Origin of the sequence: Brevibacterium sp. UCMA 11754 (assembly GCF_021532275.1) — a bacterium.
Lineage (GTDB): Bacteria > Actinomycetota > Actinomycetes > Actinomycetales > Brevibacteriaceae > Brevibacterium.
This window is the reverse complement of the sequence record NZ_JACBOT010000031.1, coordinates 57,672-115,039: the sequence shown is the minus strand read 5'-3', so window position 1 is coordinate 115,039 and position 57,368 is coordinate 57,672. Positions and strand designations below refer to the sequence as shown.

Annotated in this window: 53 protein-coding genes (2 of these 53 cut by a window edge); 35 read left to right on the top strand and 18 right to left on the bottom strand. The window is 62.4% G+C overall.

Going from position 1 to position 57,368, the window contains the following annotated elements:
- From HX613_RS17515 to HX613_RS17505, 3 genes are all read right to left on the bottom strand, one after another.
- Nucleotides 1–212 carry the start of a MetQ/NlpA family ABC transporter substrate-binding protein gene (locus HX613_RS17515; RefSeq protein WP_235346497.1) on the bottom strand. It extends 625 nt beyond the left edge of the window, so 212 of the gene's 837 nt are visible here — the first part of the coding sequence; the start codon lies at nt 210–212; its stop codon lies beyond the left edge, outside the window.
- A gap of 74 nt (nt 213–286) precedes the next feature.
- Nucleotides 287–961 (bottom strand): methionine ABC transporter permease, encoded by a 675-nt coding sequence (locus HX613_RS17510; RefSeq protein ID WP_235346496.1) that lies wholly within the window; start codon nt 959–961, stop codon nt 287–289.
- A complete protein-coding gene (locus HX613_RS17505) occupies nt 961–1,956 on the bottom strand; it encodes a methionine ABC transporter ATP-binding protein (RefSeq protein ID WP_235346495.1) in 996 nt (331 codons plus the stop codon). The genes HX613_RS17510 and HX613_RS17505 overlap by 1 nt, the downstream gene beginning before the upstream one ends.
- Before the next feature lie 375 nt (nt 1,957–2,331).
- Here HX613_RS17505 and HX613_RS17500 point away from each other — a divergent pair, with 375 nt between their 5' ends.
- The 3 genes from HX613_RS17500 (at nt 2,332) to HX613_RS17490 (ending at nt 5,475) form a co-directional block, all read left to right on the top strand.
- Nucleotides 2,332–3,348: a glycosyltransferase gene (locus tag HX613_RS17500; protein ID WP_235346494.1), complete on the top strand. Its 1,017-nt coding sequence runs from the start codon at nt 2,332–2,334 to the stop codon at nt 3,346–3,348.
- A complete protein-coding gene (locus HX613_RS17495) occupies nt 3,345–4,892 on the top strand; it encodes a hypothetical protein (protein WP_235346493.1) in 1,548 nt (515 codons plus the stop codon). The genes HX613_RS17500 and HX613_RS17495 overlap by 4 nt, the downstream gene beginning before the upstream one ends.
- Before the next feature lie 70 nt (nt 4,893–4,962).
- Nucleotides 4,963–5,475 (top strand): GtrA family protein, encoded by a 513-nt coding sequence (locus HX613_RS17490; protein WP_235346492.1) that lies wholly within the window; start codon nt 4,963–4,965, stop codon nt 5,473–5,475.
- A gap of 141 nt (nt 5,476–5,616) precedes the next feature.
- Here the strand turns inward: HX613_RS17490 and HX613_RS17485 are convergent, their stop codons facing one another.
- Entirely contained in the window at nt 5,617–6,198 is a 582-nt protein-coding gene (locus HX613_RS17485; RefSeq protein ID WP_235346491.1) for a TetR/AcrR family transcriptional regulator, read from the bottom strand.
- 98 nt (nt 6,199–6,296) lie between these two features.
- Between HX613_RS17485 and HX613_RS17480 the strand changes: the two genes are divergently transcribed.
- Both HX613_RS17480 and HX613_RS17475 read left to right on the top strand, forming a co-directional pair.
- Complete coding sequence (locus HX613_RS17480; protein WP_235346490.1) at nt 6,297–6,701, top strand: DoxX family protein; 405 nt, start codon at nt 6,297–6,299, stop codon at nt 6,699–6,701.
- A gap of 121 nt (nt 6,702–6,822) precedes the next feature.
- A complete protein-coding gene (locus HX613_RS17475) occupies nt 6,823–7,572 on the top strand; it encodes a CPBP family intramembrane glutamic endopeptidase (protein ID WP_235346489.1) in 750 nt (249 codons plus the stop codon).
- A 318-nt stretch (nt 7,573–7,890) separates the two neighbouring features.
- Here HX613_RS17475 and HX613_RS17470 read toward each other — a convergent pair whose 3' ends face one another.
- On the bottom strand, nt 7,891–8,565 hold the full coding sequence (locus tag HX613_RS17470) for a MerR family transcriptional regulator (protein ID WP_235346488.1): 675 nt from the start codon (nt 8,563–8,565) through the stop codon (nt 7,891–7,893).
- A 63-nt stretch (nt 8,566–8,628) separates the two neighbouring features.
- Here HX613_RS17470 and HX613_RS17465 point away from each other — a divergent pair, with 63 nt between their 5' ends.
- The 6 genes from HX613_RS17465 to HX613_RS17440 all read left to right on the top strand — a co-directional run bounded on the left by HX613_RS17465 (nt 8,629) and on the right by HX613_RS17440 (nt 12,774).
- Nucleotides 8,629–9,840, top strand: a complete 1,212-nt coding sequence (locus HX613_RS17465; protein ID WP_235346487.1) for an MFS transporter — start codon at nt 8,629–8,631, stop codon at nt 9,838–9,840.
- A 29-nt stretch (nt 9,841–9,869) separates the two neighbouring features.
- The gene (locus HX613_RS17460) at nt 9,870–10,496 is read left to right on the top strand and encodes a hypothetical protein (RefSeq protein ID WP_235346486.1); all 627 of its coding nucleotides are present in this window, start codon (nt 9,870–9,872) and stop codon (nt 10,494–10,496) included.
- A 339-nt stretch (nt 10,497–10,835) separates the two neighbouring features.
- Nucleotides 10,836–11,174, top strand: a complete 339-nt coding sequence (locus tag HX613_RS17455; RefSeq protein ID WP_235346485.1) for an ArsR/SmtB family transcription factor — start codon at nt 10,836–10,838, stop codon at nt 11,172–11,174.
- Entirely contained in the window at nt 11,171–11,788 is a 618-nt protein-coding gene (locus HX613_RS17450) for an SRPBCC domain-containing protein (RefSeq protein WP_235346484.1), read from the top strand. The genes HX613_RS17455 and HX613_RS17450 overlap by 4 nt, the downstream gene beginning before the upstream one ends.
- Nucleotides 11,789–11,873: 85 nt before the next feature.
- On the top strand, nt 11,874–12,239 hold the full coding sequence (locus HX613_RS17445; RefSeq protein WP_235346483.1) for an iron chaperone: 366 nt from the start codon (nt 11,874–11,876) through the stop codon (nt 12,237–12,239).
- Between the two features lie 46 nt (nt 12,240–12,285).
- Nucleotides 12,286–12,774 carry an SRPBCC family protein gene (locus HX613_RS17440; RefSeq protein WP_235346482.1) on the top strand — a complete coding sequence of 163 codons (489 nt, stop codon included), beginning with the start codon at nt 12,286–12,288 and terminating at the stop codon, nt 12,772–12,774.
- 363 nt (nt 12,775–13,137) lie between these two features.
- Here HX613_RS17440 and HX613_RS17435 read toward each other — a convergent pair whose 3' ends face one another.
- Nucleotides 13,138–13,920 carry an ABC transporter permease gene (locus tag HX613_RS17435; protein ID WP_235346481.1) on the bottom strand — a complete coding sequence of 261 codons (783 nt, stop codon included), beginning with the start codon at nt 13,918–13,920 and terminating at the stop codon, nt 13,138–13,140.
- Nucleotides 13,917–14,900 carry an ATP-binding cassette domain-containing protein gene (locus tag HX613_RS17430; protein ID WP_235346480.1) on the bottom strand — a complete coding sequence of 328 codons (984 nt, stop codon included), beginning with the start codon at nt 14,898–14,900 and terminating at the stop codon, nt 13,917–13,919. Before HX613_RS17430 ends, HX613_RS17435 begins: the two co-directional genes overlap by 4 nt.
- A gap of 76 nt (nt 14,901–14,976) precedes the next feature.
- Between HX613_RS17430 and HX613_RS17425 the strand changes: the two genes are divergently transcribed.
- Nucleotides 14,977–15,756 (top strand): TetR/AcrR family transcriptional regulator, encoded by a 780-nt coding sequence (locus HX613_RS17425; RefSeq protein WP_235346479.1) that lies wholly within the window; start codon nt 14,977–14,979, stop codon nt 15,754–15,756.
- Nucleotides 15,757–15,780: 24 nt separating this feature from the next.
- Here the strand turns inward: HX613_RS17425 and HX613_RS17420 are convergent, their stop codons facing one another.
- From HX613_RS17420 to HX613_RS17405, 4 genes are read right to left on the bottom strand one after another with little or no spacing between them, the layout of a single operon-like run.
- A complete protein-coding gene (locus tag HX613_RS17420) occupies nt 15,781–17,046 on the bottom strand; it encodes a DUF6716 putative glycosyltransferase (protein ID WP_235346478.1) in 1,266 nt (421 codons plus the stop codon).
- Complete coding sequence (locus tag HX613_RS17415; RefSeq protein ID WP_235346477.1) at nt 17,033–18,190, bottom strand: hypothetical protein; 1,158 nt, start codon at nt 18,188–18,190, stop codon at nt 17,033–17,035. The genes HX613_RS17420 and HX613_RS17415 overlap by 14 nt, the downstream gene beginning before the upstream one ends.
- On the bottom strand, nt 18,187–19,617 hold the full coding sequence (locus tag HX613_RS17410) for an alpha-2,8-polysialyltransferase family protein (protein WP_235346476.1): 1,431 nt from the start codon (nt 19,615–19,617) through the stop codon (nt 18,187–18,189). Before HX613_RS17410 ends, HX613_RS17415 begins: the two co-directional genes overlap by 4 nt.
- Nucleotides 19,617–20,588 (bottom strand): glycosyltransferase family 2 protein, encoded by a 972-nt coding sequence (locus HX613_RS17405; protein ID WP_235346475.1) that lies wholly within the window; start codon nt 20,586–20,588, stop codon nt 19,617–19,619. The genes HX613_RS17410 and HX613_RS17405 overlap by 1 nt, the downstream gene beginning before the upstream one ends.
- 226 nt (nt 20,589–20,814) lie before the next feature.
- Between HX613_RS17405 and HX613_RS17400 the strand changes: the two genes are divergently transcribed.
- The 3 genes from HX613_RS17400 (at nt 20,815) to HX613_RS23090 (ending at nt 26,327) form a co-directional block, all read left to right on the top strand.
- Nucleotides 20,815–22,638, top strand: coding sequence for a polysaccharide pyruvyl transferase family protein (locus HX613_RS17400; RefSeq protein WP_235346474.1), 1,824 nt, complete (start codon nt 20,815–20,817; stop codon nt 22,636–22,638).
- 1,403 nt (nt 22,639–24,041) lie between these two features.
- The gene (locus HX613_RS17395) at nt 24,042–25,232 is read left to right on the top strand and encodes a hypothetical protein (protein ID WP_193073232.1); all 1,191 of its coding nucleotides are present in this window, start codon (nt 24,042–24,044) and stop codon (nt 25,230–25,232) included.
- 645 nt (nt 25,233–25,877) lie between these two features.
- Entirely contained in the window at nt 25,878–26,327 is a 450-nt protein-coding gene (locus tag HX613_RS23090) for a Na+/H+ antiporter NhaC family protein (protein ID WP_442862616.1), read from the top strand.
- Nucleotides 26,328–26,377: 50 nt separating this feature from the next.
- Here HX613_RS23090 and HX613_RS17390 read toward each other — a convergent pair whose 3' ends face one another.
- The 3 genes from HX613_RS17390 to HX613_RS17380 all read right to left on the bottom strand — a co-directional run bounded on the left by HX613_RS17390 (nt 26,378) and on the right by HX613_RS17380 (nt 30,715).
- Nucleotides 26,378–27,265 (bottom strand): N-acetylneuraminate synthase family protein, encoded by an 888-nt coding sequence (locus HX613_RS17390; RefSeq protein WP_235346473.1) that lies wholly within the window; start codon nt 27,263–27,265, stop codon nt 26,378–26,380.
- Nucleotides 27,262–28,638: a cytidylyltransferase domain-containing protein gene (locus HX613_RS17385; RefSeq protein ID WP_442862615.1), complete on the bottom strand. Its 1,377-nt coding sequence runs from the start codon at nt 28,636–28,638 to the stop codon at nt 27,262–27,264. Before HX613_RS17385 ends, HX613_RS17390 begins: the two co-directional genes overlap by 4 nt.
- A 166-nt stretch (nt 28,639–28,804) precedes the next feature.
- Nucleotides 28,805–30,715, bottom strand: a complete 1,911-nt coding sequence (locus HX613_RS17380) for a dolichyl-phosphate-mannose--protein mannosyltransferase (RefSeq protein WP_235346472.1) — start codon at nt 30,713–30,715, stop codon at nt 28,805–28,807.
- Nucleotides 30,716–30,890: 175 nt separating this feature from the next.
- On the opposite strand from HX613_RS17380, the gene HX613_RS22800 reads away from it, so the two are divergent.
- The 13 genes from HX613_RS22800 (at nt 30,891) to HX613_RS17315 (ending at nt 45,353) form a co-directional block, all read left to right on the top strand.
- A complete protein-coding gene (locus HX613_RS22800) occupies nt 30,891–31,547 on the top strand; it encodes a DUF4190 domain-containing protein (RefSeq protein WP_235346471.1) in 657 nt (218 codons plus the stop codon).
- A 228-nt stretch (nt 31,548–31,775) separates the two neighbouring features.
- Entirely contained in the window at nt 31,776–32,243 is a 468-nt protein-coding gene (locus HX613_RS17370; protein WP_235346470.1) for a DUF4190 domain-containing protein, read from the top strand.
- A gap of 88 nt (nt 32,244–32,331) precedes the next feature.
- On the top strand, nt 32,332–32,802 hold the full coding sequence (locus HX613_RS17365) for a DUF4190 domain-containing protein (protein ID WP_235346469.1): 471 nt from the start codon (nt 32,332–32,334) through the stop codon (nt 32,800–32,802).
- Entirely contained in the window at nt 32,802–33,833 is a 1,032-nt protein-coding gene (gene rsmI / locus HX613_RS17360) for a 16S rRNA (cytidine(1402)-2'-O)-methyltransferase (RefSeq protein WP_442862614.1), read from the top strand. The genes HX613_RS17365 and rsmI overlap by 1 nt, the downstream gene beginning before the upstream one ends.
- Nucleotides 33,834–34,092: 259 nt before the next feature.
- Nucleotides 34,093–35,154 carry a DUF559 domain-containing protein gene (locus tag HX613_RS17355; RefSeq protein ID WP_235346468.1) on the top strand — a complete coding sequence of 354 codons (1,062 nt, stop codon included), beginning with the start codon at nt 34,093–34,095 and terminating at the stop codon, nt 35,152–35,154.
- A gap of 378 nt (nt 35,155–35,532) precedes the next feature.
- Nucleotides 35,533–37,248 (top strand): methionine--tRNA ligase, encoded by a 1,716-nt coding sequence (gene metG, locus HX613_RS17350; protein ID WP_235346467.1) that lies wholly within the window; start codon nt 35,533–35,535, stop codon nt 37,246–37,248.
- Complete coding sequence (locus tag HX613_RS17345) at nt 37,248–38,168, top strand: TatD family hydrolase (RefSeq protein ID WP_235346466.1); 921 nt, start codon at nt 37,248–37,250, stop codon at nt 38,166–38,168. The genes metG and HX613_RS17345 overlap by 1 nt, the downstream gene beginning before the upstream one ends.
- A gap of 212 nt (nt 38,169–38,380) precedes the next feature.
- Complete coding sequence (locus HX613_RS17340) at nt 38,381–39,607, top strand: ubiquitin-like domain-containing protein (protein ID WP_235346465.1); 1,227 nt, start codon at nt 38,381–38,383, stop codon at nt 39,605–39,607.
- Nucleotides 39,608–40,158: 551 nt separating this feature from the next.
- On the top strand, nt 40,159–40,452 hold the full coding sequence (groES, locus tag HX613_RS17335) for a co-chaperone GroES (protein WP_009883265.1): 294 nt from the start codon (nt 40,159–40,161) through the stop codon (nt 40,450–40,452).
- Nucleotides 40,453–40,488: 36 nt separating this feature from the next.
- Nucleotides 40,489–42,078, top strand: a complete 1,590-nt coding sequence (gene groL / locus HX613_RS17330) for a chaperonin GroEL (protein ID WP_235346464.1) — start codon at nt 40,489–40,491, stop codon at nt 42,076–42,078.
- A 255-nt stretch (nt 42,079–42,333) separates the two neighbouring features.
- The gene (locus HX613_RS17325) at nt 42,334–43,176 is read left to right on the top strand and encodes an ABC transporter ATP-binding protein (protein WP_235346463.1); all 843 of its coding nucleotides are present in this window, start codon (nt 42,334–42,336) and stop codon (nt 43,174–43,176) included.
- Nucleotides 43,173–44,594 carry an FtsX-like permease family protein gene (locus HX613_RS17320; protein WP_235346462.1) on the top strand — a complete coding sequence of 474 codons (1,422 nt, stop codon included), beginning with the start codon at nt 43,173–43,175 and terminating at the stop codon, nt 44,592–44,594. Before HX613_RS17325 ends, HX613_RS17320 begins: the two co-directional genes overlap by 4 nt.
- 84 nt (nt 44,595–44,678) lie before the next feature.
- Entirely contained in the window at nt 44,679–45,353 is a 675-nt protein-coding gene (locus tag HX613_RS17315) for a DUF1707 SHOCT-like domain-containing protein (RefSeq protein WP_235346461.1), read from the top strand.
- Nucleotides 45,354–45,390: 37 nt separating this feature from the next.
- Here the strand turns inward: HX613_RS17315 and HX613_RS17310 are convergent, their stop codons facing one another.
- From HX613_RS17310 to HX613_RS17300, 3 genes are all read right to left on the bottom strand, one after another.
- Complete coding sequence (locus HX613_RS17310) at nt 45,391–47,982, bottom strand: PEP/pyruvate-binding domain-containing protein (RefSeq protein ID WP_235346460.1); 2,592 nt, start codon at nt 47,980–47,982, stop codon at nt 45,391–45,393.
- Nucleotides 47,983–48,052: 70 nt separating this feature from the next.
- Complete coding sequence (locus HX613_RS17305) at nt 48,053–49,138, bottom strand: hypothetical protein (RefSeq protein ID WP_235346459.1); 1,086 nt, start codon at nt 49,136–49,138, stop codon at nt 48,053–48,055.
- A 67-nt stretch (nt 49,139–49,205) separates the two neighbouring features.
- Nucleotides 49,206–49,601, bottom strand: a complete 396-nt coding sequence (locus HX613_RS17300; protein ID WP_235346458.1) for an SRPBCC family protein — start codon at nt 49,599–49,601, stop codon at nt 49,206–49,208.
- Nucleotides 49,602–49,927: 326 nt separating this feature from the next.
- Here HX613_RS17300 and HX613_RS17295 point away from each other — a divergent pair, with 326 nt between their 5' ends.
- The 3 genes from HX613_RS17295 to HX613_RS17285 are packed head-to-tail and all read left to right on the top strand — an operon-like array spanning nt 49,928 to nt 52,552.
- Nucleotides 49,928–50,746: an ABC transporter ATP-binding protein gene (locus HX613_RS17295; RefSeq protein ID WP_235346457.1), complete on the top strand. Its 819-nt coding sequence runs from the start codon at nt 49,928–49,930 to the stop codon at nt 50,744–50,746.
- Entirely contained in the window at nt 50,743–52,161 is a 1,419-nt protein-coding gene (locus HX613_RS17290) for an FtsX-like permease family protein (protein ID WP_235346456.1), read from the top strand. The genes HX613_RS17295 and HX613_RS17290 overlap by 4 nt, the downstream gene beginning before the upstream one ends.
- A 31-nt stretch (nt 52,162–52,192) precedes the next feature.
- A complete protein-coding gene (locus tag HX613_RS17285) occupies nt 52,193–52,552 on the top strand; it encodes a hypothetical protein (RefSeq protein ID WP_235346455.1) in 360 nt (119 codons plus the stop codon).
- Between the two features lie 24 nt (nt 52,553–52,576).
- Here HX613_RS17285 and HX613_RS17280 read toward each other — a convergent pair whose 3' ends face one another.
- Complete coding sequence (locus HX613_RS17280; RefSeq protein WP_235346454.1) at nt 52,577–53,023, bottom strand: hypothetical protein; 447 nt, start codon at nt 53,021–53,023, stop codon at nt 52,577–52,579.
- Nucleotides 53,024–53,128: 105 nt separating this feature from the next.
- Between HX613_RS17280 and HX613_RS17275 the strand changes: the two genes are divergently transcribed.
- The 4 genes from HX613_RS17275 to HX613_RS17260 form a co-directional block, all read left to right on the top strand.
- Nucleotides 53,129–54,148: a pseudouridine synthase gene (locus HX613_RS17275; protein WP_235346453.1), complete on the top strand. Its 1,020-nt coding sequence runs from the start codon at nt 53,129–53,131 to the stop codon at nt 54,146–54,148.
- 98 nt (nt 54,149–54,246) lie between these two features.
- A complete protein-coding gene (locus tag HX613_RS17270) occupies nt 54,247–54,909 on the top strand; it encodes a GntR family transcriptional regulator (protein ID WP_235346452.1) in 663 nt (220 codons plus the stop codon).
- Nucleotides 54,910–55,076: 167 nt separating this feature from the next.
- Complete coding sequence (gene guaB / locus HX613_RS17265) at nt 55,077–56,603, top strand: IMP dehydrogenase (RefSeq protein ID WP_235346451.1); 1,527 nt, start codon at nt 55,077–55,079, stop codon at nt 56,601–56,603.
- 367 nt (nt 56,604–56,970) lie between these two features.
- Nucleotides 56,971–57,368, top strand: partial view of a pyridoxal phosphate-dependent decarboxylase family protein gene (locus HX613_RS17260; protein ID WP_235346450.1) — the beginning only. The gene runs 1,267 nt beyond the window's last position; 398 of the gene's 1,665 nt are visible here — the first part of the coding sequence; it begins with the start codon at nt 56,971–56,973; its stop codon lies off the right edge, out of view.

Here is a 57,368-nt window from a genome sequence, read left to right as displayed (position 1 = left end):
TCGGTGACCTCGATGTCGAGGCCGGCATCCTCGGCGAGATTCTCGTCGACGAACTTCAGGATGTCGCCCTGCGGCACCGGGGTGGCACCGACGGTGAGCTTGGTGATGTCGCCGTCCTCCTCGCCGACGGAGTCGGATCCGCCGCCGACGAGGCCGCAGCCCGAGAGCAGCAGGGTCGCACTCGCAGCGATGGCGATGAGCTTGGTCTTCATGGTTCTCCTTGGTTTCAGTGAGTCGTCAGAGTGATGTGCTTCGTTTCAGTGACGAGATTTCAGGTGATGCAGCCTCAGCGGTGGTCGACGGCGCGGGCGATGCGGTCACCGATGAACTGGATGAGTGTGACGATGACGACGAGGACGATGATGCAGGCGATCATCGTGTCCGCCTGATAGCGCTGGTAGCCGTAGGAGATCGCCAACGCACCGAGTCCGCCACCGCCCACGGCACCGGCCATGGCCGTGTAGGACACCAGGGTCACCGAGGTGACCGTTGCCGCTCCGATCAGGCCGGGCTTCGCCTCGGGGACGTAGACCTGCCGGACCACCTGTCCGTTCGACGCCCCCATCATCAATGCCGCCTCGACCTTCCCTTCCGAGACCTCACGCAGGGAGTTCTCGACGAGGCGGGCATAGAAGGGGATCGCACCGATGGTCAGCGACACCACGGTCGCCTGCCAACCCAGGGCCGAGCCCACGACGAAGCGGGCGAAGGGGATGAGAGCGATGATGAGGATGATGAAGGGTATCGAGCGCGTGATGTCGACGATGATCGACAGTACTCGGTAGAGCACGGGACGCGCTTTGAGCCCACCTTTTGAGCTGGTGAACAGCCAGATCCCCAGCGGCAGTCCGATGAGGACGGCCAGCCCGGTCGACCACAGGGTCATGAGCAGGGTCTCGATGGTTGCAGGCAGCATCTGCTGCGTGATCGCCGGGTTGTCGAACCACATCGGATCATTCATCAGGCTGCCTCCTCCGCATAGATTCCGTCGGCGTCCAAGGCCGTGATGAGCTCCTTCGACGCAGCGGCAGAGCCGACCGTGAAGCGAATCCGACCGATCTGTCTGCCCTCGATGGTCTCGACGGCACCGGCGAGGATCGCATCGGCACCGACTCCCACGGACTGGGCGCGGGTGAGGACATCCGGCAGGCTGGTGCCGGCCAGGGAGACCTCGACGAGTCGGGCAGCCCCGGACTCGGAACCCTCAGCCGCACCCTTGTCATCGAGGCCGATGGGCGGAAGGGGGACGAGATCCTTGGCCAGGGTCGAGCCGGGCTCGGAGATCACCTCGGCGAGTTTGCCGGTCTTGGCCACGCGACCATCGGCCAGCAGAGTCACCGAGTCGCAGATCTCGCGGATGACGGACATCTCGTGGGTGATGATGAGGACGGTGATGCCCAGGCGATCGCGAAGGGAGCGGATGAGGCCCAGGATCTGGTCCGTGGTGGTGGCATCCAGCGCCGAGGTGGGCTCATCGCACAGCAGAACCTTGGGTTCGGCAGCCAGCGCCCGGGCAATGCCCACGCGCTGCTTCTGTCCGCCGGAGAGCTGGGCGGGGTAGTTGTCGGCGCGGTCGCCGAGGCCCACGATCTCGAGCAGCTCACGGGCCTTGGCCAGGCGTTCGGACTTGGAGACGCCGGCGATCTGGAGTGGATGGGCCACATTGTGCAGAGCGGTGCGCGAATCGAGGAGGTTCACGTGCTGGAAGACCATGCCGATGCTGCGGCGAGCCTCGCGCAGTCCCGACCCGGACTGGTCGGTGATGTCCACCTCGTCGATGGAGACAGTGCCGGAGCTTGGGCGTTCGAGTCCGGTCAGACACCGGATGAGCGTGGATTTGCCGGCACCGGAGCGGCCGACGATGCCATGGATCTCTCCGGCGGGGACCGACAGATCGATCTCCTCCAGAGCGACGGTGTCTCCGAACACCTTCCGCAGACTGCGCAGCTCGATCACAGGCGTCTCCTCTTGTGGGTGGGATGGGGGAATGGCGACATGAACCTACGGTTCAGCAGTGCCGATGATTCAGCATGCCAATGAGGCCGCTCTGTCTCGGGCACCGGCGTCATAAAAAGACTCACAACCGGTCGTTCGTGACCAAAGACACGCGGTTTCTGTGCGGTGGCCCACCTCGGCGGGATCGGTGGGCAACCTCGGCGAAAGAAGTGACGGGAGCGTGAACACTGGCGGAAGCTGAGGGAAAGCAGCGGCGCAGTTCGCGTTCTCGTAACCTCACCGTCACTTCGCGCCCGTATCCCTGAGTAGCTAAGGCTCATGGCCGCTTGCTGTCTCGGCACTGCGGTCTGGCGAGGACGACGATAGGACTACCGCATGCTCGAGGACACCACCAGGATCGCTGCGATCGTCCCCTGCCATAATGAGGAGATCACGGTGGCGACGGTGGTCAACGACCTGAAGAAGGCCGTCCCCGGGATCACCGTCTACGTCTACGACAACTGCTCCACCGACCTGACTTCGCAGAGAGCCGCCGAGGCGGGCGCGATCGTTCGCAAGGAGAACTCCCCGGGCAAGGGCAACGTCGTCAGGCGTGCCTTCGCCGATATCGAGGCCGACATCTACGTGATGATCGACGGCGATGACACCTACGAGGCCTCCCACCTTCCCGAGATGATCGAGACTCTGGTCTCCGGGCCGTATGACCATGTGCTCGGGGTGCGCCAGGACAATCAGGAGTCCACGTCCTACCGGCCCGGCCACGAAGCTGGGAACATGATGTTCAATCGGCTCACCGGGTGGTTGTTCCAATCCCAGGTCACCGACATGCTCTCCGGCTACCGGGTGTTCTCCCGCAGGTTCGTGAAGTCCTTCCCCGCGATCAGCAAGCGCTTCGAGATCGAGACGGAGCTGACCGTGCACATGATGTCGCTGCGTCTGCCCAGCGCCGAGGTGCCCATCGACTTCCGTGACCGTCCCGACGGCAGCGAGTCCAAACTCTCGACGTTCAAGGACGGGTTCCGCATCCTCGGCCTCATCTCCGCACTGGTCAGACACGAGCGGCCGAGGCTGTTCTACGGTGTCATCACCACGATCCTGGCCGCGTTGTCTCTGCTGTTCGGGTTGCCCGTGGTCTGGGAGTACTGGCAGACCGGACTGGTACCGCGGTTCCCGACGGCTATCCTCGCCGCTGCCCTTATGGGACTGGCCTTCCTGCTCGGCAGTGTGGGACTGACCTTGGACGGTCTGCGCCGCGCCAGGCGTGAGACTTCGCGGTTGGCCTACCTGGGGTTACCGGCGGTCAGTGTGCCTGAAGCCAGCACCTCGGAACTTGACCTGCCGCGTCAAACACTTCGACAGTCGCCAGCAACGAGGACCTCGCTCGCCTCATGACGGCACCGAAACCAACGAAGCTGCGAGGCTTCCTCGCCTCGGCGCTTGCCTGGGATGTCTTCCTCGCGCTGCTGACACTCGTGCCTTCCCTGGTCTTCATCAAGCTCTTCTTCCCAGGGCGGGCCAATGTCGACATCGGCAACCAGTATGCCCAAGCCACGGGCGATATCCCGTTCTCCGACTGGCACCCACCGGTGATGAGCGCCGTGTGGCGAGGGCTCATCAGCATCACCGGTGCAGCCGGAAGCCTGTTCGTCCTGCAGGTCGGCATCCTCGCGCTCGCCTGCTGGGGCCTCGGCGTGATCGTGCACCGGTGGGGAGTGCCTCGGTGGGTGTCGCTGGTCGGGCCGACGATCATGGCCACCCCGTGGGTGGTGTCGCAGATGACGACGATGTGGAAGGACACGCAGATGGCTGTGGCCATACTGCTGGCCGTGGTTCTCCTCATCATCACCCGGTTCATCCCGAAGACGTGGCTGCTCTGGATTCCGGCTCTGGTGCTGCTCGTGTATGCGTTCGGGCTGCGGAAGAACGCCATCTTCGCCATCGTCCCGATCGCCGTGTACATCGGATACCTGATGGTCAAGCGGCTGCGCAGCAGTCGACGCTTCGCCAGGTTCGCCGGAGGGGCCGGTGCCCGCTTCGCCGCACGGCGAGGGGTGGCCACGGCAGTGGCCTCGCTGCTGGTCCTCATCGTCCTGGGCGCGGGCCTCAAGGCCACGGATGCGGCCATCGAATCGCAGGAGGACGTGGCGGCCACCGGTCAGATCTCGCAGATCTTCCTCGACGACGTCATGTTCTCCGTGCCCAACGGCGATCTCCAGGCCTCGGACGCCCCAGCCGAGCTCAAGGACAAGATCAGCACGGCCAGAGACAAGTGCCTGGAGAAGGGCGAGATCTGGGACGCCTACTGGAACTGCTACGGCAAGGGCGCAACAGGGAAAGATTTCGAACCGATCGCCCACCAGGATGAGCTGAAGGACCTGTGGCTGAGCGAAGTCATCACCCACCCGCTCCGTTACGTCGAGTACCGATCCGCCGTATTCTCCTTCTACTTCTTCTCTTCGGCCCTCGAGTATTGGCCCGCCGAGTGGCACTTCGACGCGGCTAAGGCCGGTCTCAAGCAGGGGAGCGTCAAGGCCGACTACATCGTCAAGCCCTATGTCGAGGACTTCGCACTCGACACGTTCCCGATGCTGTTCAAGCCCTGGTTCTGGACCCTTCTCGCAAGTCTCCTCCTGATCTTCGCTTACCGCGCGCGAGCCCGGCATGCGACGTCGCTGGAGGCTGCCGGGGCACGGAACTTCTGGCCCGAGATCACGATGCTGTCCACCTCGGCGCTATTCTATGTGTTCGGATACTTTCCGATCGTCCCGTCGAACCATTTCCGATACACGTTCTGGCCGGCGCTCGCCGTGACCACCGCGCTGCTGTTCGTCCTGGCGAGGTGGCGGACTCGGCGAGGTCCGGCAGCTCGGCAAGCACCTGGAGCCCAGCAAGCACCTACAGCCACAGACGCTTCGGATCAGGGGACCGCCCCGTGATCGCCGGGCACGCCGCGATCGGGGGCATTCAGCGAGTCCGAAACCTGGCCGATTAGACTCGGTGACTGTAATGAAAGAGTCTTTGTCGGCCCGTATGCGACGCCTCGCAGCGGAAGCGTTCAAGTTTCTCACTGTCGGTGGTTTGGGATACATCGTCGACGTGGGACTTTCCAATGTCCTCGCCTACGGCCTGGGATCGATCCCCCCGCTGCTCGAGGGCAGTCCGATCAAGGCCAAGATCGTCTCCACCATCATCTCGATGGCCGTCGTATGGATGGGCAACAGACTCTGGACCTACGGGGACCGGACGACCGGTTCGAATCTGCGCGGCATCCTACTCTTCGTCGCCGTCAACATGGCCGGAATGATCATCACCGTCATCCCGCTGGGCGTGACCTGGTATCTGCTCGACATGCGTGACCAGCTGACCTACAACATTTCGACGAACATCATCGGCGTCGGCCTGGCCATGATCTTCCGCTTCTACGCCTACCGGACCTGGGTATTCAAGGAAACAACGTCGACCGCCGAGGTGGTCGTGGAGATGGACGAACCGAGCACCGTTCCCGACGACCGGGACTGAACTCGCCTCCATCAGGGTACCGATGCGACTGGACACGCCGAACAGCCGGAGTACGCCGTCGTCTCCAGCCAGTTTCTGCCGATCAATGTTCCCCAACGGGTTTACCCTGAAGGTTCACCCCACGAAAGTATTCTCGGAGGACTATTTCGTGAAGGGCAACGCCTGCGTGGCAAGCCTCAGTGTGTCGATCTCACGCGTAAGAGCCGATTCTGCAAGTGGCAGCGCTCTACTGACGACGAGGCCATTGACCACGCTGAGAAGGAAATGGGCCCTGGCTGTGTTGTCGCCTTCTTCCAACGCCCGCTGCTCAACGAGGACCGCGAGCCACGTCTCAACGCGGCGCGCGGCCTGTTCTTCGAAGGCAATGTATGTCCCACGGATGTCATCAGGAGCTTCTGGACTGATGTAGTTACGGTACAGGTCACTCCATTGAATCCGTGCCTCATCTCCTGTACCGATGGCAGCGACGAGCTTGCCCAAATTGTCGACGAGGCGTTGTCGTGCCGGTAGCGCCGTATCGTGAATGCGATCGTCGGGCATCGCCGAGTCATACATCGAGGCAAGTACGGCATCGAGTAAAACTCGTTGCGTCGGGAAGTAGTGTCGCAGGGTTCCCATCCCGACCCCAGCCCGTGCAGCCACTGCACGAACCGTCAGGCGTTGCTGTCTTCCCTCTTGAATCATCGATGTGGCCGCGTCCAGGATCTTGCGCCGTGTGCTCATGATTTCTCTCCCCGAAATTAAAGCAACATCAGGCTAGCACAGTGTGCTAGCCTTCAGGTAGCACATTGTGCTAACTGACTATGACGAATGGAGCCGACATGACCACAACATCGCACTCCGCCCGTACTCGACCCGTCGCCGGCACGATCACCCTCTGGGCGATGCAAGTATTGCTGGCCCTTATCTTCGCGTTCATGGCCTTTCCGAAGGCGATGGGCGACCCGATCGCCGTCGCACCGTTCGACTTGATTGGGCTCGGTATCCCCGGCATGGTTGTCGTCGGTTGGCTGGAACTCGCTGGGGCAATCGCTCTGCTGATCCCCCGGTTGTGCGGCCTCGCTTCGATCTGCCAGGTCCCGCTCATGATCGGCGCGACGATCCTGAGTGCCCTAGTCACTCCGGACTTGGTCGTCATTCCTGCACTTACCTTGGTACTGGTCTGTATCGTGGCCTGGTTCCGTCGCTATGACACCGTTGCTCTGATTCAGATTGTGCGTCGCTGATGCGCATTACCGGGGGAAAGTATCGTCCCTGCGCCGTGATCGGGCTGGCCGACTTGATGGCCTCCGGTCAGATGAGGCCGTGGGAGCGTCCAGACGCCGCCGACGAACTGCAGGCCTGGGCATGAGCGCGGACGGGCCGTCTCCTCGGCACACTGTTCCGCGCCCCGGCCCAGACAGAGCCGTCCCGGAACGCGTCTCGGCAGCCGGTGTGGCGCCAGGCTGGCGCGAGCTGAGCGTCGCAGTCCTCGCGTACCTGGCTACGTATGGGCTCGTGTTCCTGCTCCTGCCGCTGATCGCAGACGATGCCGTGGCGGGCGTTGTCGGACTGTTCGTCTCCGGGGCTATGGGAATCGTGGCGTTCTTGGGCGCATGTCTCGTTCGACGCCGCCGGCTCAGTATCTTCGGGATCCGTAGAGCTCGACAGCGCTTCCTCTGGATGGGTGTCGGCTTCGGGCTCGCAGCCTATCTGCTGGGGGTGGTTGCCGCAGTGGTGTACATCGCAGCGACAGGGGACGCCCAGAACGTTCAGACCAGCTATCAATCCGCTGCACGGGGCGGTGTCGGCTTCCTCGTCCTGACGCTCGTCGCTGGCTCTATCGTCACGCCGATCGGTGAAGAACTGATGTTCCGCGGTGTGGTCGCCAACGTGCTGTTCGCTCGACTCACGGCGTGGGTGGCGGTCCCGCTCAGCGCTCTGATCTTCGCCGTTGCCCACGGCATCAACCCCGTCTTTCCCGTCGCTTTCGTCGTCGGAGTCCTCGCGGCCCTGCTGTTCAAGTGGTCGGGCTCGATTTGGCCCGGGGTCATCCTTCATGGGGTCAACAACGCCACAGCGCTGGTCGTTCCGTTGGCGATCTCAAGCCTGGTCTAGTCGGTCCCGATTCTGGTGGTCTGCGTCGGTGCCCACGCTTGGACACGAGCCGCTGGTCCAAGCACGAGCTCCAGAGGACCCAACCCCGAGCGGAGATCCCCCGCCTCCTTCGGATGGGTGAGTCTCACGGAGTAGTGGCAGTGCACCTATGCCCGGGACGAAATCGACCTGGCCACTGAGTAGGAAAACGCGAAGCGATTGCGCGAGGCAGCTGACCGCCCTAGGTGGCGGGAAGGCTACCCATACCCGTAGGGAGCATTTCCCCTCTGCCAGTGAGAACAGCGGAAGGCGCGCCCCGGCGGCGGTCCGCGCAGGACCTCACGTGAGGCGACGGACGAAAGCGCGCTGCCGGTCGTTCAGGTCACGTTCTGCGAGTGTGAGGAGCAGACGGGATTCCCTTTCCGTGACGGTCGGCACCTGGCTGAGGAACTCCGAGACGATGCCCTCAATGTCCGCTGCGAGATCGTCGAGTTCGGCGGTAGTCGTGTTCTCGTCGATGGCCTCGAACTGCGTCTGCGCTGCAACGAGCCGGGATCGCACCTCGGGGCACTGCAGCGTCTCGGCCAGACGATCGGCGCGCTCGTCGTCTCCGTACAGGTGAGCGAAGAGGGTCGAGGCAGAGATATCCGACGGTGTCGTGACGAGCGCAGCGGCCAACTTTGACAGCCCGATGCGTCCGGCAGCGCGTGCTGCGGCCAAGCGCTCCCGCTGGGCGGTGAGGGCCGCGATGCGCTGACCAAGTGCTGCATCAACCTCGTCGAGGGTCTCGTCCCCCGACGCGCCAAAGCCAGCGACAATGGCGCCAGCGTGCTCCAGAGAAAGACCAGACTGGGTGAGCTGACGGATCCGCACCAAAGCGACGAGGTGGTCAACCGTGTAATCTCCGTATCCGTTGGCACGGCGTTCAGGCTCGGCAAGGACACTCTTCTGTTGGTAGTAGCGGATAGTCCGGACAGTCACGCCGGCGAGATCCGCGAGTTCTCCGATGCGCATCGGTAGTCATCTTACAACCGTCGACTTGACCACGACGTGGCGTCACGGTTTCAGATAGACGATATGGAACGTATTCGCTTCTTTTACCTTGCTTCGTTCGCCACGTCGCTCCTGGGTAACTCGATCACCGCGATCGCATTGCCACTGGTGGTGCTGTTCACCACCGGCAGCCCTTTGGGTGCGGGTGTCGTGGCGATAGCCGCCGCGGTGCCCGCGGCCCTTGCCGGGTTGCTTATGGGCGCGCTCGTTGACCGGATCAACCGCCGAACCGTCGCCATCCTCTCCGACGTCATCTCAGCGGTGGCTCTGCTCATCCTGCCGATCGTGCATCTGACGATCGGGTTGAACTTAGGCTGGTTCATCGCCGTCGCCATTCTGAGTTCTTTTGGGGACGTCCCCGGCATCACCGCACGAGAGGCGATGCTGCCAGCGATCGCGAAGGCAGCGAAGCTCGACCCTTCTCGGCTGATCGGCATCCGGGAATCGCTGTCCGGGGCATCGCTGCTGCTCGGACCAGGAGCCGCTGGCATCCTCGTCGCCGCTCTCGAGCCGGTCTCAGTGCTATGGATCACCTCAGGTCTGGCTGTATCCGCGGCACTGCTCACCCTCGTCATCCCGCCTCGCGCGGCCGTGTTCGTCGGCGAGACCGCCGAGGCCCCTTCCTCGACGTCTGCGATGTCGATGTTCCGCGGCATGGGGATCATATTCCGTTCGCCGCTGCTGCGTGGACTCGTGCTACTCGGCCTGGCCCTGGCGATTGTGCTGGCTGCCACCCAGGGAATGGTCATGCCCGTCCACTTCGCCGTCCAGGGCGAACCGCAGTTCGTCGGGTTCGTCCTCAGCGCCCTAGCCGCCGGTTTGCTTGTGGGCGGTGGAATCTTCGCCGCATTCGGCCATCGCATCCCGCGCCGTATCTGGTTCATCGCTGGCCTGATCCTCGTTGCGGCAGGCTTCTCGATCATCGCCATCCTCGGCCCGGTGTGGTCCATCTTCGCCGGAGCGGTCGCGGCCGGCATCGGCGGCGGCGCCATGAACGCTGTAATTGGACTGGCCTTCGTCGAAAACGTCCCGGATGTCCAACGCGGAACGGTGCTCGGCGCCCAGAACGCGCTGATGGTCCTGGTCCCTGCATTGGGCATCGGGGCCTCAGCCGTGCTCATTGAGGCCGGCGGCATCCAGCTGACTGCCGTCGCTCTCGCGGGCCTGTGGATTCTCGCGGCCATCGCCGCTCTTCTGACCCCCCGCCTCCGCCGACTCGGCCAGGCCGAAGCCTGACGCCGACTGACGACATAAGGGACAACACCATGAAAACTCTGAGGAGCCTACGAACGACGCTGCGAGAGAACTGGCGCACCTACATCCTCCTCAGCGTCGCAACCTATGGCGCGCTGGTCGTGATGATGACCGTAACCTCGTTCATGCCGGGAATGCGAGAAGAAGGAGGCGAAGGGTTGACGGCTTTCACTGACCTGCCCGGTCTCTCTGCCGTTGTCGACGCCTACGCCTCCGGCAACGTCATCGCGGCAGCCCTCCTCACCTTTACCGCGAACCTTTTCTTCGCGGCCGTGCTCACCACTACCTTGCCTTCTCTCATCATCCCGTTCTTCGCAGTCGTCGCAACGGTGGGGCGTGCCGGCCTCATCGGGATGTGGCTCGCCCCGGGTTCCTCTGGCGAAGCGCTCGCGCTCATACCCCACGCACCGATAGTCATCATCGAATTCCAGGCCTACATTTTGGCCGCGCTCGGCGCAGTCATTCTCTGGCGAAAGACCCTCGGTCACCGGCGACACGGATACTTCTCAGCGTGTGCCGGATACCGGACCGGCATCCAAGACAACGCACGCCTTTATGTCGTCATCATCGCAGTGCTCCTTTTCGTCGGCCTCCTCGAAGCTATCGAAGTCATTTACCTCACGCCTCTTCTCCACTGACACCTCAGGGAGTCATTGCTCGGCAGGCAGTCCATTGAAGTTCGCCCAGACATCCTTGCAGGAGACGTGCCCACCATCGAACAGAGGTCATAGCAAAATCATCTCACTTGCAGCATAAGTTGCTTGGCACTGTGCAAAGCAAAGGCAAAAAGGAGCCGGGTAGCTCTCCTGTCTCGCGCTCCGAGGTAAGTTCTCGAAACCTCTTTTCCGCCTTTGCTCCCCGGAGACCTGTGAGACTTCGATCAGCGGGCTCCACCAAAGAGAGAATGTCCTCAGTTAGAGCGATAGGTGAGCGAATCTCCGCTAGATGTATATAACAGATTCTGTTATACTAATCGCGTGGAAGCTCTCGCAGTCCTTGCTGATCCGGCTCGTCGCCGCATTGTTGAGTGCCTCGCCGACAACGAGGTGTCCGCTGGCGAGCTGACTGATGTGATGAAGGCGGAATTCGGGCTCGTGCAACCTGCTACCTCGCGTCATCTGCGGCGACTTCGTGAGACGGGCCTAGTGCGCTCCCGCCCCGATGGCGCGAGACGCCTCTACTCGCTCGATCCCGGTGCCCTGCGTGACATCGACAGGTGGCTCGACCAGTTCCGAGAGTTGTGGAGCGATGCCCTCTCCTCGCTTGACGCCGAGGTGCGCCGAGGGAAGTCGGCGACGAGAACTGGGCCACCATGAATATTGCAGACGAGATCAACGAAGTGATTCGAAAGATCACGACCAGTGGCAAGTCGCATCAGGTTGTTCTGGAGCGTCCTTTCGACACCGACGTCACCGATTTGTGGAACGCGTGCACGAACCCCCAGCGACTCTCGCAATGGTTCGAGCCGGTTCGTGGCGACCTCACGCTTTCCGGCCGGTATACGCTCACAAAGAGCGGCACCGAGGGTGACATTCTGCGATGCGAAGCACCTCAACATCTGGCGATCACGTGGGAGTACCAAGGGGACGTCAGTCACGTTGATGTTGACTTCATCCCGACTGCAGAAGAACGCGCTGTGCTTCGCGTGACCCACCTTGTTCCTCCCGACGACCATTGGGAAACGTACGGTCCCGCGGCAACGGGTGTGGGGTGGGAAGAGTGTTTGCGAGCTCTGTCACTGTATTTCATCGGCGGTGCGCGATGCGTTTTTGGTGAGATGAGGGGGTACGCGAGTACGCCCAAGGGTCGGGAGTTGACCCGCCTGGTCGCTGATGCTTGGAGATGGGCGGACCAGGAAGTGGGAACACCCGCCAATATTGCGGAGGTGCGGGCACTGAATACGGCGGCGTTCTACTTGGATAGGACATGAATCCTTCAGACATTCCACCGAAGCAGAGGAGGCCAGCATGCTTCTCTTCTCCTTGTGAAACGCAAAATGATCAGAGAGGAACAGAATGAAGGGTGAAAAGGCTGCGAACATTGATGAGTACCTTGCTGAGGCCGATCCGGCGTTCCGAGAGGAGCTCCAACGGATTCGTGCGCTCGTGACTAAGCTCGTCCCGAGCGTTGAAGAATCGATGAGTTACCGTATGCCGACATTGAAATACAAGAACCGCGCATTGGTGTACTTCACTGCTTCGAAGAAACACATGAGCCTGTTTCCCTCGTCTTGGGCGATCGAAGAGTTCAAGGTCCGGCTGGAGGACTATAAGACCACTGTGCACGCGATTCAGTTCACGTTGGCGAAGCCACTGCCCACCGACCTGATCGAGGACCTCGTGCGCTTCCACGCGCTCCAAATTGGCGAAAACCGACAATGACGAATCCCTACAGGGCCGTCCACTAAGGAATTGAGAGAACTCCACCATGAAGTTCACAATCTCGATTGAGATCGCACTGCCGCGGGAGGAGGTTATCCAGCTCCTCGGCGACCCCGCGCACCGGCCGAAATGGTTACGCGGCTTGGTACTTCACGAGCCGGTGCGCGGTGCAGACGGGCAGGTCGGTACGGAGTCGAGGGTCGTGTTTCAGTCGGGGCAGCGGTCCATGGAATGTACCGAGACCATTACACGCCGGGAACCGACGGACCTGGATGGCATCACGCCAGACCAGGTCATCCATTTCGAGCGCGAGGTCGTCGCGGATGGCATGTGGAACGCCGCGCACGAGCAGCTGACTGCGAGTGGTGCGGAGGGCACTCTCTGGGTGAGCGAGAATGAATACCGGTTCAATGGTCTGCTGCGATTCGCGGCACCTTTTATGCGCGGTGCCTTCATCAAACAGACGCGCCAGCACATGCAGGACTTCAAGTCCTACGCTGAGGATGGAGCGGACGTCCGCGAAACGAAAGGTTGATCGGCCGCTGGCTGGATGCCTCTTGGGCCCGGGGGGCATGACGACCCTCTTTTGGACGCCGCGCGTAGGCTTGTTGCTTGGCGTGACGGGATCGCCAGGATCTCCTGACGTGCACTCCTCACCGCGTGCGGACGGGAAACGGAAGCCTGCTGTTCATCCATGGCGGCCCCATACCCGAAGACCAGCACTCGCAGCCCAGGGACTGAGAGGGTTACGACGGCAATGACGCCACCCGCAGCAACTTCGGGCCTGTCGCCTTCATGAACGTCCTCCGACTCTGCGCCGGCATGCATTATCGGTCTGCTGCCTCGTCTGCGCCCGACTTGTAACACCTCATCCACTAGAGCTGAGGCGCGTCGATAACTACTTCCTCAAGCGACGGTAGGCGCGAGCCGACAAGGGCAGGAACACGGCTGTGATTGCCAACGGCCAGACTATTGCAGCAAGCAGACTTGCTTCATCCAGCCAACCACTTGTGACGCCTGTGGGGTTGCCGAACAGTTCCCTGACCGCCGTCGCTGTTGCCGATATGGGATTCCACGCTGCAACCGCTCCCAGCCAGGACGGCATGAATTCCGGGGCAGCGAAGACGTTCGACAGGAAGCCGACGGGCCACACGAGCACTTGCACGAGGACTGTGGCGCCGTCATGTCTGCCTGTGGTGAGCCCGAGGAAGATCCCGACCCAGAGGACGGCGAACCGCAGCCAGAGGAGTAGCGCCACCGCGACGAGTCCTGCGAGCGGAGAGTTCGTCGCCCTCCAGCCGAGCAGCAGACCGCCGATGATGAGAATGACGATCTCGATGACGGCGCTGACCATATCGGCCCCGACGCGGCCGAGCGAGACTGAGGCATCGCTGATCGGCATCGATCTCAACCGGTCGGTGATGCCCTTCTTGGAGTCATTCGCCATTGTCGTCATGGTGGTCTCCAATCCGAACATCATCGCCAACGTCATCATGCCCGGCAGCAGGAAATGGATGTAGTCGCCGCCTCCGGGGAGTTGGATGGAGCCGCCGAAGATGAAGGCGAACATCAGCAGCAGCATGATGGTGAAGAGCAGATTGAAGATCGGCGTCCACGGCTGTCGGCGCCAGTGGGCGAGATCCCTGCCGGTGAGTATCAGGCCTTCTCGAACGATGCTCATGCGTCCTCCTTCTCGGTCAGGGTGAGGAATACTTCGTCCAATGTCGGCCTGCGCAGGACGATGTCATCGGTGGTGATGCCTGCGGCATCCAGCTTTCTGACGACCGTGGCGAGATCACCGGTGCCCCTGGTCGCAGGACAGGTCACGACTGCCGTCGCCTCGTCGAGCTCCACGGCAGCTTCCTCAGATGCGGACGTATCTGCTGTGTTCAGCGCATCGCGCATGGCAATGGCCTCAGCCTGGTCGGCCGCAGTGATCTCAACCCGGTCACCGCCTCGTTGTCGTTTGAGATCGTTCGGCGTACCCTCGGCAATGATTCGACCGGCCTTCATGATCGAGACTTGGCTCGCCAGGCTGTCGGCCTCCTCGAGATACTGCGTGGTCAGCAGCACCGTCGTGCCTCGAGCGGCGATCTCTCGCACCGAGTTCCACACATCCGTGCGTCCCCGTGGGTCGAGGCCCGTCGTTGGCTCATCAAGGAAGAGGACGACGGGGTCGAGGATCATCCCCACCGCAATGTCGAGGCGTCGGCGCATCCCGCCCGAGTAGGTGCTCACTGCACGGTCCGCAGCCTCGGTGAGGGAGAACTTGCCGAGGAGCTCATCGGCTCGGCGCTTGGCATCACGGCGTGAGAGGCCCAGCAGCTGGCCGAATATCAGGAGATTCTGACGTCCGCCGAGGATTTCGTCGAGAGCAGCGGTCTGGCCGACGAGCCCGATACGCTGGCGGACTCGATCTGCCTGGCGGCTGACATCGAAACCGGCCACCTCCGCCGTTCCCTGTGTGATGTCGACGAGCGTGCTGAGCACATTGATCGCCGTTGACTTGCCTGCGCCGTTGGGCCCCAGGAGTCCATGGATGGTTCCTGCCGGTATCTGAATCGACAGCTCGTCGAGGGCTCTGACGTTGCCGTAGTGCTTGACCAGACCGGACGCTCGGACCGCTGGTCGGTCGCGGTCGTGTTCCCGCTCATCGTGCATTTTAATTCCTAACTATTAACAGTGTACGGAATTGTGTGATTGAAACAGTGTACACCGCACGGAGTAGACTGCAAGTATGAATTCCGAAGCAGGACCCTCACGATTCGATCCGGAGGGCGTTGACGTCGTTCTGCGTCTGCTGTGGCGCGATCATCTGGACGCCGAAGTAGGCACACGTGGGCCGCGCCGTAGGCTCAGCGTCGATCAGATCATTGACGCGGCGATCGAGCTCGCCGATGCGGAGGGAATCGACGTGCTGTCCATGCGCAAGGTGGCCGAGGCAGTAGGAGTTTCGGTCATGTCGCTCTACAGCTACGTCCCACACAGGTCGGGGTTAATCGGTCTGATGGTCGACAAGGTCATCGGGCTCAGCCCGATGCCGGCACATTCGGGATCGGTGGCAGAACGGGTGCGCGGTATCTCCGGGGTCCTGTGGGATGAGTACCATCGGCATCCGTGGCTGGTCGATGCCCAGTCGCATCGGCCGTGGATCGGTCCCCAGATGTCTGCGCGCTACGAGTGGGAACTCGAAGCATTCGAGAGTCTCGGGCTCGACGACATTGCCATGGACCACACTGTCGCGCTCATCGAATCGCATGCAGCGGCCAGCGCCGCGAACAGTATCAACGCGCAGAGGCTCGAACACAGCTCCGGGGTCAGTGACGTGGACTGGTGGAATGCCAACGCTCCGCTCCTTGAACAGGTCATGCCTGAGGAATCATTCCCAGTATCGGGCCGAGTCGGAACGGCGGTGGGGGAGAAATACCAGGCAGTGACCAGTCAGAGAGCAGTCTATGAGTACGGCCTCGAGACCATCATCCTTGGTGTTCAGGAGCGGTTGCAGACTCGTGAATGAGGCTCTGCGGACCGAGGGCTGAGGCTACAGCGCGTACCGCAGCTTGCGGTAGGCGCGGATGACTGGACTCGGGGCCAAGGTGCGCAGCTCGGCGCGGATGAGCAGACGCTTCTGCTTCCACACGGCGCTGCGCCGGTTCGGCAGCTGGCATGCCCGGGCACGCGTGGCCAGCAGCTCCAGATGGTGACGGAGTCTTCCGTCATCGGAATGGAAGTAGTTCTGAGCCAACCACGCCGAGGTGGGAAATCCGATGGACCCGGCCGCAACCTCGGCGAGGGTGCCGGTGGCACCGGAATCGGCAAAGGCTTCGTTGAGCAGACCTCTGTCGTAGCCGAAGTCGGAGATCAGCAGGGTGGGAATGCCCCGGTCGAAGGACTCCAGCGCGGCCGTCGATGACACGGTGACCAGAGCGGCACCTGGCACGAGGAACTCATCGAGGGGGCCATAGCCGAGTCCGATGCGCTCTGCGCCAGGCACACCTTGTGCACGCAGGGAGTTGAGGATGTCGATGTAGGAGTGCTGTTCGTGATGAGTTTCGTGTTCACCGGGCCTCGAGCGCATCTTGATGACCGCGCTAGAGTCTGTGTGACGGGAGGAGAACTCGGCGAGGGCGCGAATGATCGCCTCGCGATCTTCCAGCGACTCGGGCACCTTGGCCTGCGGAGCGAACACCAGAGTCTGGGGGACTGCGGTGTGCATGAGCGGCTCGGAAGTATCAGCAATGACGGGGGCAGCAGCCGCGGCGGCAAGCTGGGGCACCTCCGACGAGCGCAGCATCGGCAGGCGGGCCAGGTAGATCTCGCACGGCACCTGAGTGCGCGCGCTGACCTCGGTGTATTGGGCCACCTCGGCGAAGGAATGGGTGATGAACCCGTCCATCAGACGGCGATAGTTCATGCCTTTGGTGCTGGCTGGAAGCCCCATGCCGGGCAGGCCCGAGATCAGCGCCGGGCGGTGCCCGTGCATGTGCGCGGTGAGGAAGAGCTGGGCGACGATCGGGCCGGTGGCGGCGCCGAGGACGATGTCGGCGTGATGGTCGGCGATGATGCGGGCCAGGTCGGTGCGGGTCACGACGGGGATGGTGCGACCGGCCCAGGCGGTGCCGGCGATGGCATGGGTGATCTGCTCCGGGGTGGGCAGTATCGGGCTGTCGATGAGGTAGACGTGGGCCTCGACGTCGGGCAGGGAACTCAGCAGCTGGGTTGCCCATTTGAGGTAGGACTCGCTGTCGGAGATGGAGACGATTCGGATTGGTGCGTCTGAGCGCGATGGTGGTTCAGGTATCGACATCTGCCTTGACCGATTGGGCGTTGAGGGACTTACGCAGACTATCGGCTGAGGCACCGGTCCACCATTCTGCCGGAATCTCGGTGACGGAGATCGTCACGTCCGGGTTCAGTGTTGAGAGGGAGATCGCTGCGGTGCTGGGCAGGCTGCGGATGGTGGAGTTCGGCGGCAGGTTGACCAGGCGCAGCTCGATCGGCAGACCGACGTGTTTGATGCGCACCCGCTCGTCACGGCTGAGCTCGGCGAGGAACTCGTCGGTCTCGCGGCGGTGCGGGTAGTAGGTGATCGGACCGTTGGCCATCAGTCCCTCGAGCCAGGCACGGTAGGCATCTGCGCGGATGAGCCCGTCGGCGACCAGGGCCGAACCGATGACAGGGTTGTCCCGCGGGTGGCTGCCGCCGGTGGGCAGGGTCTGCAGGTGCTCGAACTTGTGGCGGGTGATCTCCGCACCTGTTTTGAGGAAGGCCTTGCGCATGGTCTTCGACACCGGCAGTGCGGTGTGCCAGCGCAGTCTCCCGACCGGCGCCAGCCCGCGCAGACGGTCCGCGACATGTGCGGACATGATCGCGCGGGAGGCCTTGAGCTTCTGCCTCGGACGCACAAGGGGTCCGCGTCTGGCGGTGAGGATGTCGATGGTCGAATAGGTGGCCAGACCGTCATCGAGGATGACGACTTCGGGCATGCGACGCTCCAGGTAGGCCAGCGCGAGGGCCTTGTGGACCTGCCCGGAGCAGGCGTCGCCGATGTAGATGCGTTCGAAGTTCTGTCTGCGCAGGATTCCGGGCTTGGCTCCGACACGTTCGAGGGTGATGTTCTCCGGCAGCCATGCGGAGTCGAAGGCGTCGAGGAACGAGGTCATGCCCTTCGCGTTGGCGCGGGCGCGGATCAGCAGGTCCTCAGCGGGGTCGTGGGCCTCGAGTGCGGAGAGGAACTGCAGAGGAGATTCGACGAAGGCGATCGAAGCGAACAGAATCTTCTTCGCCTTCTTCGTCTTCTGTGCGGGGGCTTGGGCATCCTGCGTGATAGTCATGGTGACCTCGTCTTCCTTCGGGTCTGACTTCTTCTCAGCTGACTTCTGCTTATCCGACTGCTTCTTGCTCTGTTTCTTCTTCGGGTCCTTCTTCGTCGAACCCTTCTTGGACATCATCGGTCCGGCTCCGATCTGAGCTTCACACTCAGCTTCGAGTTCAGTGTCGACTTCACCTTCGGGACGAGCTTCGGGACGAGCTTCGGGGCGTCGATGGAGATCCCGTAGGTCTTCAGGGTGTGCTGAGCGCGTTTCGCCTGCGTGCGCAGACGTCGTTTGGCCGAGCTGAGCCCCTTGCGATGCGGTGGAATCTCCAGTTGTCCGGGCAGGTCCAGCTTCGACAGGCGCTTGCGTTTGAAGTACTTCATGTCCACACCGCCGACGGCCGATTCGAGGAACTCGATCGCGTTGTCCCGCAGGTAGGAAGCGGTCTCTGACTGCATGCAGTAGGTGACGGCGTCGATGAGCGGGCCCAGGTCCTTCAGGGAATATCCGCCCGAGTGCAGGGCATCGACGATCGTCAGCGGGATCCGGTTGCTGTTCTGGTACGGGGCCAGGACCTGCAGCATCATCGAGGTGCCGATCGCGGCCGTGGCGGTCCCGAACAGTGCCCGCGCGGTCGCAAGCCCCGTCGAATAGCAGGACACGACGAGCTGTGGCCTGGTGGTGGCGATGACGATCTCGGCCAACAGCGGCACGTCGGCGAGGACGAATTCCAATCCCAGCTCATGGCTGCGCTTGCGCAATGGTTCGATCGTCGTCCGCGCCGAGGTGGGGTGCGGTTTGAAGATCACCGTGGACAAACCGCGCGCCTTGACCTCATCGATCATCTGCAGGTGCAGATCCAGCTCCTCCTCGGCAGTGATGAGGTCGATCTGAGCGAGGTACTGGCCGAGGACCATAGCAGCGTCGGGGATCGGATCGGCGAGATCCGCCGCCGCCAACTCAGGAGCCACCTCGGCGGCCATGTCCTCGATGACCGACTTCAGGTCAGCCGGCGGCAGGACCACACGATCGGGGGAGTGTTCGGCGAGCTGACGTGGGGTGATGCCCGGCAGGAGATCCGTGTAGTAGATCGTCGACAGCCGCTGGTACTGCGGCAGGGACAGCGGATTGCGGATCGGACCGTAGCTCATCAGCCCATCGGAGTGCACTGAGATCCTCGCCGTGGTGAAGATCTGGGTGAGCACACCGGCCGGATGACCGGGCAGGGACTCGACGATGAGATCGATGGGCTCGTCATCGGCGATCGCCCAACCCGAGCGCAGCGACCGCTGCATGAGCGGGGCACGTTCGCCGGAGATGCCGAAGGTCTTCGGGTGGTTGGGCCAGATGGTGGTGTTCCAGTCGATGATGAGATCGAAGTGGGTCAGCAGGCCAGCCGAGCCGGGCATGTCATCGGCAGCCGGTGTCAGCTCGGGGGCGAAGGAATTGTTGGCGATGACGAGGATCCGGCGTTCCTTGGCCTCGCCGAGGCGGCCGGCCCGAATCAGGGCCACGAGGTTCGCGAGCTGGTACTGGGTGGAGATCTGGATGATCTGGGCCATCAGCGTGCCCTCCTGACGATCGACTCGATGACGGGCATTCGGTGCTCGCCGAAGTTGTGCAGTGCCTGGTCGATGATGTCGTTGTCGACGCCCTTGAGCGTGTTCACCGCGCCCAGATTGAGCTGCGACCTGACCTCGTGGTCCATCGAGGAGCCGCGGTTGTGGATCTGAAAGTAGAGGATGGAGAGGAAGTTGCGCACGGCCTTGCGTTCGAAGCGCAGGAACTCCGGCTTCTCCTCAAGCATCGCGAACACGGACCGGAAGGCGGGGATGAAGTCGAGCTGGCGTACGTCGAAGATCGCCGTCAACGAGGTGGCGCTGCCCTTGCGATAGCAGAGGCCGGCGGTGTCGACGACGGCGAAGCTGTCCGTCTCAAGGTGGTGACGCCACGTCCAGGGGCGATCCTCGCAGGTGCGCAGGGCGGGGTTGAACTCGAGTAGGCCCCGCTGCGCCATGGACCGGGAGTAGATGCCGGTCCAGCACTCGGGGAAGTCGACCATCGTCGAGGCGTCGTGGGGGAGGATGAAGTCGCGGGGGTTGAGTGCCGTGTTGTGGGTGAAGCAGGGGGCGTTGCGGAGTTTGCGGTTGAACCCGTTGACGATGAGGTAGTTGGTCTTGACGAAGTCCACGCCCAGTCCGGTGATCGAATCCGTCAGGGACCGCAGATGGCCCGGCGCGAACCAGTCGTCACCGTCGAGGTAGGTGATCGTCGCACCGGTGGCGGCCTCCAACGCGGTGTTGCGTGCGGTGGAGACCCCGCGTGACTCTGCGTTGTGGATGGTCACGAGGTTGAGCCGGTCGCCGAATTCGGCGATGACTCCCGCGGTGTCATCGGTGGACCCGTCGTTGACGACGATGACTTCCAGTTCGTCACGGGTGAAGCGCTGGTTGACCAGGCTCTGCAGGCTCCCGCCGATCGTTTCCTCGGCGTTCTTCGCAGCGATGATGACACTGACGACTGGGACTGTCATTGGGTCCTTTCGCGGTGGTGCTCTTCTGTCATGGGGTTCGTCGCGTGCGCTGGTGCATGCACGTGTTCTCCTGTGCGGACGGGCTGTGTGGTTCGCATTCGATTGATCGTAGAATTCCTAAGCGAACGGTGGGTTGCGCCGAGGTTGACGATTCGGACAGCTCGAATTCACCCGGTGTTCGCTTGCCGCCCACGGCCACGTTGTCGACCACTCATAGCCTGATGTGATGCCGAACCTGAAGCTGTTCCACTTCGACATCCCGACCTGGGGAAACTACGGCGACAAAGCCCTGTTCCCTGTGGTCAGGGACGCTTTCCGAGTGCTGGGCACTGGTGGTTCGGCTGGCTCAGGTTCCTCGGGGCAGTCGGTCGGTGAGGTCGATTTCACCTCGGCGGCGGCACTGCGACGCGAGGTGGACATGGCCCTGGTCGAGCGGATCAATTCATCGGCCGATGCTGTCGTCATCGGCGGTGGCGGACTGTTCCTCCAGGACACGAACCCGAATCGGCTCTCGGGCTGGCAGTGGAAGATCTCCGCCGAGGCGCTCGCCGCCATCGAAGTGCCGTTGATCGTCTATGCGCTCGGCGACAATCGGTTCCCCGGCCAGCCAGAGTTCGACGAACTGATGCGCTCCCATGTCAGTCAGGTCCTCGACCAGTCCGTCTTCTTCGGTCTGCGCAACACCGGCAGTATCGAGACGATGTCGCGGTTCCTGGGCGCGGACGGCAGTTACGATCGGCGACTGCCGAATCAGGCACTGGCCGCGGGCCTTGCGTCCGAATCCCAGGTGGGGCCAATCTCTCGTTCGAATGCGATCCGGTTCCATCCGTGTCCGACGACCATCGCAGGTCTGCTCTACGAGCCCTTGATCGACCGCCGCCCCGATCCGAGCAAGAAGGTCCTGGCGATCCAGATGCTCGTCCACCCACGCCAGCAGGCCGCAGGCTTTGACGTCGAGGTGATCCACCGTGCCACAATCAATGCCGCCCGCATGCTCGTGGCCAGAGGGTGGACCATTCTCAGTGCTCCCTTTCATCCCGATGACGCCGAGGTGTCGGCACAGTTGGTCGCCGAGGTGCCCGAGGTCAAGGAGGTCAGACTGCATGGCTCCGACGTCGGGTTCTTCGCCGGCTTTGACCTGTTCGCCTCCATTCCTTATGTGCTCGGTGGTCGCGGCCACGCACAGATGATTCCCTTCGGAGTCGGTTCGATCCCGATCTCCTTGGACTTGCATGCCAAGCTCGGCTACTTCGCTGAAGATATCGGGCATCCTGAACTCGTGGTGCCGGTGGGGCCCGAGGGTATGGCGTCGGAGAGCGCGACTACGGAAGTCGGTGGCGCAGGCATCACCGGCACCGACGCCGCTGACTGCGGTCCCCAAGATGTGGCTCAGCGAGCTCACGCACTGGCCCAGCGGATCGTCGATACGATCGAGCAGGCTCACGCACAGGGCAACGACCTGCAGGACGACTTGATGTCGACTCGACAGGACTTCCACGACATCACTCGAAACAACCATGCAGTGATCCACGATCGACTGCGACCTGGGTCGAGCCCCGTCGCGACGGGAACGGCTGCTGGGCAGTCGACCGGTCCCGAGAGACTGCGCACCTCTGCCGACATCCGAGCCGAGGAATTCCACCTCACGGCGGTGGCCGAAGCCGAGGAATTCAGTGCCGCGCAGACGCGAGACCTCACTAAAATCCGCCGCGAGCACAAGAAGAAGTTCGAAAGCGCCGCCACGCACAGCAAGACCCTCGAGACGGAACGCGAGAACCTTCGAGCGGAACTCAAACACAAGGAGTCTCAGCTCGAGCGACAGTCTGCGGAGCTTGACGCCCGAACCACGGAACTCGCCGCTCAGACTGCGGAGAGGGACCGCCACGCCGCCACTTCCGCCGGACTGCGGAAACAGCTCGAGGAGTCCGAGGTTCGGCTCAAGGCGGTCAACGACCGTACTGCCACCGCCGAGGCGAAGGTCCTCATCGACAAGACGGCGCATGGGGTGGCGTGGAGAGCTCGGCGAATCAGGCGCGCATTCAAACGCTGAATAGAAGCGCATGCAGTGGAGAAGCCGGAGTCGCGTGGACTGTTACGGTGGGAGCAAGATGCCTGGTCTGAGTCGCTGTGTTTGATGTGGCGAACGGTACGAATGTTGGCAAGTACCTGGCGCAACTGTGAGGAGCCCAATGCGTAAACATATCGTTTTGATACTGCTTATGGTCGCTGCGTTCTTGCCTATCGTCGGAACCAGCCCGTGGTTTGCACCCTATGCTGCGTGGCTGTGGTGCGTGGGATTGCTGTTAGCCGCCATCGCTATTGTGATCGCTATTGGTCGCGAGAGACGGCGAAGGCGGACGATCGCTGCTAACCCCTCACTTTAGTGGCTCGAAGTCGATGTGAGTGAAGATCTGATCTCAAGATGCCATCTTCGAGTAGACACCGGGCTCTGTATTTCGTGAGGTCCCGGAATTCCGGCGCTGACTTACACTCCTATTTACACAGACCCCGATACCGACGTGCGGAAATGACCATGGCCCCACCACCTCGGCGAGATGATGCGGCCACGGTAGATGCAGCTCGGGAGCCAGTTGCCGAGGCGCCCAAGGTAGGGGACCTCCATTTAGCTATTCGCGAAGCTCTCCCCACGCGAAAGTAGTTTCGGCTATTTCGGATTGAAGCTGTTCGTAGAACCGCTGTTTGGCCTCTTCTAACGATTCAGTGATGTCCGAGTCCGAAACGAGTACTCGAATTCTCTCACCGCGAACGCAGAATCGTCCCCAGAGCATGCGTAAATTGGGGCCGTCGGACTCGATTGAGACTCCGTCAAGCTCTCCCTCTTTGAGGAGACGTTGCAACGCTGGAAATACGATCTCGTCTATCCGATCGATATTCCACTGATTTGGTGCTGGGGTTTCCATGCCTCGCTCTTCATTTTGGCTGTTCGTCTTTGAAGATTCTTAGTGATCCAGGATCTTCACGAAGGTCCCATTTCAGGGTGCAGTCCAAGTCGCCGCATCCGGTGTGCTTCTCATCGGCATCAATGACCTGTGTGACTATATCGTCTGGAGCCGTGCAAACCTGACTCTGGAACGGTCCCACCATCTCAGCGAGGGAACACGACAACGACCCCACCACCTCGGCGAGGTGATGGGGCCGTGATCAGCTGACCAGATCGATGCACGATCAGGTCAGACGCTGACCTTGCGCAGCGAATCGAACTTCGACTCTTCGCCTGGCATGACGTGCTTCTTGCCGTCACCAAAGGCGGTTTCGAGGACGCGCACACCCTTCGAGGTTCTCTTTTGGGTGTGAACTCAAGGCTTGATGTTTAAACTAGATCGCTTGCCATCTTCAGGAGATTTAAAAGAACAGGGGAATTGTGCTCAAATCGCATATAAACCCTGATAGCGTCGGTTGTGCGAGAGTACTTCCGAGGGTGAGGAAATTAGGATGTCACAGCCCCAAACAGCAACCAGCAGACCTGATGAACACGATAGCGACGAGGTCACTCGTTCGGGTACCTGGCTACTTTTTGATGCTCAGTGTTCGACGTGCGCCCAAATCTCGCAGAAGCTTGAAGAAGCCACGAAAGGACAGCTGGCGGTGCTCCCGTTGGATTCCGCTTTTGCACTTAAAGCCAGACGAGAAGTATTTGGGGAGGATGCGCCTCACAAGCCCACCCTACTTAAAGTAACTCAGGGTGAGCCTCGGTGCTGGGTAGGCCCAAGGATCGCACCACTTATTGCGCGAGAAATCGGCATGGAAGCCTCAGTTCGGGTTCTGAAGATTTTGGGCATCGAAAGGTCCGGACACGCTCACGATAAGAGTCAGGGCGAAGCTAGGACCCTCTCGCGACGTGGGTTTGGGCAGATCGCCGCAGGGGTTGCCGCTACGGTCGGGATTTTTGCCACCGGTACTTTCGCGGGCGTGCGCCCTGCCTCTGCTGCAGAGTCACCTGTGAAGTCCGTATCCTACGCTTCGCGGCCCAAGGTCGCGGAGCTGATTTCTGATGCACTCAAGAGCGAAGACTTTCTCAGTATCGCTGACTCAGAGGATGTAGAGCTCGTGAAGTCGAGTTCGCCACAAGCTGTCGATGAGCTCACCGAATCGCAGTTCCAGTTGTCGACGTCGGGTGCGCTTTCGACGTACAGTTCGAGTATGCCAGTCGCGCAGGCCGCGATGAAGAACATGAAGGACGGGCGGGTCGTCGACACGCTTACTGTCACCATCGAAGACGCGAAGGTGATGTATGTTATCAACTTCAACAAAGATGGGCCTGAGACCGAGATTAGAGCCGAACGTTATGTGGTTGATGTTGGTGCGGACCGACTTGAGATCGTGGATTCCAGTTCGAACGGAATTCGTATGGAGCCTGTCCCCGATGGGGTGAGTCCTCACGCATCAGATCCCTGCGGTGGATGTACGAGTGCTACTCATCAGGCGCTTGCCTCAATATGCAAGACAACCGCTCCTGTTGACTGCGTTTTGAGTGGCGTTGGCTGCGCGGGTTGCGTAGCAGGTTGCACTAAGATCAACTTAAATTGCATCGGGTGCGTTGCTACGACGTGCGGGGCTGCGCTTATAAAGTGTTGCAACAAGCAAGAAGGTGGAGCTTGCTTCCCTTGTGGAGTAAAGCCGTGAAAGCAGTTAGAAGTGGAGGCGTAAGTCATGAGAGATATCATTATGTCGTTTGCTCTCGGTTTGTCGTTGGCCACGAGCATTTTAAGTGGGGTTGGTGAACCCACCTTCGGGGTCACGTCAATTTTGTTTGTGATTGTGTTTCCCCTTATCCTTTTGTCGACGTTCATCGCGTTGCTGGTCCAGCACCGAAGAAAGGACAGGGGCGCGGATGTGTCTCAGTTTGTTCCAAAGTGAGGATTCGAGACTACATGGTGCCAATAGTTGAATAGGTTCCGGGCAGCGGGCTGGTGGAGTCCTAGACTGAAATTCGTTTAAGGGCATGATTCTAATATCTCATTGGAGTCATGCCCTTTATGTCATTCAGGATTCGTCAGCGGGTGCTGTGAAATTGTCGATAACTTAGAAGCGCGTTCGGGCGTACTTTCGGCGTGCGGCAGCCTCGTGTCAGTATTGTCTTTAATGCGAGATCGGTGGACTAGGAGATTCGCTCCAACGAACGCTTCGGCGAGCGAGCCGTCTTCTTCTGCCACCCCTAATTAAGCGGTCATGTAGTCCGATGCCAATGTCGCATGCGCTCGGCTATTTGATGCCTGGCATCGATGCCGGAACTGACAGGACTCCAATCTCGCCGGCTTTTGTTTAACCTTGAGAACTGTAGCGATCGTCGCCGCTGTCCCGTGCGGGATCTTGGAGAAGACTGGCACCTTCCCTGATCTGATCAACCCGCTCACTCGTCGGAGCAATCCGACTGGCTCGCCTATCACATCAACGATCTTCGCGACATTCCGTGTTTGGTTCTCTGGTGGTGCACAGTTCCTCGCGATCATTCTGGCGGCCCGTGGATACCTAGAGCCGTACAGGGCGATGAATCTCTTCCCGTTGAACCTCTCCAAGGCAGTCGAAGCCGCAGGTGAATCGCTGTGGCGGAGCTCCTACCACGACCGCGGCTTCTTTCGCCGGAGTCTCGGCATCTTCCAGTCGCGTCGATTCGTCACCGAACCGAGCGCAGTCTTCTTGAATCTACATGATCGCCGCAACCTCTCGTTAAGAGTGTTGCGACGATCATGTGAGCCCGGCGAGGTGATGGGGCCGTAATCAGTTGATCAGGTCAAAGCGCGATCAGATCAGCCGAGGGTCAGATCAGATCAGACGCTGACCTTGCGGAGCGAATCGATCTTCGACTCTTCGCCTGGCATGACGCGCTTCTCACCGTCACCGAAGGCTGTTTCGAGGACGCGCACGCCCTTGACCAGTGAAGTGAACTCGCGTGGTTCCATCGATGCGGACTGGTCCGAGCCCCACATGGAGGAGTCCAGGGTGATGTGGCGTTCGATGGTCGCAGCGCCCAGTGCGGCGGCGGCGAAGGAGATCTCGAGGCCCAGCTCGTGGCCGGAGTAGCCCACATTCACGCCGTAACGCTCGCGCATGGTGGTGATGGCCTTGAGGTTGACCTCTTCGGGAGGCAGCGGGTAGGTCGAGGTGGCGTGCATGAGGACCAGCTTGTCGCGGTCGAAGACCTCGACGGCTGCATCCAGTGTGGCCCAGTCGGACATGCCCGAGGAGCACAGGACGGGCTTGCCGGTTGCGGCGATCGCACGGAGGAGTTCGAAGTCCGTCAGCGAGGCCGAAGCGACCTTGTAGGTCAGGGCGTCGAACTCGTTCTCGAGGAAGTCCACGGAGTCAGTGTCCCAGGGGGAGGCGAACCACTGCAGACCGACTTCCTTGGCATAGCGGTCGATCTCGGCGTATTCTTCCTGGCCGAACTCGACGCGCCACTTGTAGTCGAGGTAGGTCATCTCGCCCCACGGGGTCGAGCGCATCTTCGACTTCTGGTGTTCGGGCACAGCCACATCGGGGTTGCGCTTCTGGAACTTCACGGCCTGGGCACCGGCGGTGACGGCGACGTCCATGAGCTGCTTCGCGATTTCGACGTCGCCGTTGTGGTTGATGCCGATTTCGCCGATCATGTACACGGGCTGATTCGGGCCGACGAGGTGATTGCCGATGGCCACTGGGGTGAGTTGATCAGTCATGAAACCTGCTTTCGATTGGTACGCAAACCTTCTGCGTGATTCGTGAGCAACGGCTGTTGCTGCTGGATGGATGGTCGGTGAGCATTGGTGTGTGAGTCGGAGTCCAGCACGGATGTCAGGCCCCGTGTCGGCAGCTGCTGCGTTGCCTGGTCGGGCACGGGAATGAGGTCGCAGACTTCGCGGACCGCTCCCTTTCCGCCGGGCCGATCGAGGACCACTCGAGCCGCTGCGAGCACCTTGGGGTGGGCGTCCGCGACTGCGATGGGCCAGCCGACGACGTCGAAGGCTTCGAGGTCGTTGATGTCGTTTCCGACGTAGGCCACTCGGGTTGCGTCAAGGCCCTGTTCGTCGATCCACGACTGCAGAACCTTCGATTTATTGTCGACGCCCTGGGTTACGTCTACGTGAAGTTTTTCCGCCCTACGGGTGACGACTGGGTTGCGTTCCTTCGACAGGATCATGACAGGCAGTCCTGATCTGACGAGGCGTGAGACTCCCATGCCGTCGCCGCGATGGACGCGGACCTGTTCGTTGCCGTCCTCGTCGACGTAGGCGCCGTCGTCGGTGTGGACTCCGTCGAAGTCGGTGACGAGGGCGTCGACGTCGATGACCTGCGCGGTCTCCTGCGTGGAGGCGATCGCGCGGACCAGTGACAGGTCGGACATGTCGTCGATTTCGCGTGCGTGCTCAGGTGGGACCTCTTCGATCGTGACGCGGCCGAAGAAGCGGTGCTCGTGTTCGATCAGGCCGTCGGTGCGCATGACGTAGAACGCGCCGGTCTCGTTGTAGTGCTTGGCACGGTCCTGGCGACGTGGCCGGAAGCTGGCTTCGTGACCGACGGCGATTGCCGATTCGCCGTCATCGAGGCGCCACAGGAACGAGTGGTCCTCCACGGCGGAGAACACGACGTCGGCGTCCCCGTCACGCACGGCAGCGACCGCGTTGTCGATCGAGGCCGAGTCGATGAACGGCGAGGTGCACTGCATGAACACGGTGGTGTCGAATTCCTCGCCGAGGTTGGCCAGCGTGTAGATCAGGGCCGATTCGCTGGTCGCGGTGTCCCCGGCGATGTCAGCGGGACGGTGGCACACCTCGGCGCCGGCGCGAATCGCCTCTGCGGCGATGCCCTCATGATCGGTCGAGACGACCACGCGGTCGATGCTCGGTGTTGAATTGGCTGCGTTGATCGCGCGCGCCAGAAGCGAGACCCCGGCGACCTTCTGCAGGTTCTTCAGCGGAATTCCCTTGGAGCCGCCCCGGGCGGGAATGATCGCCACGGCCCGATGCGGCCGTGCTGCGCTCTCATTGTCAGCGGGCGCTGTGGCCACGCGATCGGTGGGCGCTGGGGGAGTCAGAGTCGATTGGTAGTTCACAATGATTCGACGCTAACGACGGCATGTGACCCCCAGGTGAACGATCAATGTCGCCGAGGCGACGCCTTCGTGGCAGGTGTGTGTCGAGCTGCCGAGGGGCGGAGTTTGTCGCCCGAGGCGGGACTGAACGGTCAGCGCCAGGTGACACCGGAACGGCTGGGAACGGTCAGCGCCAGGTGACGTTCCACATGCGGTTGTTCCAGGCCTCGAACGGGATGACTTCGCCGGTGTAGACCGGCCAGAAGTAGGCGAAGGCCATGATCGCGGCCACAAGGATGAGCCCCACGGCCATCCGACGGCCGAACAGGGACCAGGGGGTTCGCGTGCCGCGACCGGCGAAGAGAGGGCCGCGCGGTTGGGGAGCGAAGTGGGTGGAGCCTGCGGGGTCGGTCGGGGGACTCGGATCAGCGGTGGGGGCTCGGCCCCAGAGGAGCGTGAGGCAGTAGGTGAACGCGAGGACGACGAAGGGCACCATGACGATCGTGTAGAAGGTGAAGATGGTGCGTTCCTGGTAGGCGAACCAGGGCAGCCAGGTCGCGGCAAGTCCGGCCAGGATGACTCCGGCGCGAACATCTCGGCGGATGATCCAAGCGACCAGCGCGATGAGGACGGCGATGGGTGCCAACCCCCAGATGACCGGATTGCCGAGCGAGGTGATCGCCGCAGAGCAGTGCTCAACGGCGCAGCCCATGCTTCCCTGGTCAGGGGATTCGTAGTAGAACGACGTCGGCCGCCACTGGACGATCCACCCCCACGGGTTCGACATATACGGGTGTTCCGAGTCGAGGCCGACATGGAACGAATACGCCGTGTAGTGGTAGTGGGCCAGAGACGGCAGCCATAGCAGCCAGTCCGGCATTGCGCTCCACCAGCCGCCGTTCTCGAACGCCCACTGCCGGTCCCAGGCATCATCGGATCGGATCCACCCGGACCACGTGACGACATAGGTCAGCAGCGCCACGGGCACGAGTTTGATGAACGCAGGAATGCTGTCGCGGATGAGCATGCCCAGCCAGGGGTGGACGGTCCCGGCGCGGTGACGCGAGTGCACGTCCCAGGCGACGACGAGGATCCCGAATGCGGCGACGGCATAGAGCCCCGACCATTTCACTCCCATTGCCAGACCCAGGCTGATGCCTGCGGCGATGAGCCAGGGACGCACGCCGAGGCGGGGCCCGAAATTGATCAGATCCTTGCTTCGCGATGGGCGACGGTCGCGAGATCGCTCTGATGCCGGGTCTGATGACGAGTCTGCCGGGGGACCGACCGACGCAGTGAAACGGGCGAGGCGCTTCGTGACGAACTCTCGGTCGAGAACGATGAAGGCGAAGGCAAGGAGGACGAAGGCCATGAGGATGATGTCGAGCAGACTCGTGCGCGAATGCACGAAGTGCTCACCATCGATCGAGAGCAGGCCAGCGGCCACACAGGCGAAGAACGCGGAGCGGAAGAGCTTCCACGCGATGAAGCCCATGAGGAAGATCGTCAGGGTGCCGACGATGGCGACGGAGAACCGCCAGCCGAAGGAATCGTCGACGCCGAAGAGGTGAATGCCGGCACCGATGATCCATTTGCCCAACGGCGGGTGGACGACATATTCGGGAGTGGACTCGATGACGCTCGGGTCGCCGGCGTTGAAGGAGTCATCGGCATTCTCCGGCCAGGAGCGTTCGTAGCCGAACTTGAAGACGGAGTAGGCGTCCTTGACGTAATAGGTTTCGTCGAAGATCAGACGGTGAGGGAAATCGAGATTGAACAGCCGGAGTACACCCCCGATAGCTGTAATGATCAGCAGGGCCGGCCACATCCAGATCGGTGCGCGAGTCGCCCACATTCCGGCGCTGAAGGTGCGCCTGCGAATGGCAGCAGCATTGGCGCGGATTGATTCGCGCCGGTCAGCACGACGTTCCCGGGCGATGAGCTTGGTGGCAGCCGATGCGGCTGCAGACGAGGGGGAGTCGGTTACTGCAGTCGTTGCGGATGAGGGGGAATCGGTTTGGGGGTGTGTGGGGTCGGTGGACTCATCCGCGGGGTCGGTGGACCACCTCGGCGCCTGGGGATCTTCGGGTTGAGTCATTATCGTCAAGTTTAAGGTCCGATGAGACGCTTCTTCCCATCTGGTCCTCAGGGTGAGTCGTTCATGTGCGGCGGGAGATCGGCGCGAGCGGCGGGTTGGGGGACGTCGGCGTATTGTCCTTAGGGCCCTTGGGACGACTAAGGTAGTCCTCAACAGGCGGCAAACGAATGAAACGGTGAAGAGCGTGTCATACAACCCGAACTATCGCCCGAGCGATCCACCACAGGTCGGATCCCAACAGTTCAACAATGGGTACGGCGCGTCTCAGCCGCAACCAGGGTACGGCTCAGGCCAGTACCAGTACCAGGACCAAGGCCAGTACTCGAACCCGAACCCGTATTCGAACCCGAACCAGTATCAGCAGCCCCAGTCCGGCCCAGCGGTCTACATCCAGCCGGGCACGTATGGCTACAGCCAGCCGGACGCGTACGGGTACAGCCAGTACAGCCAGCCGGCGGGATACAGCCAGCCGATGACCTACGGGGCACCGATGATGGTGCGGCCAGCAGTGAACACCCTGTCGGGCTGGGCGATGTGGATGGGCATCATCGGGCTCGGCGGCGGCTTGGTCTGCAGCATCCTCTCCCTGGTCCCTGTCATCGGCATACTGTTCTCAATCGTGGCGATGTTCCTGTGGATCGCCCCGATCCTCGCCGTCATCTTCGGTCACGTGTCTCGCGGCCAGATCAAGAGAACCGGCGAAGACGGCCGAGGCCAGGCCACCACAGGGCTGGTCATGGGCTACATCGGCATCGGCTTCGCTCTGCTGATGATCGTCATCTTCATCGGCGTTCTGGGTCTTGGATTCCTCGCTGCCGGGATGAGCTACTGAGGGATCGTCAGGACCGTCGTCGGGAGAGCCAGGTGCTGGGAAACCGTCTTTGGGAGGCACAGCTCATGAGAATCCATTTTCTGCCCTGACACCGGTGGTGCAGGATTGCAACAGGTTCGCCCCCGTCGAAACTGTGCGGCTCGATAGCGTTGTAGTCAGACGCAAGGGGAGCATCCCTTCAGCAGGGGTCATCCCGCGAGCAGCCACAGCAACAGGAGCGAACCAGATATGTACACTCGGCAACTGTCCGTCAGCGGCAGCAACGCAGCTTCGGGCCATCCGGCAAACGGTGGCTACCCAGGCTATTCCGCCTACTCACAGTCAGCCGCATACGGACCCAACCCTGGATTCGGCCGCAACCCGGGGGTCGGCCCGAACCCCGGATTTGCTGGCCCTGTAACGTACATCTACCAGCCGATCGTGCCGACTAACACCGTGGCGATCATCGCCATGGTGCTGTCACTTGCAGGGGCCATGACATCATTTGTGCCTGCCGGCATCGCCGGGATCGTCATGGGCCACATCGCTCGCAGACAGATACTTCAGCGCGGCGAACGCGGAGATGCGATGGCGCTGACCGCACTCTGGGCAGGCTACCTCGGTACTGGATTCTGGCTGATCTTCTGGGGCCTCTACATCGGGGTCATGGTGCTCGCAATCATGATGGGCGTTGCTGCCGAAGAGGCGACATACTGACTGAACTGAGACGCATCTGTAACAACCTCACCTTTTGTCCCAGAGAACGACTCGGTACCGTTGTAGACATACGCAAGGAGATCGCGCCATGAGCAGTCAGAACAACTGGAACAATCCAGACATGTATTACCAGCAGCCGCAGTCAGGCCCCGCAACGGGCAGCGGCTATAACAATGTGAATGCCAACTACGGCGCTGCAAGCTATAACCCCAACGCCGCGTATAACCCCAACGCCCAGTACACCGGTGGGGCACCCGTGGTGGCCTACGCCTATCAGCCGCTTCCGCCCACGAACACTCTGGCGATCATTGCTCTCGTCGCCTCGATCTTCGGAGTGATGAGCAGCATCTTCCTCGCGGGCATCGCCGGAATCATCATGGGCCATATCGCCCGTAAGCAGATTCGGCAGTCTGGAGAGCGCGGAGACGGTATGGCCGTCGCCGCGCTGTGGGTCGGCTACGTCGGCACCGCACTGTGGCTGCTGTTCTGGGTCGGCTACGTCGGAGTCATGGTTCTGGTCTTCGGAGTCGCCATGGTCGGTGCGGGGTCAGCCGGTTGATGTCCGGAAGACCGGACGCCGACGCCACTTATGACCACGCGGCCGATGACCACGCGGCCGATGACCACGCCGCCGATGGCCAAGTCGCCGAGGACCACGCCGCCGACGATACGGACTCATCCCCGGTTGTGCAGGACCACGTGGACGGGGCGCAGGATGCCTTCGACCCTATGGGTTCTGACCCTGCCTCAACCTCAGCCTCAGCCGGCGGCAAACTCGTCCTGGTCGGGACTCCTATCGGCAACCTCGGCGACGCGAGCGAGCGCATGCAACGCGCCATCGCCGGCGCCGATGTCATCGCAGCAGAGGACACTCGCCGTTTTCTGTCGCTGACGCAGCGTTTGGAACTCACGCACACCAAACGAGTCATCAGCGTCTTCGACCACAACGAACAGTCTCGGGCGCCCGAGCTGGTCGAACTCATTCGCTCCGGCCAGACCGTTGTCCTGCTCAGCGACGCAGGAATGCCCGCCGTCTCGGATCCCGGGTACCGCGTGGTCAAGGCATGCGCAGAGGCCGGACTGCCGATCACCTCTACGCCGGGACCCTCTGCCGTGCTCATGGCGCTCGCCGTCTCCGGACTGCCCAGCGACCGGTTCAGCTTCGAAGGCTTCCTGCCGCGCAAATCTGGGGCACGCAAGAACCTCCTCGAGGAACTGCGCGGTGAGAAGCGGACCATGGTGTTCTTCGAAAGCCCCCATCGTGTCGCCGACACGATGGATGACTTCCTTACGGTCATCGGTCCAGACCGGCCCATGAGCATCAGCCGCGAACTGACGAAGACCTACGAGGAGACCCTGCGGGGTACCGTGTCCTCGCTGCGTGACCTCGCGGCAGACGGACTGCGCGGGGAATTGACCCTCGTACTCGCCGGAGCAACCGCGGTCGAGACGGCACCGGAGGACCACCTCGACACCGTCGGAGAACTCGTGGAGTCCGGAGTGCGCGCGAAAGATGCCGCGGGGCAGGTCGCGAAGCAGTTCGGACTGTCCAAACGTGAGATCTACGAGGCCTGGCTGCACCGGGAGTGAGGTGCTCGCGGATTCTCGCGCCGGAGCACACCTGCCGCTCCTCAGGTTGCGGAACAGTACACGGGTTGCAACCTATGTACTGTTCCGCAAACTGATGCGTCATCCGTGCAGATTCCCGGCGAGGTGCGATTGACTTGAGTTCGAATCCTGGGGACAACCCGTCGACTTAGGCGTATTCAACCTGGGGACGCCGGCCCCCTGTGCACAGGGTGTTGCCTGAGGCTCGCCATCGCAATGGTGCGGAGCACATCATGCGGACATGTATAACATTGTTTGCTACGACGATCTCGCGGCCGCTGGTGTCAACACGACCCTGATCAGACGCGCGAAGAATTGCTGCCTGGTGAAGATCTGTCGAGGAGTGTACTCGGTTGTCAGGCAGTGTAGGGATCCGAAGCACTCGGCGATAGCAGTGTTCGGAACCGACAGAGAGTGGATGCGTTACCACGAGCGGGGCCTGTACAAGGAGAAATCGCATCGTCATCGTTATCTCGACCACCTTGCTCGTTTGAGAACTCTTCACTATCCGCACTATCGCAACGATGACGTGATCTGGGGAGTCTCGGCAGCCAGGCTACACAAGATCAAACTGTTCGACGTGACCGACGGCCCGGTGACAGTGAGCCACCCGAAAGCTAATTCAAGAAGTCGCGAGCTGATTCGATCGCGACGGACTCTAGCGGCCGAAGATAGACAGATCGTCGACGGTTTGACAGCGACGACAATTGCACGAACGGCGGTGGACCTGGCCCGGATACTGGGGCCAGCCTCCGGATTCGTCGCACTCGAGCAGGTCCTTCGAGAACATATGTTCGGCTCCGACGAAGAATCAATCTTCAGCTTCGGATATCCGCGAGATGCACTGACTCGAGTACCGGGTGCTGTGGATGAACTGTTCGCGCCAGTAATAGGGCGGTTGGCAACGGGGAAGATCCAGGCGCGAACGCTCACTTCAGCGATCAGTCCCTTTTCCGAAAGCTACGCGGAAAGCCGTGCTTCACTGAACCTGCACCAACTGGGCCTGCGAGACTTCAGTCAGCAGGTCGACATCTTCGACGGCCAACGATTGCTGACCCGCTTGGATTTCCTCCACAGAGCGACGAAGGTGGTGCTCTACGTCGACGGGACCCAGAAGTACGTAGACGCCGGATTCGACCGAATGAACAAGGAAAGTCACCAACATAATCGGCTGTTGGCGATGGGGTACAAAGTAGTTCGGTTCAAATTCAATGAGATTCTCAGCCTCGGCACCTTCGCCAACAAGCTATTTGGCCAGGCGCCAGAGCTCCGTGGATTTTGCAGCAACAAGCTCGTAGTCTGAACACCTGCCTGACCAATTGGTTGCCCGCCTGTCTGGGAACCGGAGTAAGTGAGCGGCAGTAGTCACGTTGCGGAGCAGTACACGGGTTGCAACCTATGTACTGTTCCGCAACCTGAGCTGTTTCAGCATCGACGGCTCGCTGCACCCCAACCTTCCTGCTGCACCCCAACCCGCTCTCCGCACCCACGGCTCCTCCGCACCCACGGCCCCTCCGCACCCACGGCTCCTCCGCACCCACGGCCCATGCGCACCCACGGCCCCTCCGCACCCACGGCCCATGCGCACCCACGGCCTCTCCGGGCTCACCTGCGCCCGAACCCACCAGTCCCGCAGACCCTTGCGCGCCTGCGGGCTGGCGTCCCTTAGACTGTGAGACCTATGGGTTATTACTTGACGACAGCTATTGCCTACCCCAACGGGGCCATCCACATCGGGCACGCATATGAGTACATCGCGGCCGATACGATCGCGCGCTTCAAGCGCCTCGACAATCACGAGGTGTTCTTCGCGACCGGCACCGATGAGCACGGTCTGAAGATGCTGCAGGCGGCGAACAAGCTGGGCATCACACCCAAGGAGCTCGCCGACGACAACGCGAAGAACTTCCGCGACACCCAGCTTGCGCTCGGCTCGACGTTCGACCGGTTCATCCGCACCACCGATGAGGACCACTACGCGGCGTCCAAAGCGATCTGGCGCAAACTCGAAGAGGCCGGCGACATCTACCTCGACACCTACGCCGGATGGTACTCAGTCCGCGACGAGGCCTACTACACCCAGGATGAGACCGAGGTCGTCGACGGTATTCGCCTCTCGACGGAGACCCGCACCGAGGTCACCTGGACAGAAGAGGAGTCCTACTTCTTCCGTCTGTCCAAGTACCAGGACAAGCTGCTCGAACTGTACAAGGGCCACCCGGAGTTCATCGGTCCCGATTCGCGCCGCAACGAGGTCGCCTCCTTCGTTGCCTCGGGCCTCAAGGACCTTTCTGTCTCGCGCACGACATTCGACTGGGGTGTGCCCGTGCCCGGCAACGAGAAGCACGTGATGTACGTGTGGATCGACGCACTCACGAACTACCTCACCGCCGCCGGATACCCCGATGACCAGGAGCGTCTGAACAAGTGGTGGCCCGCCGACGTCCACCTCATCGGCAAGGACATCATCCGCTTCCACAGCGTCTACTGGCCGGCATTCCTCATGAGTGCCGGCATCGAGCTGCCCAAGCGCGTCCATGCCCACGGGTTCCTCTTCAATGCCGGTGAGAAGATGTCGAAGTCCGTTGGAAACGTTGTCGACCCCATTGACCTCGTCGACGCATTCGGCCTCGACACCCTGCGTTTCTTCCTCTTCCGTGAGTTCTCCTACGGCAATGACGGGTCCTACACGAAGGACTCGATCATCACCCGCAAGAATTCCGATCTCGCCAACGAATACGGCAACCTCGCCCAGCGCTCGCTGTCGATGATCGCGAAGAACTGCGATGCCCAGGTCCCGCAGCCCGGCGCTCTCACCGAAGCCGACGAAGCTCTGCTCGCATTGGCCCGCGCGGTGCCCGACACCGCTCGCCGTCACGTCGACACCCAGGCCCTCCACCTCTATGTCGAGGCCTGCTGGAAGGTTCTGTCCGAGGCCAACCGCTACTTCTCCGCCCAGGAACCCTGGAAGCTGAAGAAGACCGATCCCGAGCGCATGGCCACCGTGCTGTGGGTGACGATCGAGGTCGTGCGCATCATCTCCATCCTCATCCAGCCGGTCATGCCCACCTCTGCCGGCAAGATCCTCGACCTCCTCGGCGTGCCCGCCGGTGTTGGTGAAGCCGGTGCGAAGGTGCTGCCGAGTGCCATCGAAAGCGGTTCCGGCGCCGAGGCGATGGAGTCCGTGACCGTAGGTGCTGGAGTCGGCATCGCCGCAGGTGCCGCCGTCGCCGGTGCGGGCATCGCTCCGGTTGCCGCGGAATCGGCCGAAAACGGTGTCAGTGCCGCCGAGGTGGATCCTCGTTCGTTTGCTGCGATCGACATCCCGCTGGAGCCGGGCATCCCACTGCCGAAGCCGGTCCCCGTGTTCCCGAAGTTCGTGGAGGAGACCGAATAATGGCCTCTCGCGCCGCCGGAACCTATCCTCCGGTGCCTGAGCCGCTGGACCACCCCGTCGTCGATACCCATACGCATCTCGATATCTGCACGGGTGTGCGACTGCCCTTGGGCGCCGGCGAACCCGAGCCCGAGGTCAGGCCCGACGAGGACGAAGAGTTCCCGAGCCTCGACGTCTTCTTCGACACCGCCCAATCTGCTGGAGTCCAGCGCATCGTGCAGATCGGCTGTGACCTGCCGGCCGCACGGTGGACGACCGAGCTGGTCACGCAGCAGTCACAGCAGGGCCGTAAGTGGATGCTCGGCGGTGTGGCTTTGCACCCGAATGAGGCGCCGAGGTTGGCCGAACGAGGCATGCTCGACGATGCCCTCACAGAGATTGAGTCACTCGTGGCCTCCAATGACCGTATGCGTGTAGTGGGGGAGACGGGCCTCGACTACTTCCGCACCGGTGAAGAAGGTGTCGCCGAGCAGCAGCGCTCCTTCCGTACCCACATCGAGATCGCCAAACGCACGGGCAAGGCCCTGCAGATCCACGACCGTGAGGCCCACGCCGACGTGCTGCGCATCCTCCGCGAGGAAGGTGCCCCCGAGGTCACGATCTTCCACTGCTATTCCGGCGACGAGGCGATGGCCCGCGAGTGCGCAGACGCCGGGTACTACATGTCCTTTGCCGGCAACCTCACGTTCAAGAACGCCGATGAGCTCCGACGTGCCGCGGCCGCGGCTCCGCTGGATCGGCTGCTGACCGAGACCGACGCTCCTTTCCTCACCCCGCACCCGCACCGCGGAAAGCCGGGCGGTCCGTATCTGGCCGCGGTGACAGCACGCAAACTCGCCGAGGTGCGCGGGATGAGCGAAGAGGACCTCTGCGCCGCAGTGTGGAAGAACGCGGAGACCGCACTGGGAAACTGGGACTGAACGACCACCTCGGCGAGGGTGGGGTTGACGCTCGATCAGCCACCTCGGCGGGCAAATGTCACGATTGTGACCAAGCCCGGAAACACGGGGAAGTCCTGGTCAGAGCGCCAGCTCAGGCACCCTCGCTGTTACATGTTCGTAATGTTTTGCGTATCTTGTAACGAATCGGTTACAGTGGATGAGTTGATGACCTCTGCCCCAGGGATATTTTTGTGATTGATTTTCTCAAGAACCGCAAAGTGCAAATTGCTGCACAGGCGGTCGTGATTACCGGACTCGTGGGTGGCACGGGTGCCGTGGTCACCATGAACAAGCCAGTGACATTGGATGTCAATGGTCAGTCAGAGGAAGTTCGGACCTTCGGTGGAACCGTGGGGGACGTCCTCGACAGCCGTGACCTCGACGTCCAGAAGAACGACCAGATCAAGCCAGGCGTAGACAAGAAGATCTCGCGGGACATGACGATCACCGTCAACACCGCGAAGGAAGTCTCACTGTCCGTCGACGGCAAGAAGAGCGATGAGACGACGCACGCGAACACCGTCGGTCAGGCATTGGCCGACCTCGGTGTGGACGCGAAGAACGCGGATCTCAACACCAAGCCGAACCAGAAACTCAAAGACGAAGGCAACGACATCGATGTGACGACCGCCAAGGATCTCACAATCGTCGCCGATGGCAAGGACCACAAGGTCTCGGCCGCAGCAGAGACCGCCAAGGAGGCCCTCGCTGAGACCAAGCTGAAGCTCGACAAGGACGACTTCATGTCTGTGCCTCTCAGCTCCAAGGTCTCCGACGGCCAGGTCCTCACCCTGAACCGCGTGAAGAACGACACGGTCAAGGAGAAGGAGGCCATCGAGCCTAAGACTGAGACCAAGAAGTCGGACTCCCTCTTCGAGGGCGAGACCAAGGTCGAAGACGAAGGCAAGGCGGGCCAGAAGCAGGTCTCCTACAAGGTCAAGACCGTCAACGGCGATGAGGTGAAGAAGGAGAAGAAGGCCGAGAAGGTCCTCTCCAAGCCTGAAGCCAAGGTCGTCATCGAGGGCACCAAGAAGAAGGAAGCCCCTGCTGAGGAACCAGAAGACTCCGGCAGCGGTTCGGACGCCGGGACCGGCGACGGCGGCTCCGACAATGGTTCGGGCGGCTCCGACGACGGTGACAAGAGCACCGGCGGTGGTGGCGGCAACATGAGCACCCAGGAGATCAAGGACATGCTCGGCGGACCAGGAACCAAGTGGTACTCGGTCGTCGAATGCGAGTCGAACTTCGACCCGAAGGCCTCGAACGGAACCCACTTCGGGCTCTTCCAGTTCCTCCCCGAGACCTGGCACTCCATGGGGGGCACCGGCAACCCGTCGGATGCCAGCCCACAGGAGCAGTTCGACCGCGCCAAGAAGCTGCAGGCTGAAGCCGGTTGGGGACAGTGGCAGTGCGCCTGATCCAGAGCGCAGCCGCTGATCTGAAGCTAGCTGATCTGAAGCAAGCTGATCTGAAGCTCTAGGCACATGAGCTGACGCGACAGGCAGCAGGCACCAAGTGCGGATCCGGGAATATCCCGGGTCCGCACTTGGTGCATTCACCGCCGATGCCGCATGAGCGCTCTCCGCTGACGATGCGTGGGGATGTGTTGGTGCGAAGCGGCCGCTCCACGGCAACTGTCGGCCGCTCCACGGCAACTGTCGGCGACTTGTGGTCGAAATCGCCCACGATCGTCGACCAGGACTTGCCGACTGTTCGGTCTCCAGGGACGTCTCAGGACCGTCTTCGAACACCTTTCCTGGGGTTTCGCCCAGAGCGTGGACAATCCTTGGCACTCGAGTTGACCGAGTGCTAAGACCGTTCTAAAGTCGAATTAGCACTAGCACTCACTGAGTGCCAGTTTTATGAGACGGTCGATCTGCTCGGCACCCGCGACGACGAGTGGATCACGGCATACGCCGCCGTCTGACTCAAAGAAGAATTGAACCCCAGCGAAGGGAGAGGGCCCGATATGTCGGTCTCCATCAAGCCACTCGAAGATCGGATTGTCATCCGTCAGGTCGAAGCAGAGCAGACTACCGCCAGTGGTCTGGTCATTCCCGAAACCGCCAAGGAAAAGCCTCAGGAAGGCGAGGTTGTCGCAGTGGGCCCAGGCCGCGTTGCTGACAACGGAAACCGCGTCCCAGTTGACGTGGCCATTGGCGATAAGGTCATCTACTCCAAGTTCGGCGGCACTGAAGTCAAGTACGCAGGAGAAGAGTTCCTCGTGCTCTCGGCTCGTGACGTGCTCGCCGTCATCGGCTGAATCCCCTGAACAACTACTTCACTGACAGGAGGACGAATGCCTAAGAATCTTGAATTCAACGACGAAGCTCGTCGCGCACTCGAAAAGGGTGTGAACACTCTCGCGGACACCGTCAAGGTGACCTTGGGACCCAAGGGCCGCAACGTCGTGCTCGACAAGAAGTGGGGCGCACCCACGATCACCAACGATGGTGTGACCATCGCTCGTGAGGTCGAGGTCGACGACCCGTACGAAAACCTCGGCGTGCAGCTGGCCAAGGAAGTTGCCACCAAGACCAACGACATCGCCGGTGACGGAACCACCACCGCGACTGTCCTGGCACAGGCCTTCGTCAACGAAGGACTGCGCAACGTTGCCGCCGGCGCCGCACCAGGTGCCCTCAAGCGCGGAATCGAAGCCGCCGTCGAGGCTGTCTCCACCGAACTCGGAACCATCGCCCGCGATGTCGCCGACTCCTCGGAGATCGCACACGTCGCCGGTCTGTCCGCTCAGTCCGAAGAGATCGGCAAGCTCATTGCCGATGCCTTCGACAAGGTGGGCAAGGACGGCGTCATCACGATCGACGAGTCCCAGGCCGCATCTGTGGAACTCGAGATCACCGAGGGAATGCAGTTCGACAAGGGATACCTCTCGCCGCACTTCGTGACCGATGCTGATCGCCAGGAAGCTGTGCTCTCCGACGCGCTCATCCTCATCAACCAGGGCAAGATCTCCAACATCCAGGAGCTTCTCCCTGTGCTGGAGAAGGTGCAGCAGGCCGGAAAGCCTCTGTTCATCGTGGCCGAGGACATCGAAGGCGAAGCTCTGTCGACGCTGGTCGTCAACAAGCTGCGCGGCATCATCAATGTTGCCGCCGTCAAGGCTCCCGGATTCGGTGACCGCCGCAAGGCGATCCTCGAGGACCTCGCCGTCCTCACCGGTGGCCAGGTCGTCACCGCTGATATGGGCATGAAGCTCGACCAGGTCACCCTGGAAGAGCTCGGAAACGCCCGCACCATCACCGTCACCAAGGACAACACCACCATCATCGATGGTGCTGGCTCCGACGAGGACGTCAACGGTCGGGTCGCCCAGATCCGCAGCGAGGTCGAGAACACCGACTCCGATTGGGACCGCGAGAAGCTGCAGGAGCGCTTGGCTAAGCTCTCCGGCGGTGTCGCAGTGATCAAGGTCGGCGCTGCCACCGAGGTGGAGCTCAAGGAACGCAAGCACCGTGTCGAAGACGCTGTGTCGGCTACCCGTGCAGCCATCGAAGAGGGCGTCGTCGCCGGCGGTGGATCCGCTCTGATCCACGCCGCGAAGGTTCTGGCCGGAAACGACCTGAGCCTGACCGGCGATGCAGCCACTGGTGCTGACATCGTCAAGCGCGGCGTCGTCCAGCCACTGCGCTGGATCGCTGAGAACGCCGGCCAGGACGGCTACGTCGTCGTGTCCAAGGTCGAGGAGCTCGCTTCCGGCCAGGGATACAACGCCGCCACCGATTCCTACGGAGACCTCATCGGCGCCGGAATCATCGACCCGGTCAAGGTCACGCGCTCGGCACTGCGCAACGCCGCTTCGATCGCCGCACTGGTTCTCACCACTGAGACACTGGTCGTCGAGAAGAAGGAAGAAGAAGAGGACTGAGTCCCCATCTGATTCGCATCACCGCGCAGCGACTGCGCTGAACTGATACACGTGTGGCCCGGAACACTGTTCCGGGCCACACGTGTATTCAGCATCAGCAGTGGGCCGGCCAGCAAGTTGGTCGACATCCAAGCTCGCAAACTACGCGAGTTGCACAGGCGGCTCCCACCTACTGATCAGTCAGATCCTATGTTTCTTGTCGTTGCGGGTCGTTAGTCTGGATGAGACAGTTTGACGCAGCAATGTAGGGACCATATGACGACCGCCTTACCGATGCCCATCGCTCAGCTTCGTAATGTCTCGAAGATCTTTGATCCAGACGGGGCAGCGCTGGTCGCTCTCAACCAGGTCTCCCTCGATATCGCCCCCGCCCGACTGACGGCCGTGATGGGGCCCTCGGGTTCGGGCAAATCCACGCTCATGCACATTCTCGCCGGACTCGATCGGCCGAGCTCCGGCACTGTGCGCATCGGTGAACGTGAGATCACTGCCTTGCACGAGGACGAGCTCACGGCCTTGCGTCGGCGGCGGATCGGCTTCGTGTTCCAGGCATTCAACCTCGTGCCGACCCTCACTGTCAGGGAGAACATCGTGCTGCCCTTCGAACTCGATGATCGAAGGCCCAATTCCGATGAACGCGCCTGGATCTCCAGCATCGTCAAGCGGCTCGGCCTCGACGAGCGGCTCAAACATCGGCCCAGTGAGATCTCGGGCGGACAGCAGCAGCGCACCGCCATCGCCCGTGCCCTGGCCACGAGACCAGACATCCTCTTCGCCGACGAACCGACCGGCAACCTCGACGGCCGGTCGGGGCGCGAGGTCATGGCCATCATGTCCGAGGCCGTGCGCGAGCTCGGACAGTCGATCGTGCTCGTGACCCATGATCCGATCGTGGCCGCCTATGCCGACCGCGTCGTGTTCATCGCCGACGGCACGCCCGTCTCAGAGCTCAACGACTCGATCAGCGCCGAGGTGATTGCACAGACGATGCTCGACCTCGACGCGAAGGCCGAGGCTGCGGAGAACGCGGCCGCCGGGTCCCCACAGCATCCCGTGCGGTCCCCGCAGTACGCCGCGGAGACCGGAGGGCGCCGATGAACCCTATGCGGGAGATCCGGACCAACCCGCGCCAGTTCGCACCCAGCTTCCTCGTCGTCTTCATCGCTGCGCTCTTCGGCACCGTCATCATGCAGGGTATCGAGATCCTCACAGCCTGGATGTCCTCGGCGAAGATCGTCTCCGAGTCAGACACGGCGCAGGGGCTGCTCACAACGGTGGGACTGGTTTTCTTCGTCATCGCGCTGTTCGTCTCAAGCATCGTCATTGCCAATACGTTCTCCATCATCATCGCCGGTCGCAGCCGGCAACTGGCACTGCTGCGTCTCATCGGAGCTTCCTCGCGACGGCTGCGCCGGGCCGCCTCGGTGGAGGGACTGCTCGTCTCGATACCCAGCGCCATCGCTGCGTTCCTCGTCTCCACCGCACTCGCGAAGGGTACGACGGCCTACCTCGGCGGACAGATCACCGTGGAGCCAGATCTGCTCAGTCCCATGATGTTCCTCCCGGGGGCTGCGACCATCGTCGTGACCTGGTTCTCAGCGTATCTGGGTGCCCAACGCATCAGCGGCATCTCGCCGATTGAGGCCACCTCGCAGGCTGTCGAACGTCGCCCTGAGGATGCGCGTGCATCGATGGGGGCCCTGGCGGGTGCACTCATCCTGCTGTCCATGGGGATCACCCTTCTCATCAGCGGCGTCATCGGTGCTAGCGGGAACACGGTGAGTGTCCTTGGTGTGCTCCTCGTCGCCGTCGGTGCCGCTCTGACCTTCGTCGGTGTCATCGTCGGCAACCTCTGGATCCTGCCTCCGCTGCAGGCGCTCACCGGGTGGCTGCTCGGCCGAACGGCAACCGCGCGTCTGGCTGCGTCGACGATCGCTCGTCACCCCACTCGCAATGCGCGCACGGTGATCGGTCTGGTCATCGGCATCACCCTCATCGTCATGTTCGCCACGGCCATGACGACATTTCGAGACCAGCTTCTCGACTACGCTGAATCGCTCGGCGACGACGGGTGGGGCGGCTTCGAGGATGTGCTGAAGACCATCATCGACCAGACGATGATGTTCTTCCTCGGCATGGTCCTCTTCTCCGTCATCATCGCCGTCATCGGAGTCGCGAACGCGCTCACACTCTCCGTGCGGCAGCGCACCCAGGAGATCGGTCTGCTCATGGCCCTCGGTCAGACGCCGCGACGGGTCCGACGCATGATCGTCGCCGAGGGCATGCAGCTGAGCGTGACAGCCTGCCTGGTCGCGGTGCCCCTCGGCATCGCATTCGGTTGGATCGGTGCCCTGGTTCTGCTGTCCCCGCTGACCGGAATCTTCGCTCCGTCCGTGCCCTGGTGGGTCATCATCTCCGTCGTCTCCGGCTCGCTTCTGGCAGTGCTCGCCGCCAGCCGTGCTCCGGCGCGGGCGGCCACGTCGATCAGCCCCGTGGACGCTCTCCAAGCGGTATAGGTTATGACCCTCGCCGAGGTGGTCGTGCAGTCCCGGACTGACCGCTCCGTTGCCCCTCACACAGGAATCGGGCACGATGGTGAGATGATTCTTCCTGGTCCAGATGAGCCGACAGGGCAGTCGGGAGACCCGGCTCGCACACTGCGCATCGGTTACCCCGAGCGCGATGCCGCGATAGAAACACTCCGGAAGGCCGCAGGCGACGGACGGATCAGGCTTGACGAGCTCGAGGAGCGGATGGAACGGGTCGAGTCCTCACGTTTCCCGATCGATCTCGATGAGGTGCTGGCGGACGTCACGTCCGATCTGCCTTCGGCACGCGTGCGTGCCGAGTTCGAAGCTGCCCGTGCCGGTGAAGTCGCGACCCCGAGGTTCGGCCCTGGCTGGAGCGACGAGGACAGAGAGGTCCTGCACGCGCCGTGGACCACCGGACTCATTCGGCGCGGCCGCTGGCCCGTGCCTGCGTTCCTGCGGTGCGAACCCGCTGGAGTTCTCCTCGAGCTCAACTTCCTCGAGGTCAACACAGACCTCAAGGTCATCGATCTCCAGGTCGCGGCCCGTACCGGCACCCTGAAACTCGTCGTCCCTGAAAGCTGGGGCGTCGACATCACGGATCTCCAGCGCAGAGCGATTGCAGTCATCACATTCAAGGCCAACGAGGCTGCGGAAGAAGGGTGTCCCACGATCCGCGTCAACGGAAGTATCGGTTCCGGAGTCCTCCAGGCACTGTTGCCCAATCGTCGGCAGCGCAGGATGTAGAGCAGTTGATCGTCACCCTCATCCGCCGAGGTGGTCCTCAGCTCGGTGTCACCGTGCCGTTGCTGCCGTTGACGCTCACCGTCTGACCCGAGGTGAAGCGGCTGGTGGCATCGCGGACGGCCATGACTGCGGGCAGGCCCAGCTCACGAGCCGTGACCGCACCGTGGGAGAGCGCACCGCCGCTTTCCGTGATGACGCCGCTGGCCTGGTAGAACAGAGCCGTCCACGCCGGATTCGTGGTTCGGGCAACGAGGATCGCCCCGTCCGGGAAGGACGAGAAGTCCTCGGGACTGTGGACGACGAAGACCTCGCCCGTGACCTCGCCGGGACTGCCGGCAGTTCCCTTGATGAAGTCACCGTCCGTGTCATCACCGACCTCGGGCGCACGACCGTGCTCCCACTCGGGGGTCCGCTCAACCGCTTCCAGATACCCGGCCTTGTTCTTCTCCGCGATCGCAGCCAGGCCGGCCAGAGCCTCGGCGGGGGAGTGCTGCCCGTTGCCGGGACCAACAGAATCTCCGGCGGGGGAGTGATGCCCATCTGCAGCGCGGATCGCCGCGTCGAGAGGCTCGAAATTGATGAAGTAGACATCCATAGGGTTGGTGAGGACACCTTGGTCGACAAGTCTCTGACCCAGCTCACGCAGGGCCCGCCGCATCGGCAGCGTCAGGCGTGTGGTCTGGTAGTGCTCCAGGTCATCGAGCGCCGTGTACGAACGTGCCAGGCGGATGACCTCCTGCACCAGATAGCGCAGCTTCTCCGGGACGGCGTTGACCACGGCCCGCTCGGTCTCGGCCTGCAGGACCTTGCGCTCCAGATCGGAGTCCGCCGAGGCGTTCTCAGCTCGATCTGCCAGCAGCCGAACCTGATCGAGGACGATGTGCGGGGCCTCGACCCAGGTCGGATGGTAGGCATCGAAGTCGAGTTCCCGGTGGCCGTGCTTGGCGAGGAAGGTCGCGAACTCGTCGAAGAACTCGGGGAAGTCACCGAGGACCGCCAGCCCCTCCTCGCCAGTGTGGCTGCGCAGCGTCGACGACAGCTCGGGATTGCTGCGCACAATGCGTGAGAGCTCCCAGAGTTCGGCGTTGACCTGCGAGGTCTTCGTCTCCGTCGATGCCAGCAGTCGCTCGAACACGAGGCGCGCGGTCTCCTTGTCCAATGCCATCTCGAGCATGTGCGAGAGCGCACCGTAAAGTGTCTGCTGCGTCAGAGAGATCGCGATGTCGGGGCGGAAGTACTCCGTGCCGAGGTCGCTGATGGCGATCACGTGATCCCACACCTCGGCCAGCGACTTGTCCTCCAGCGGTTCGTGGGAGAGCTTGCCGATGCCCATGAGGTACGTGTCGAGGTCCCGCATCCACCGCACGGGAAGTTCCTGCACCCAACCGAACTGAGAAGCGATCTCCGGCAGCGATTCGGTGATGGTCTCCACGCTGGAAAGCATCTTCGTCGGCAGTCTCCCGGCGTAGAGATCGACGGCCGTCTGGTTGCCGTAGATGTAGAAGTCACGCATCACGAACCACTTGTCGTCGAACGGCGGAAGACCCATGAGGTCGAAACTGTGGTTGAGTGAGTAGTGGAATCCTGCCTCGACGAGGTCCCAGGTCAGAGGCGTGACCGGAGTGGGGAATCGTTCGGCCGATTCGTCGCGGGTCCAGCGGGGTGCGACGCGAGTGATCGGCCGCGACTGCAGGAGGAAGAGGTCGTCACCACTGAAGGCCCACTCGATGTCCTGCGGGAAACCGAAATGATCCTCCGCACGGACGGAGAGTTCGGCCACCGCTCGGGCCTGCTCCACAGTCAGTGCCGGACGAGTCCGCTGATCCCCGCCGAGGTGGACCTCCCTCGTCCGCGCATCGCCGTGTTCGTGTTGTCCGTTGTGACCGTCGTCGTCAACGTCTTCGGCTTCCGCAGGCTCACGCATGACGAGGGCCTTCGGCTTGTCCGCGATCTCGGCAGCGACCTGGGTTCCGTCGGCGCGGGCGATCCGGAATTCGTCGACGGGTTCCTCCCCGCCGACGACGGTCTCGCCCAGTCCGAACGCCGCATTGATGAGGACTTCGTCCGTGTTGCCGCGCACCGGATCGACGGAGAACGCGACCCCGGCAGCTTCCTCAGCACCGACTGCGACCATGAGCTGGACGACGACGGCCATCTTCGCCTCGAGCTGCTGACGGTAGCGGAAGGCGTGCGGATTCCACAGGGAGGCATAGCAGTCGCGCACCGCCTCGGCGATGGACTTCGTTCCGCGAACCCCGAGGTAGGTGTCGTGCTGTCCGGCGAAGGCCGCCCCGGGCAGATCCTCCATGGTCCCCGAAGAGCGGACCGCCACCGCCTGACCACTCAGGCCTGCAGCCTGGGCCGCCGCCTCGAAGTCCGCGAGCCACGCATCGGGGACAGGGGTGCTGCGGATGAGCTCGCCGATCGCCTCGGCGGGGTGGTCTGTATCCATGAGCTCGCTGATCCGCGACTGCAGGGGTGCGACGAATTGTGTGTAGGCGTCGGCGGTGACGATGAAGCCGCCGGGCACGGGCAGATTCTGCGCGGACTTCGCGAGGCTGGCGCCCTTGCCGCCGCTGGTCGCAAGTTCGGTGGCGAGAGGATCGGTGAAGCCGAGGGTGAGTGTCACGAGTGCTCCTAGAGATGTCTCAGGTGGGGCGGGCTGATATCGAGGGGACAGTGGACGGTGGTCGATCGGGTCACAGACGGAAGCGACGCAGGCCCAGAAGTAGCCAGCCGCAGACCGCACTGACGATGCCGATTCCTATGACCAGGGGCCAGAAGAACGCGGCAACGATGAGTGCTGGTACCCAGACCATAACCGCTGCGAAGCCGCCGAGGAGGCGGAAGAATGTGACAGTATTGCGACCGTCCGCGCGCGATCCGGCAAGGGCAGCTGCCGCGAGCACGGGGGTGTAGAGCCACATGAGTCCGAGCCCGACCCAGCGCAGGAGGGTGGCGGCGACGGGACCGAGCTCCTCCACATCGCTGACCGCCTCCGCGCCGTCGGCGTGCTGTGCGTCGAGGCTCGTTTCCGCGTCGCCCTGGCGCTGCAGGTCCAGAAACGCCTTCGCGAACGTGGCCGCTCTGCCCGGTGTTCTGCGGGCGACATTGAGCGCCTTCGCCTGGATCCGCTCGAAGGTCTCTTCGTCGGGACAGTTCACCGAGATCTCATCGAGGGCCGATCCCATCGCCGAGGAGACCTCGGCCTCCCATACGGATCGATCCTGGCCATTGCGGGCCGGAATCGTGATCGACTTCCCGTGGACCACCTCGGCGCGGGAGCGGAACCTGTCAGGAGTCGAATAGAACAGGCCCACCGGGATCACCTCGAGATCGATGCCTTCCTCGAGCAGGGTGCAGGCGATGCGGGCAGCACCAGATTTGTAGGGTTGGGGTCGGTGGCCCCATTCGCTGCTGGCTTCGGGGAAGATGCCCAGGTCACCGCCTCGGCGAAGTTGTGCGGTGCCGGCTTCGACCGGACTGGCCACCGATGTGGGATCGAGGTTGTAGCGTTCGACGTCCTTGGGCCGGACGACGGGGATGCCGGCGATGAAGAGACGCAGGAACCAGCTGCGGATGAGCTGGATCGAGATGAGGAACTGCGCTCGTGGGAATGCGGCGAGCACCTGGTGACCGTCGATGGCGCCATTGCGGTGACTGGAAATGATGAGGCGCGGACGTGGATTCGTCTGAGGCCGGTGGTCTGTGGAAGCGCCGTCGCGGTCTGTGGACTCGCCACTCAGGTCCAGGACGCGGATGCGACCGAAATACACGGTGCGCATGGCGGCATTGATGAACCGGTGCCCCCACCCTAGGGCGGCAACAGGTGTTAGGGATGCATTCGAACGGTCAGGCTTCGAGGACATCGCGGAGTCGTTCAAGGTCCCTCTGCACTGCTTCGGTGTCGTGGGCGAATTCCTCGTCGGTGACATTCGGGAGGCGGTAGACAGTGAAGACGACTTCGCTGACATCATCGTTGTGGAGCACACGCAGCGGATTGTGCACGGTGGTGCCATCGGGGAAGATCACGTCGTGGTCGAGGATCCCGAACTCGATGCCGGGCCGGAAGCTGACCTCGACTTCGCCCATCGGCGAATCGGTGATCCAACGTCCGGCCTCATTGCGGATGCCCGTACTCAGGCCGGCCGCCCACTGCGGGAGGTTCGCGGGATTGCCGGCGAAGACCGCGATGTCGGAGGGGTCCCGACGGATCGTCTGTGAGATGTGCTGTGCTTCGAAAGTCATGCTCTAAGTGGACCACAGGTGCGCCGAACCCACCAGAGACTTCTTTGAGCTGGCCCCTTCGGGCGACTGCGTGAACCCTCGCGAGACTGCGTGAGCCTATGTGCGCCCGGTAGGTGGCCGTCGCTTTCCTCATGCGTTCGGGTTTTCGTGTCGGAGACGAGACGAGAGGTTCCCGGGTGAAGTGGGGGTTTCTGCAATGCGTCCTGTGCTGGCATCGCAGTAGCCTGAAATGAACAGCCATTCTTTGCAGCGGATCGGCTTGTCCGTTGCAATGGACTTCGTTGCAACGGACTGCCCATCGAACCAACTGACAGACAGGTGAGAATGTGACGACTGCCTCCGATGATCCGAGTCCGAGATCGCTTGAACCCATCGCCCGACTCTGCGATGTGTCGAAGGTCTACGACTCGAAGACGGCCACGATTGCCGCTCTGGGCCGGGTCACCCTCGACATCGATGCCGGAGCGCTGACAGCGGTGATGGGGCCCTCCGGCTCCGGCAAGTCCACCCTCATGCACGTGCTCGCCGGCCTCGATCGACCGAGCACGGGCCAGGTGTTCATCGGCGAACGCGAGATCACGGCACTGAACGATGAAGCACTGACCGCGTTGAGGCGGCGACGGATCGGCTTCGTGTTCCAGGCCTTCAACCTCGTGCCGACGCTGACAGTCAGGGAGAACATCCTTCTGCCCTTCGAACTCGATGACAGGAAGCCGACGACGGACGAACGCTCATGGATCGACAGCATCGTAAAACGACTCGGAATCGCCGACAGAATGAGCCACAGACCCAACGAGATCTCAGGCGGTCAGCAACAGAGAACGGCGATCGCACGGGCATTGGCGACCCGTCCCGATATTCTCTTCGCCGATGAACCGACCGGCAACCTCGACGCACGGGCGGGCCGAGAGGTCATGCGGATCATGGCCGAGGCCGTCAGAGACCTCGGCCAGACGATCCTCCTCGTCACCCATGACCCAGTCGTCGCCGCCCATGCGAACCGCGTGGTATTCATCGCAGACGGGACACCCGTCAGCGAACTCAATCACGGAATCAGCGCCGAGGTCATCGCCCGCTCGATGTTGGAACTCGACGTCGACTACGACGCCGATGCAGTGGAGCCCAGCCGGGGTGAGGTACCGTGAACCCGTTTCGCGAGATCCGTGCGAACCCGCGCCAGTTCGCTCCCAGCTTCCTCGTCGTCTTCATCGCCGGGCTCTTCGGCACCGCCATCATGCAGGGCATCGGAATCCTCAGTGCCTGGATGACCTCCACCGAGGAGATCGACGAGTCCGCGACCGCGCGGATCCTCATCGCGCTCGTCGGCCTCACCTTCTTCGTCATCGCCCTCTTCGTCTCCAGCATCGTCATCGCCAACACCTTCTCGATCATCATCGCCGGTCGCAGCAGACAGCTCGCACTGCTGCGACTCATCGGAGCCTCCTCCAAGCGGCTGCGACGCTCCGCAGCACTGGAAGGGCTGATCATCGCGGTCCCCGGTGTCATCGCAGCACTCCTCGTCTCGACGGCTCTGGCCGGACTGACGCTCACCATCCTCGGCGATCAGATCCGATACGACGCCGACCTCCTGCACGCCGAGGTGTTTGTACCCGCCGCTGCCACACTCCTCGTCACCTGGTATGCGGCCTATCTCGGAGCTCGAAGGATCTCGGACATCTCGCCGGTCGAAGCCACATCACAGACCGTCGAGCGCAGCCCTGAGGAGCTTCGTCCATCGAAGCGATCACTCACGACCGTGATCGCTCTCCTCGGTGTCGGTCTCGTGATGCTCATCGGCGGTGCGGCTGTCGGAGTGGCGATCAACAATCCGCTCGGACTGCCCGTCGCCACCGTCGGTGGTGCGATCTCCTTCCTCGGCTTCATCATCGGCAATCCGTGGATCCTGCCACCGTTGCAGACGCTGGTCGGGCAACTGCTCGCTCGCACTTCCTCCTCGCGCCTGGCGGCGAAGACCATCGCCCGCCACCCGGCGCGAAGCGCGCGCACCGTCATCGGACTCGTCATCGGAGTGACCCTCATCGTCATGTTCGCGACAGCCATGACGACCTTCCGGACTCAACTCGAGGTGTATGCAGCATTGCTGGGGCAGCGCGGGAGGGAAGCCGACGGCGATGCGGTCACGACGGTGGTGGACCAGACCATGATGTTCTTTCTCGGCATGGTCGTCTTCTCGGTCGTCATCGCCGTCATCGGCGTCGCGAATGCGCTCATGCTGTCCGTGCGTCAGAGGACTCAGGAGATCGGGCTGCTCATGGCACTGGGACAGACTCCGCGGCGAGTCAGAACCATGGTCCTCAGCGAGAGCCTGCAGCTGAGCGTGACCGGATGCGCGGTGGCTTTGCCCCTGGGCATCTTCTACGGCTGGATCGGTGCGCTCGCCGTGATCTCGCCACTCACCGGTTTCTTCGCACCGTCACTGCCGTGGTGGGTGCTGATTGTCGTGGTCGTCGGCTCGATCCTCGCCGTCGCGGTGGCCAGCGGCAGACCGGCACGCGCGGCGACATCGGTCAATCCTGTCGAAGCCCTCGAAGCGGTGTGAGGGGCGATCTGGAAATGTCATTGTCCTCGACGTGCTGCGCGCCCTAGGCCGTGAACCGCGAACAGCAAAGGCCTTCCTGGGCTTCCTCGAAACCGGGCTGGGCCGGTACCGGGAATTCGACGCCGCCTATGAGGAGCTTGCCGCTTCCCTCCACAGCTCGCTCGAGGCGGTGAGCAGCGGGGACCCTGCCAGAATCGCAGGCATCCAGCGCTGCGGGCGCGTAATGGTGGAGAAGATGGCGCTGCTCCTGCAGGCCACGATTCTCTTCGATTCCGCTCCCGCTGAAGTGGCCGCAGGGTTTGTATCGGCACGGTTGGGTCCTAACCGGGGCCGGGAATACGGTGCCCTGCCAAGCGACGTCGACATCGACTTCCTCGTCGAGCGCGCCTGAGCTGTGAGCCGCTGTGGACCGGAGTCAGTCTCTGCGGTGGGCGGATCGGCAGCGGCGCCGGTCGAGGCGGAGATTGCGCGAGCGGATCCTCAGCAGGCGCGTCGCGCATTCCGGAGGTCCGCTGAAGTTCGGGCGAACCGCATGTCTGAGACTTGGGCGAGGAGCATTGTGTTCGTCGGCCTCCCACTCCTCGTCGCGGCGCTGCCCGATCTCCGACCGGTCGATGAACGCTTGGAGCTCGGCGATGAGCTTCAGCTGGAGGTCGTTGACCGACTCGATGCCTTCCGAGTATTCGAGGGGGATGTCGACGGCCTCCCAGTTGGCGACGACCCTGACAATCCACTTTCGTGCGTCGGTCGGGTCGTGATTCATCCCGTAGCTGTCCCATTCGTCGTTGGCGAACATGCCGAGAACGACCGGAGCGATGACCTTGTTGAGGAGGAACTCTTCCGTCAATTCGGTGTTGTCCATACCTCCCACCATAGGACTCCACGCTCCAGATTTCTCGCAAGCCCACGGCAGGTCCCGCAGGTTAAGAGCCGAGTGCGCCATCGCGTCGACAGTTAGACTGATCCGATGCCACGCAGCCCGCTTTCACCCCGAGAAGGGATCTCCGCGACATCGCTGCGCGCTCCTGGTGGGAAGGCGACGCACGATAAGAACCATCTTCCGGTCCCGGACACGATTGGCGGGTGGTTGGAGGGAGAGTTCCCCGCAGCCGACGATGAAGCGCGACGTAGCCTGCTGAGCACGGGCGATATGCGCGATGAGACGGGCGAGCCGGTGAACTGGGATGATTCAGTCATTCCCGGCGGCTTCTACTTCTTCCACAGACCTGTTCCGGCCGAGGAGCGGATTCCCTTCGAGATCAGCATCGTCTTCGAAGACGAAGATCTGCTCGTCGTCGACAAACCCCACTTCCTCGCCAGCACTCCCAACGGGCGGTTCGTGCGCGAATGCGTCGTGACCCGGGCTCGCCAGGATTTCAATCAGCCCGACCTGGTGGCCATCCACCGCCTCGACCGCGTCACGGCGGGACTGCTCATCCTGTCGAAGCGACCCGAGACCCGTGGTCGCTATCAGAGTCTGTTCCAGGACCGATTGGTGACCAAGACCTATCGCGCCCTCGCGGCGATGCCGCCGACGGATATGGAGTTCCCGCTCAGCAAGGCGTCCAGGCTGGTCAAACCGCGCGGCGGCAGACAGGTCCTCGAAGTCGACGGTGAGCCCAACGCCTTCAGCACGATCAGCCTGCTGAGTGAACGAACCCCGACCTCGCCGAGGTGGTCCGACGCAACTGTGCCCCCACCTCGGCGATCGGTGGGGCAGTGTCCGTCGATCGGCGAGTACGAACTTCATCCGCTGACGGGCAAGACGCACCAGCTGCGGGTGCACATGAACTCGCTCGGGCTGCCCATCCTCGGCGATCCGGTCTATCCTGTCGATCTGTCTCCGGACCCCTACGATTTCAGCTCACCGCTGCAGCTGCTGGCGGCGTCGATCGGGTTCGACGATCCGCTGACGCGGCGCCCGCGACGATTCGAATCCAGGCTCACTCTGGGGCTCACTCTGGGACCGACGCCGTCGACGCCGTAGACCGCTGCAGACGTAGCTTGTGTCTCGACTCGGCATCATCGTCGACGGCTGCGCCCAGGCTTTGCCCACGAGCGGTGGGGACACGGTAGCCTGGTGATATGAGTCCAAACGCACCCGGATGTACCTCAGAGGCGATCGTTGCCCTGGTCCGGTCCCGAATCACGACCGGCGAGTACCCTGCCGGCTCTCCGGTCCGGGATGGTGCGCTGGCGAAGGAATTCAACGTTTCGCGCAATACTGCTCGTGAATCCCTGTCCCTGCTCCGCTACGCCGGTCTGCTGACACAGGAGACGAACCGCGGCTTCTTCGTCCGTACCTTCGACCTCGACGAACTCAAGGACCTCTACCAGGCCCGACGTGTCTTCGAGATCCGTGCCGTTCAGGAATCACAGGACGCCACGGAGGCGGCGATGAGCCGTGTGGAGGCATCGGTCGTCCGTGCGGAGACTGCTCCGAACAACGAGAGCTGGACCGACGCACAGGAGCACTCCGCCTCATTCCATCGGGCGATCGTCGGACTGCTCGGCTCGCCGATGCTCGACGAGTTCTACGTCAACCTCATGGCCCGGCTGTCGACGACCTTCGCCCGCTCGCGGGAACCAGGCAAATACCACTCCCACTGGGCCAACCCGCACCGCGACATCCTCGAGAAGATGCGCTCGGGGGACCGACACGGAGCCGAAGGTCTGCTGCGGATCCATCTCGATGACTCGGAAGCCTCGACGCTCGACCTGGCGCGCTCGGTCGGCGAAGGCCGCTGAGGGCGAGGCGACGCAACCACCGGGACCACGCAACCGCCTCGGCGAGAAGGAACCCTGCTGCCGGTGTCGGCAGTCTCACAATGCTCGGTATTTGAAACGCTAGATAAGCGGTGTATGACTTCGATAGCATTGAGCCACCGAACTCACCGCGTCGAAAGGCTGTACCCATGGGGATTCCCGAGCAGGAAACACAGGCCGCAAACGATCCGTTCTCGCTGACGGGACTGACGTATGACGATGTCCTCCTCCTGCCCGGTGACACCGATGTCATCCCCTCAGATGCCTCCACCACGACTCGTCTGACCAAAGAGATCGAGCTCAACATCCCCCTGGTCTCGGCTGCCATGGACACCGTGACCGAGTCGCGCATGGCCATCGCCGTGGCCCGCATCGGCGGACTGGGCATCATCCACCGCAACCTGTCGATGGAAGACCAGGCCGCCCAGGTCGACTATGTCAAGCGCTCCGAATCCGGGATGATCAACGACCCGCTGACGATCACCCCCGAGAAGACTCTTGAAGAACTCGACGAGATCTGCGGAAAATACCGGATCTCAGGTCTGCCCGTCGTCGATGAGGATAACGTGCTGCTGGGCATTGTGACCAACCGTGACCTGCGCTTCGTCACCCGCAGCGAATTCCCGACCCGCACCGTGGCCGAGACCATGACCCGGATGCCACTGGTCACCGCCCCGGACGGCGTCTCCCCAGAGAAGGCATTCGAGCTGCTCGCCGAGCACAAGGTCGAGAAGCTGCCGCTGGTCGATGAGAACAACGTCATCAAGGGCCTCATCACCGTCAAGGATTTCGTCAAGACCGAGGAATACCCCCTTGCCACGAAGGATGACGAAGGTCGCCTGCGCGTGGGTGCGGCCGTCGGATTCCACGGCGATGCCTATGAACGCGCAATCCTCCTCGCCGAGGCGGGAGTCGACGTCCTCGTCGTCGACACCGCCAATGGACACGCTCGCGGCGTGACCGACATGATCAGGAAGATCAAGGCCGATTCGACGTTCGACAAGGTCCAGATCATCGGCGGTAACGTTGCCACGAAGGAGGGTGCACAAGCCCTCATCGACGCCGGTGCCGACGCCATCAAGATCGGAGTCGGGCCGGGCTCGATCTGCACCACCCGTGTGGTGGCCGGCGTCGGCGTCCCGCAGGTCACCGCCGTCTACCTCGCCGCTCAGGCGGCCCGCGTGGCCGGTGTGCCGGTCATCGCAGACGGCGGACTGCAGTACTCCGGCGACATCGCCAAGGCCATGGTCGCCGGCGCGGACACCGTGATGCTCGGCTCCCTGCTGGCCGGCTGCAGCGAATCGCCCGGCGAACTCATCTTCGTCAACGGCAAGCAGTACAAGGCCTATCGCGGCATGGGTTCACTGGGTGCCATGGCCCCACGTCAGGGCAAGTCCTACTCGAAGGACCGCTACTTCCAGGACGACATCGACGCTGACACCGACCTCATCCCGGAGGGCATCGAAGGCCGTGTAGCCTACCGCGGACCGCTCAAGCAGGTCGCACACCAGCTCACCGGTGGTCTGCGCCAGTCGATGTTCTACGTCGGCGCCCCCACCATCGAGGACCTCAAGGCCAAGGGCAAGTTCGTTCGCCTGACCACAGCGGGCCTCAAGGAGAGCCACCCGCACGACATCCAGATGACAGTCGAAGCACCTAACTACGTCGTCAAATAAGGTTCTGCGGTGACCGTTCTCTGACGGCGCGTCGCGACTGGTTTCTGGTTGTCCCACGATTGCCGACGGCCGTAGCTTCTGCCTCCTGGGCAGAGACTACGGCCGTTTTCGCTGTCTCAAGATGTCAGACGATCGCCCGGATGTGATGAAGGGCACGTGCGATTTTTTAGGCCGTATACGCCTGTCGTCGGTTGCGGGCTTGGCCGCGCGAGGATTGACGAGGGCGCTCCTTGTGCCGGGTTGAGGTTACTTGTGTAGTGATATCCGGCAGCACCACTCGCCTTGCTTCTCACTTCACTTAGGGTAGGTTGCCCTAATGTAGTCCGGCCTTACCGGACCCTGAACCGAAGGAGGCAACCGTACCGCTATGACTTCACTGCTCTCTGACACCCCGACTCCACCGGCCGAGGCAACCCCGCCGAACGAGGCACGCTCGCTGACCGATGCCCCACCGAACGATGCACCATCGCTGCCCGGTGCAGCTCCACTGCCGAACACCTCGCTGCGCACAGAGGACGCCCTGCTGGGGTCGCACAGTGCCGATGCCTACGCCGAGCTCATGCACGAGGTCGTCGATGCACTCGCCCAGCGTTTCACGAGTGTCGACGCGCCCACCTCGGCGAATGACCGGACCAGCCTGGAAGCCGAGGTCGCGGACTTCGACCTCGACGGACAGGGGATCGGAAACATCGCAGCCCTGCGCGAGGCCGATGACCTCTACGCCCGCAATGCCGTCTGGTTCCACCACCCGAGCTATGTCGCCCA

Excerpts from the sequence above, each read along its gene's own strand:
- HX613_RS17510 (WP_235346496.1), bottom strand. The coding sequence starts at position 961 with ATGAATGATCCGATGTGGTTCGACAACCCGGCGATCACGCAGCAGATG.
- HX613_RS17500 (WP_235346494.1), top strand. The coding sequence starts at position 2,332 with ATGCTCGAGGACACCACCAGGATCGCTGCGATCGTCCCCTGCCATAAT.
- HX613_RS17495 (WP_235346493.1), top strand. The coding sequence starts at position 3,345 with ATGACGGCACCGAAACCAACGAAGCTGCGAGGCTTCCTCGCCTCGGCG.
- HX613_RS17490 (WP_235346492.1), top strand. The coding sequence starts at position 4,963 with ATGAAAGAGTCTTTGTCGGCCCGTATGCGACGCCTCGCAGCGGAAGCG.
- HX613_RS17485 (WP_235346491.1), bottom strand. The coding sequence starts at position 6,198 with ATGAGCACACGGCGCAAGATCCTGGACGCGGCCACATCGATGATTCAA.
- HX613_RS17480 (WP_235346490.1), top strand. The coding sequence starts at position 6,297 with ATGACCACAACATCGCACTCCGCCCGTACTCGACCCGTCGCCGGCACG.
- HX613_RS17475 (WP_235346489.1), top strand. The coding sequence starts at position 6,823 with ATGAGCGCGGACGGGCCGTCTCCTCGGCACACTGTTCCGCGCCCCGGC.
- HX613_RS17470 (WP_235346488.1), bottom strand. The coding sequence starts at position 8,565 with ATGCGCATCGGAGAACTCGCGGATCTCGCCGGCGTGACTGTCCGGACT.
- HX613_RS17465 (WP_235346487.1), top strand. The coding sequence starts at position 8,629 with ATGGAACGTATTCGCTTCTTTTACCTTGCTTCGTTCGCCACGTCGCTC.
- HX613_RS17460 (WP_235346486.1), top strand. The coding sequence starts at position 9,870 with ATGAAAACTCTGAGGAGCCTACGAACGACGCTGCGAGAGAACTGGCGC.
- HX613_RS17450 (WP_235346484.1), top strand. The coding sequence starts at position 11,171 with ATGAATATTGCAGACGAGATCAACGAAGTGATTCGAAAGATCACGACC.
- HX613_RS17445 (WP_235346483.1), top strand. The coding sequence starts at position 11,874 with ATGAAGGGTGAAAAGGCTGCGAACATTGATGAGTACCTTGCTGAGGCC.
- HX613_RS17440 (WP_235346482.1), top strand. The coding sequence starts at position 12,286 with ATGAAGTTCACAATCTCGATTGAGATCGCACTGCCGCGGGAGGAGGTT.
- HX613_RS17435 (WP_235346481.1), bottom strand. The coding sequence starts at position 13,920 with ATGAGCATCGTTCGAGAAGGCCTGATACTCACCGGCAGGGATCTCGCC.
- HX613_RS17430 (WP_235346480.1), bottom strand. The coding sequence starts at position 14,900 with ATGCACGATGAGCGGGAACACGACCGCGACCGACCAGCGGTCCGAGCG.
- HX613_RS17425 (WP_235346479.1), top strand. The coding sequence starts at position 14,977 with ATGAATTCCGAAGCAGGACCCTCACGATTCGATCCGGAGGGCGTTGAC.
- HX613_RS17420 (WP_235346478.1), bottom strand. The coding sequence starts at position 17,046 with ATGTCGATACCTGAACCACCATCGCGCTCAGACGCACCAATCCGAATC.
- HX613_RS17415 (WP_235346477.1), bottom strand. The coding sequence starts at position 18,190 with ATGATGTCCAAGAAGGGTTCGACGAAGAAGGACCCGAAGAAGAAACAG.
- HX613_RS17410 (WP_235346476.1), bottom strand. The coding sequence starts at position 19,617 with ATGGCCCAGATCATCCAGATCTCCACCCAGTACCAGCTCGCGAACCTC.
- HX613_RS17405 (WP_235346475.1), bottom strand. The coding sequence starts at position 20,588 with ATGACAGTCCCAGTCGTCAGTGTCATCATCGCTGCGAAGAACGCCGAG.
- HX613_RS17400 (WP_235346474.1), top strand. The coding sequence starts at position 20,815 with ATGCCGAACCTGAAGCTGTTCCACTTCGACATCCCGACCTGGGGAAAC.
- HX613_RS17395 (WP_193073232.1), top strand. The coding sequence starts at position 24,042 with ATGTCACAGCCCCAAACAGCAACCAGCAGACCTGATGAACACGATAGC.
- HX613_RS17390 (WP_235346473.1), bottom strand. The coding sequence starts at position 27,265 with ATGACTGATCAACTCACCCCAGTGGCCATCGGCAATCACCTCGTCGGC.
- HX613_RS17380 (WP_235346472.1), bottom strand. The coding sequence starts at position 30,715 with ATGACTCAACCCGAAGATCCCCAGGCGCCGAGGTGGTCCACCGACCCC.
- HX613_RS17370 (WP_235346470.1), top strand. The coding sequence starts at position 31,776 with ATGTACACTCGGCAACTGTCCGTCAGCGGCAGCAACGCAGCTTCGGGC.
- HX613_RS17365 (WP_235346469.1), top strand. The coding sequence starts at position 32,332 with ATGAGCAGTCAGAACAACTGGAACAATCCAGACATGTATTACCAGCAG.
- rsmI (WP_442862614.1), top strand. The coding sequence starts at position 32,802 with ATGTCCGGAAGACCGGACGCCGACGCCACTTATGACCACGCGGCCGAT.
- HX613_RS17355 (WP_235346468.1), top strand. The coding sequence starts at position 34,093 with ATGTATAACATTGTTTGCTACGACGATCTCGCGGCCGCTGGTGTCAAC.
- metG (WP_235346467.1), top strand. The coding sequence starts at position 35,533 with ATGGGTTATTACTTGACGACAGCTATTGCCTACCCCAACGGGGCCATC.
- HX613_RS17345 (WP_235346466.1), top strand. The coding sequence starts at position 37,248 with ATGGCCTCTCGCGCCGCCGGAACCTATCCTCCGGTGCCTGAGCCGCTG.
- groES (WP_009883265.1), top strand. The coding sequence starts at position 40,159 with ATGTCGGTCTCCATCAAGCCACTCGAAGATCGGATTGTCATCCGTCAG.
- groL (WP_235346464.1), top strand. The coding sequence starts at position 40,489 with ATGCCTAAGAATCTTGAATTCAACGACGAAGCTCGTCGCGCACTCGAA.
- HX613_RS17325 (WP_235346463.1), top strand. The coding sequence starts at position 42,334 with ATGACGACCGCCTTACCGATGCCCATCGCTCAGCTTCGTAATGTCTCG.
- HX613_RS17320 (WP_235346462.1), top strand. The coding sequence starts at position 43,173 with ATGAACCCTATGCGGGAGATCCGGACCAACCCGCGCCAGTTCGCACCC.
- HX613_RS17315 (WP_235346461.1), top strand. The coding sequence starts at position 44,679 with ATGATTCTTCCTGGTCCAGATGAGCCGACAGGGCAGTCGGGAGACCCG.
- HX613_RS17305 (WP_235346459.1), bottom strand. The coding sequence starts at position 49,138 with ATGCGCACCGTGTATTTCGGTCGCATCCGCGTCCTGGACCTGAGTGGC.
- HX613_RS17300 (WP_235346458.1), bottom strand. The coding sequence starts at position 49,601 with ATGACTTTCGAAGCACAGCACATCTCACAGACGATCCGTCGGGACCCC.
- HX613_RS17280 (WP_235346454.1), bottom strand. The coding sequence starts at position 53,023 with ATGGACAACACCGAATTGACGGAAGAGTTCCTCCTCAACAAGGTCATC.
- HX613_RS17275 (WP_235346453.1), top strand. The coding sequence starts at position 53,129 with ATGCCACGCAGCCCGCTTTCACCCCGAGAAGGGATCTCCGCGACATCG.
- HX613_RS17270 (WP_235346452.1), top strand. The coding sequence starts at position 54,247 with ATGAGTCCAAACGCACCCGGATGTACCTCAGAGGCGATCGTTGCCCTG.
- guaB (WP_235346451.1), top strand. The coding sequence starts at position 55,077 with ATGGGGATTCCCGAGCAGGAAACACAGGCCGCAAACGATCCGTTCTCG.